This window comes from Nonomuraea sp. NPDC001831 (genome assembly GCF_042892035.1).
Classification (GTDB): Bacteria; Actinomycetota; Actinomycetes; order Streptosporangiales; family Streptosporangiaceae; genus Nonomuraea.
Map to the genome: position 1 here is coordinate 1 of NZ_JBIATU010000028.1, position 54,924 is coordinate 54,924.

General features: G+C 70.8%; 60 protein-coding genes and 1 pseudogene (1 of these 61 only partly in view). 30 read left to right on the plus strand and 31 right to left on the minus strand.

Translation table 11 applies throughout. The annotated features are described in order from the left end of the window. Positions 1–817: NAD(P)H-binding protein (locus ACFYYW_RS46850; RefSeq protein WP_387660484.1), on the plus strand; the 817-nt coding region annotated here is incomplete at its 5' end. Positions 818–890: 73 nt separating this feature from the next. Here the strand turns inward: ACFYYW_RS46850 and ACFYYW_RS46855 are convergent. The 4 genes from ACFYYW_RS46855 to ACFYYW_RS46870 all read right to left on the minus strand — a co-directional run bounded on the left by ACFYYW_RS46855 (position 891) and on the right by ACFYYW_RS46870 (position 4,258). Further along, entirely contained in the window at positions 891–1,793 is a 903-nt protein-coding gene (locus ACFYYW_RS46855) for an aminoglycoside phosphotransferase family protein (RefSeq protein ID WP_387660487.1), read from the minus strand. Positions 1,794–1,904: 111 nt separating this feature from the next. Further along, on the minus strand, positions 1,905–2,351 hold the full coding sequence (locus ACFYYW_RS46860) for a hypothetical protein (protein WP_387660490.1): 447 nt from the start codon (positions 2,349–2,351) through the stop codon (positions 1,905–1,907). Between the two features lie 128 nt (positions 2,352–2,479). Then, a complete protein-coding gene (locus tag ACFYYW_RS46865; RefSeq protein WP_387660659.1) occupies positions 2,480–2,806 on the minus strand; it encodes an NUDIX domain-containing protein in 327 nt (108 codons plus the stop codon). A gap of 48 nt (positions 2,807–2,854) precedes the next feature. Continuing rightward, complete coding sequence (locus ACFYYW_RS46870) at positions 2,855–4,258, minus strand: MFS transporter (RefSeq protein WP_387660492.1); 1,404 nt, start codon at positions 4,256–4,258, stop codon at positions 2,855–2,857. A gap of 90 nt (positions 4,259–4,348) precedes the next feature. Between ACFYYW_RS46870 and ACFYYW_RS46875 the strand changes: the two genes are divergently transcribed. From ACFYYW_RS46875 to ACFYYW_RS46900, 6 genes are all read left to right on the plus strand, one after another. After that, positions 4,349–4,918, plus strand: coding sequence for a TetR/AcrR family transcriptional regulator (locus ACFYYW_RS46875; protein ID WP_387660494.1), 570 nt, complete (start codon positions 4,349–4,351; stop codon positions 4,916–4,918). Positions 4,919–5,122: 204 nt separating this feature from the next. Beyond that, positions 5,123–6,064, plus strand: a complete 942-nt coding sequence (locus ACFYYW_RS46880) for a zinc-binding alcohol dehydrogenase family protein (protein ID WP_387660497.1) — start codon at positions 5,123–5,125, stop codon at positions 6,062–6,064. A 154-nt stretch (positions 6,065–6,218) separates the two neighbouring features. After that, complete coding sequence (locus tag ACFYYW_RS46885) at positions 6,219–6,779, plus strand: hypothetical protein (protein WP_352327579.1); 561 nt, start codon at positions 6,219–6,221, stop codon at positions 6,777–6,779. A 37-nt stretch (positions 6,780–6,816) separates the two neighbouring features. After that, the gene (locus ACFYYW_RS46890; protein WP_387660500.1) at positions 6,817–7,836 is read left to right on the plus strand and encodes a hypothetical protein; all 1,020 of its coding nucleotides are present in this window, start codon (positions 6,817–6,819) and stop codon (positions 7,834–7,836) included. Between the two features lie 10 nt (positions 7,837–7,846). After that, on the plus strand, positions 7,847–9,181 hold the full coding sequence (locus tag ACFYYW_RS46895) for a Dyp-type peroxidase (protein ID WP_387660503.1): 1,335 nt from the start codon (positions 7,847–7,849) through the stop codon (positions 9,179–9,181). A 40-nt stretch (positions 9,182–9,221) separates the two neighbouring features. Then, on the plus strand, positions 9,222–10,091 hold the full coding sequence (locus ACFYYW_RS46900; RefSeq protein ID WP_352327576.1) for a bile acid:sodium symporter: 870 nt from the start codon (positions 9,222–9,224) through the stop codon (positions 10,089–10,091). A 60-nt stretch (positions 10,092–10,151) separates the two neighbouring features. Here the strand turns inward: ACFYYW_RS46900 and ACFYYW_RS46905 are convergent, their stop codons facing one another. From ACFYYW_RS46905 to ACFYYW_RS46915, 3 genes are all read right to left on the minus strand, one after another. Then, positions 10,152–10,736, minus strand: coding sequence for a TetR/AcrR family transcriptional regulator (locus tag ACFYYW_RS46905; RefSeq protein WP_387660506.1), 585 nt, complete (start codon positions 10,734–10,736; stop codon positions 10,152–10,154). 25 nt (positions 10,737–10,761) lie between these two features. After that, complete coding sequence (locus tag ACFYYW_RS46910) at positions 10,762–12,288, minus strand: MFS transporter (protein ID WP_387660509.1); 1,527 nt, start codon at positions 12,286–12,288, stop codon at positions 10,762–10,764. A 103-nt stretch (positions 12,289–12,391) separates the two neighbouring features. Further along, the gene (locus ACFYYW_RS46915) at positions 12,392–13,399 is read right to left on the minus strand and encodes a hypothetical protein (protein ID WP_387660512.1); all 1,008 of its coding nucleotides are present in this window, start codon (positions 13,397–13,399) and stop codon (positions 12,392–12,394) included. 78 nt (positions 13,400–13,477) lie between these two features. Between ACFYYW_RS46915 and ACFYYW_RS46920 the strand changes: the two genes are divergently transcribed. From ACFYYW_RS46920 to ACFYYW_RS46935, 4 genes are all read left to right on the plus strand, one after another. Further along, complete coding sequence (locus ACFYYW_RS46920; protein ID WP_387660515.1) at positions 13,478–14,080, plus strand: TetR/AcrR family transcriptional regulator; 603 nt, start codon at positions 13,478–13,480, stop codon at positions 14,078–14,080. A gap of 77 nt (positions 14,081–14,157) precedes the next feature. Next, complete coding sequence (locus tag ACFYYW_RS46925; protein ID WP_387660518.1) at positions 14,158–15,606, plus strand: alpha/beta hydrolase; 1,449 nt, start codon at positions 14,158–14,160, stop codon at positions 15,604–15,606. A gap of 116 nt (positions 15,607–15,722) precedes the next feature. Beyond that, positions 15,723–16,493 carry an alpha/beta fold hydrolase gene (locus ACFYYW_RS46930; RefSeq protein WP_387660521.1) on the plus strand — a complete coding sequence of 257 codons (771 nt, stop codon included), beginning with the start codon at positions 15,723–15,725 and terminating at the stop codon, positions 16,491–16,493. Positions 16,494–16,666: 173 nt separating this feature from the next. Continuing rightward, positions 16,667–16,918 carry a hypothetical protein gene (locus ACFYYW_RS46935; protein ID WP_387660524.1) on the plus strand — a complete coding sequence of 84 codons (252 nt, stop codon included), beginning with the start codon at positions 16,667–16,669 and terminating at the stop codon, positions 16,916–16,918. Positions 16,919–17,021: 103 nt separating this feature from the next. Here the strand turns inward: ACFYYW_RS46935 and ACFYYW_RS46940 are convergent, their stop codons facing one another. Beyond that, positions 17,022–17,900: a LysR family transcriptional regulator gene (locus tag ACFYYW_RS46940; RefSeq protein ID WP_387660526.1), complete on the minus strand. Its 879-nt coding sequence runs from the start codon at positions 17,898–17,900 to the stop codon at positions 17,022–17,024. Positions 17,901–17,959: 59 nt separating this feature from the next. Here ACFYYW_RS46940 and ACFYYW_RS46945 point away from each other — a divergent pair, with 59 nt between their 5' ends. Then, on the plus strand, positions 17,960–18,778 hold the full coding sequence (locus ACFYYW_RS46945; protein WP_387660529.1) for an alpha/beta fold hydrolase: 819 nt from the start codon (positions 17,960–17,962) through the stop codon (positions 18,776–18,778). 45 nt (positions 18,779–18,823) lie between these two features. Here the strand turns inward: ACFYYW_RS46945 and ACFYYW_RS46950 are convergent, their stop codons facing one another. Continuing rightward, the gene (locus ACFYYW_RS46950) at positions 18,824–19,657 is read right to left on the minus strand and encodes an alpha/beta fold hydrolase (RefSeq protein ID WP_387660532.1); all 834 of its coding nucleotides are present in this window, start codon (positions 19,655–19,657) and stop codon (positions 18,824–18,826) included. 85 nt (positions 19,658–19,742) lie between these two features. On the opposite strand from ACFYYW_RS46950, the gene ACFYYW_RS46955 reads away from it, so the two are divergent. Next, positions 19,743–20,471, plus strand: coding sequence for a TetR/AcrR family transcriptional regulator C-terminal domain-containing protein (locus ACFYYW_RS46955; protein WP_387660535.1), 729 nt, complete (start codon positions 19,743–19,745; stop codon positions 20,469–20,471). A gap of 27 nt (positions 20,472–20,498) precedes the next feature. On the opposite strand, the gene ACFYYW_RS46960 is transcribed toward ACFYYW_RS46955, so the two are convergent. Then, a complete protein-coding gene (locus ACFYYW_RS46960; RefSeq protein ID WP_352325397.1) occupies positions 20,499–20,981 on the minus strand; it encodes a MarR family transcriptional regulator in 483 nt (160 codons plus the stop codon). Between the two features lie 57 nt (positions 20,982–21,038). Here ACFYYW_RS46960 and ACFYYW_RS46965 point away from each other — a divergent pair, with 57 nt between their 5' ends. After that, positions 21,039–21,866 carry an SDR family oxidoreductase gene (locus ACFYYW_RS46965; RefSeq protein WP_387660538.1) on the plus strand — a complete coding sequence of 276 codons (828 nt, stop codon included), beginning with the start codon at positions 21,039–21,041 and terminating at the stop codon, positions 21,864–21,866. A 25-nt stretch (positions 21,867–21,891) separates the two neighbouring features. Here ACFYYW_RS46965 and ACFYYW_RS46970 read toward each other — a convergent pair whose 3' ends face one another. Then, positions 21,892–22,815 carry an NADP-dependent oxidoreductase gene (locus tag ACFYYW_RS46970; RefSeq protein WP_387660541.1) on the minus strand — a complete coding sequence of 308 codons (924 nt, stop codon included), beginning with the start codon at positions 22,813–22,815 and terminating at the stop codon, positions 21,892–21,894. Positions 22,816–22,887: 72 nt separating this feature from the next. Beyond that, positions 22,888–23,625, minus strand: coding sequence for an SDR family oxidoreductase (locus tag ACFYYW_RS46975; RefSeq protein WP_387660544.1), 738 nt, complete (start codon positions 23,623–23,625; stop codon positions 22,888–22,890). 89 nt (positions 23,626–23,714) lie between these two features. Here ACFYYW_RS46975 and ACFYYW_RS46980 point away from each other — a divergent pair, with 89 nt between their 5' ends. Next, positions 23,715–24,554: a LysR family transcriptional regulator gene (locus tag ACFYYW_RS46980; RefSeq protein ID WP_387660547.1), complete on the plus strand. Its 840-nt coding sequence runs from the start codon at positions 23,715–23,717 to the stop codon at positions 24,552–24,554. A gap of 173 nt (positions 24,555–24,727) precedes the next feature. Here ACFYYW_RS46980 and ACFYYW_RS46985 read toward each other — a convergent pair whose 3' ends face one another. Both ACFYYW_RS46985 and ACFYYW_RS46990 read right to left on the minus strand, forming a co-directional pair. Continuing rightward, positions 24,728–25,090 (minus strand): nuclear transport factor 2 family protein, encoded by a 363-nt coding sequence (locus ACFYYW_RS46985; protein WP_387660550.1) that lies wholly within the window; start codon positions 25,088–25,090, stop codon positions 24,728–24,730. A 146-nt stretch (positions 25,091–25,236) separates the two neighbouring features. Then, positions 25,237–26,139, minus strand: coding sequence for a LysR family transcriptional regulator (locus tag ACFYYW_RS46990; protein ID WP_387660553.1), 903 nt, complete (start codon positions 26,137–26,139; stop codon positions 25,237–25,239). 167 nt (positions 26,140–26,306) lie between these two features. Between ACFYYW_RS46990 and ACFYYW_RS46995 the strand changes: the two genes are divergently transcribed. Together ACFYYW_RS46995 and ACFYYW_RS47000 are read left to right on the plus strand one after the other, a co-directional pair. Next, entirely contained in the window at positions 26,307–26,618 is a 312-nt protein-coding gene (locus ACFYYW_RS46995; protein WP_387660556.1) for an EthD family reductase, read from the plus strand. 108 nt (positions 26,619–26,726) lie between these two features. After that, entirely contained in the window at positions 26,727–27,599 is an 873-nt protein-coding gene (locus ACFYYW_RS47000) for a PhzF family phenazine biosynthesis protein (RefSeq protein ID WP_387660559.1), read from the plus strand. A gap of 190 nt (positions 27,600–27,789) precedes the next feature. Here ACFYYW_RS47000 and ACFYYW_RS47005 read toward each other — a convergent pair whose 3' ends face one another. Continuing rightward, complete coding sequence (locus ACFYYW_RS47005; protein ID WP_387660562.1) at positions 27,790–28,353, minus strand: TetR/AcrR family transcriptional regulator; 564 nt, start codon at positions 28,351–28,353, stop codon at positions 27,790–27,792. A gap of 97 nt (positions 28,354–28,450) precedes the next feature. On the opposite strand from ACFYYW_RS47005, the gene ACFYYW_RS47010 reads away from it, so the two are divergent. From ACFYYW_RS47010 to ACFYYW_RS47030, 5 genes are all read left to right on the plus strand, one after another. Beyond that, a complete protein-coding gene (locus ACFYYW_RS47010) occupies positions 28,451–29,335 on the plus strand; it encodes an SDR family oxidoreductase (protein ID WP_387660565.1) in 885 nt (294 codons plus the stop codon). A gap of 119 nt (positions 29,336–29,454) precedes the next feature. Beyond that, on the plus strand, positions 29,455–30,327 hold the full coding sequence (locus ACFYYW_RS47015; RefSeq protein ID WP_387660568.1) for an SDR family NAD(P)-dependent oxidoreductase: 873 nt from the start codon (positions 29,455–29,457) through the stop codon (positions 30,325–30,327). A gap of 19 nt (positions 30,328–30,346) precedes the next feature. Then, entirely contained in the window at positions 30,347–30,820 is a 474-nt protein-coding gene (locus ACFYYW_RS47020) for a MerR family transcriptional regulator (protein ID WP_387660571.1), read from the plus strand. A gap of 26 nt (positions 30,821–30,846) precedes the next feature. Beyond that, complete coding sequence (locus ACFYYW_RS47025; RefSeq protein WP_387660574.1) at positions 30,847–31,083, plus strand: hypothetical protein; 237 nt, start codon at positions 30,847–30,849, stop codon at positions 31,081–31,083. Beyond that, complete coding sequence (locus ACFYYW_RS47030) at positions 31,067–31,642, plus strand: GNAT family N-acetyltransferase (protein ID WP_387660577.1); 576 nt, start codon at positions 31,067–31,069, stop codon at positions 31,640–31,642. The genes ACFYYW_RS47025 and ACFYYW_RS47030 overlap by 17 nt, the downstream gene beginning before the upstream one ends. 90 nt (positions 31,643–31,732) lie before the next feature. Here ACFYYW_RS47030 and ACFYYW_RS47035 read toward each other — a convergent pair whose 3' ends face one another. Beyond that, entirely contained in the window at positions 31,733–34,282 is a 2,550-nt protein-coding gene (locus ACFYYW_RS47035) for a tetratricopeptide repeat protein (protein WP_387660579.1), read from the minus strand. Positions 34,283–34,544: 262 nt separating this feature from the next. Between ACFYYW_RS47035 and ACFYYW_RS47040 the strand changes: the two genes are divergently transcribed. Further along, positions 34,545–35,000, plus strand: coding sequence for a hypothetical protein (locus ACFYYW_RS47040; protein WP_387660582.1), 456 nt, complete (start codon positions 34,545–34,547; stop codon positions 34,998–35,000). 53 nt (positions 35,001–35,053) lie between these two features. Beyond that, positions 35,054–35,947: a hypothetical protein gene (locus ACFYYW_RS47045; RefSeq protein WP_387660585.1), complete on the plus strand. Its 894-nt coding sequence runs from the start codon at positions 35,054–35,056 to the stop codon at positions 35,945–35,947. A gap of 41 nt (positions 35,948–35,988) precedes the next feature. On the opposite strand, the gene ACFYYW_RS47050 is transcribed toward ACFYYW_RS47045, so the two are convergent. Beyond that, positions 35,989–37,125: a hypothetical protein gene (locus ACFYYW_RS47050; RefSeq protein ID WP_387660588.1), complete on the minus strand. Its 1,137-nt coding sequence runs from the start codon at positions 37,123–37,125 to the stop codon at positions 35,989–35,991. Between the two features lie 212 nt (positions 37,126–37,337). Between ACFYYW_RS47050 and ACFYYW_RS47055 the strand changes: the two genes are divergently transcribed. Both ACFYYW_RS47055 and ACFYYW_RS47060 read left to right on the plus strand, forming a co-directional pair. After that, entirely contained in the window at positions 37,338–37,793 is a 456-nt protein-coding gene (locus tag ACFYYW_RS47055) for an RrF2 family transcriptional regulator (RefSeq protein ID WP_387660591.1), read from the plus strand. After that, positions 37,790–39,012, plus strand: a pseudogene (locus ACFYYW_RS47060) (MFS transporter). The gene ACFYYW_RS47055 and the pseudogene ACFYYW_RS47060 overlap by 4 nt, the downstream one beginning before the upstream one ends. 111 nt (positions 39,013–39,123) lie before the next feature. Here the strand turns inward: ACFYYW_RS47060 and ACFYYW_RS47065 are convergent. Further along, entirely contained in the window at positions 39,124–39,345 is a 222-nt protein-coding gene (locus ACFYYW_RS47065; protein WP_387660670.1) for a hypothetical protein, read from the minus strand. Here ACFYYW_RS47065 and ACFYYW_RS47070 point away from each other — a divergent pair. Then, positions 39,236–39,640, plus strand: coding sequence for a hypothetical protein (locus ACFYYW_RS47070; RefSeq protein ID WP_387660662.1), 405 nt, complete (start codon positions 39,236–39,238; stop codon positions 39,638–39,640). The two genes, ACFYYW_RS47065 and ACFYYW_RS47070, sit on opposite strands and share 110 nt — an antisense overlap. Here ACFYYW_RS47070 and ACFYYW_RS47075 read toward each other — a convergent pair. The 5 genes from ACFYYW_RS47075 to ureA all read right to left on the minus strand — a co-directional run bounded on the left by ACFYYW_RS47075 (position 39,616) and on the right by ureA (position 43,715). After that, positions 39,616–40,014: a hypothetical protein gene (locus ACFYYW_RS47075; protein WP_387660594.1), complete on the minus strand. Its 399-nt coding sequence runs from the start codon at positions 40,012–40,014 to the stop codon at positions 39,616–39,618. The two genes, ACFYYW_RS47070 and ACFYYW_RS47075, sit on opposite strands and share 25 nt — an antisense overlap. 300 nt (positions 40,015–40,314) lie before the next feature. Continuing rightward, positions 40,315–40,794 carry a VOC family protein gene (locus ACFYYW_RS47080; protein ID WP_352328404.1) on the minus strand — a complete coding sequence of 160 codons (480 nt, stop codon included), beginning with the start codon at positions 40,792–40,794 and terminating at the stop codon, positions 40,315–40,317. A gap of 68 nt (positions 40,795–40,862) precedes the next feature. After that, positions 40,863–41,747, minus strand: a complete 885-nt coding sequence (locus tag ACFYYW_RS47085) for a LysR family transcriptional regulator (RefSeq protein ID WP_387660597.1) — start codon at positions 41,745–41,747, stop codon at positions 40,863–40,865. A gap of 124 nt (positions 41,748–41,871) precedes the next feature. Next, positions 41,872–42,996 carry an urease subunit alpha gene (locus ACFYYW_RS47090; protein WP_387660600.1) on the minus strand — a complete coding sequence of 375 codons (1,125 nt, stop codon included), beginning with the start codon at positions 42,994–42,996 and terminating at the stop codon, positions 41,872–41,874. Beyond that, a complete protein-coding gene (ureA, locus tag ACFYYW_RS47095) occupies positions 42,993–43,715 on the minus strand; it encodes an urease subunit gamma (RefSeq protein WP_387660603.1) in 723 nt (240 codons plus the stop codon). Before ureA ends, ACFYYW_RS47090 begins: the two co-directional genes overlap by 4 nt. Positions 43,716–43,944: 229 nt before the next feature. Between ureA and ACFYYW_RS47100 the strand changes: the two genes are divergently transcribed. Together ACFYYW_RS47100 and ACFYYW_RS47105 are read left to right on the plus strand one after the other, a co-directional pair. Continuing rightward, positions 43,945–44,157 carry an agmatine deiminase family protein gene (locus ACFYYW_RS47100; protein ID WP_387660606.1) on the plus strand — a complete coding sequence of 71 codons (213 nt, stop codon included), beginning with the start codon at positions 43,945–43,947 and terminating at the stop codon, positions 44,155–44,157. Positions 44,158–44,395: 238 nt separating this feature from the next. After that, positions 44,396–45,376, plus strand: coding sequence for an alpha/beta hydrolase family protein (locus ACFYYW_RS47105; protein ID WP_387660609.1), 981 nt, complete (start codon positions 44,396–44,398; stop codon positions 45,374–45,376). A 48-nt stretch (positions 45,377–45,424) separates the two neighbouring features. On the opposite strand, the gene ACFYYW_RS47110 is transcribed toward ACFYYW_RS47105, so the two are convergent. The 5 genes from ACFYYW_RS47110 to ACFYYW_RS47130 form a co-directional block, all read right to left on the minus strand. Beyond that, the gene (locus ACFYYW_RS47110; RefSeq protein WP_387660612.1) at positions 45,425–46,321 is read right to left on the minus strand and encodes a PaaX family transcriptional regulator C-terminal domain-containing protein; all 897 of its coding nucleotides are present in this window, start codon (positions 46,319–46,321) and stop codon (positions 45,425–45,427) included. 179 nt (positions 46,322–46,500) lie between these two features. Further along, on the minus strand, positions 46,501–47,628 hold the full coding sequence (locus ACFYYW_RS47115; protein ID WP_387660615.1) for a serine hydrolase domain-containing protein: 1,128 nt from the start codon (positions 47,626–47,628) through the stop codon (positions 46,501–46,503). Further along, positions 47,628–48,830 carry a saccharopine dehydrogenase family protein gene (locus ACFYYW_RS47120; protein ID WP_387660618.1) on the minus strand — a complete coding sequence of 401 codons (1,203 nt, stop codon included), beginning with the start codon at positions 48,828–48,830 and terminating at the stop codon, positions 47,628–47,630. Before ACFYYW_RS47120 ends, ACFYYW_RS47115 begins: the two co-directional genes overlap by 1 nt. Next, positions 48,823–50,280, minus strand: a complete 1,458-nt coding sequence (locus ACFYYW_RS47125) for a flavin-containing monooxygenase (RefSeq protein WP_387660621.1) — start codon at positions 50,278–50,280, stop codon at positions 48,823–48,825. Before ACFYYW_RS47125 ends, ACFYYW_RS47120 begins: the two co-directional genes overlap by 8 nt. 155 nt (positions 50,281–50,435) lie before the next feature. Beyond that, positions 50,436–50,867, minus strand: coding sequence for a hypothetical protein (locus ACFYYW_RS47130; RefSeq protein ID WP_387660624.1), 432 nt, complete (start codon positions 50,865–50,867; stop codon positions 50,436–50,438). A gap of 56 nt (positions 50,868–50,923) precedes the next feature. Here ACFYYW_RS47130 and ACFYYW_RS47135 point away from each other — a divergent pair, with 56 nt between their 5' ends. Beyond that, positions 50,924–52,105, plus strand: a complete 1,182-nt coding sequence (locus ACFYYW_RS47135) for a saccharopine dehydrogenase family protein (protein WP_387660626.1) — start codon at positions 50,924–50,926, stop codon at positions 52,103–52,105. A 421-nt stretch (positions 52,106–52,526) separates the two neighbouring features. Here the strand turns inward: ACFYYW_RS47135 and ACFYYW_RS47140 are convergent, their stop codons facing one another. From ACFYYW_RS47140 to ACFYYW_RS47150, 3 genes are all read right to left on the minus strand, one after another. Further along, positions 52,527–53,060: an adenylyl-sulfate kinase gene (locus tag ACFYYW_RS47140; RefSeq protein WP_387660629.1), complete on the minus strand. Its 534-nt coding sequence runs from the start codon at positions 53,058–53,060 to the stop codon at positions 52,527–52,529. 799 nt (positions 53,061–53,859) lie between these two features. Next, entirely contained in the window at positions 53,860–54,654 is a 795-nt protein-coding gene (locus ACFYYW_RS47145; protein ID WP_387660632.1) for a hypothetical protein, read from the minus strand. Between the two features lie 35 nt (positions 54,655–54,689). Beyond that, positions 54,690–54,924, minus strand: the end of a protein-coding gene (locus ACFYYW_RS47150) for a polymorphic toxin-type HINT domain-containing protein (RefSeq protein WP_387660665.1). It continues 1,847 nt past the right edge of the window; the window shows 235 of its 2,082 coding nt (coding positions 1,848–2,082); the start codon falls outside the window, past its right edge; its stop codon occupies positions 54,690–54,692.

Sequence of the window (54,924 nt, forward strand, 5' to 3'; positions counted from 1 at the left end):
GGCCCCCCCCCCCCCGCCCCGCCCCCGCCCCCCGCCCCCCCCCCGCGGCCCCGCCCCCCGCCCCCCCCCCCGCCCGCCCCCCCCGGGGGGGGGGGGGCCCCCCCCGCCCCCCCCCCCCCGGCCGGACACTCTCGACGCCGCCCTCGACGGCGTCCGAAAGGCCTTCGTCCTGCCGCCCGGGTACGGCCCCGACGGCCCCGTCCAGGAGCGCAACCTGGTGGCCGCGGCGGCCCGCGCCGGGGTCTCCCAGCTGGTCAAGCTGTCCACCAGCGGCGTCACCTTCGACGCCACCGACCCCATCAGCACCGGCCATCGGCTCGGCGAACAGGTCGTCATGGACTCCGGCCTGCCGTGGACGATGCTGCGCCCCGGCACCTTCATGGCCTACCTGTACGGCTACGCCCCCGCCATCGCCGCCGAGCACACCATGTACGTCACCGAAGGCGACCCCGTCTCCGCGATGATCCATCCCCGGGACATCGCCGCCGTCGCCGCGCACGTCCTGACCACGTCCGGCCACGACGGCCGGGCCTACACCCTCACCGGCGGCCAGGCCCTCGCACCCCGGGACCAGGCCGACGTCGTCGGCCAGATCCTGGACCGGCCGATCAAGCTCGTCGAACGCAGCGCAGCCGAGACCCGGGCGGAGTTCGACCGCCTCGGCTGGTCGGGGCCGCGTCTGGAGGCGCTGCTGGAGCTCAAGCGTCAATCGGCTGCCTGGGACTGGCAGATCTTCGACACCGTCGAAAGGCTCACCGGCCGGACGCCGCTGACCCTCCACGACTGGGTCCGCGAGAACGTCCACCTCTTCCGGTGACGGAATCACCACGGCGCAGGACGGGCTGCGGCGATCGAACGCCGGGCGGCCCCACGTGTGCGGGAAGTGTGTCTCACACGCCTTTCAGCACCCGATCTAGTGCCGCCCGGCCCGCGGGTCCCCAGTTCGGCTTGCCGCCGGGCAGGCCCCGATCTCCGTTCTGCCCCATGAGCAGCAGGAACAGGCTCTTCATGGCGGCCAGCCCGCGGGCGCGCCGGATCGCCGCCTCGTCCGCACGTCCGTACGCGTCGAAGAAGCGGGCGGCCGTGCCCGCGGGGAGCAGCGTCCAGGCGGCGGCGAGGTCCCACGCCGGATCGCCGGCGAACAGGCAACCGAAGTCGATGATGCCCGAGAGCGTCCCGTCCGAGACGACGACGTTCGCGGGATGGAGGTCGCCGTGCACCCACACCGGCGGGCCCTCCCACTCGGGGGCGGCGACCGCATCGGCCCACACGTCACGGACGGCCTCGACATCGCCGACGGCGTCGGGGTCGACGGCCTGCAGGGACCGCTCGAAGCCGCTCGTGCACCTCCTGGGGTGAGCGCCGAGGTCCGAACCGGCGGGGGCCTCGGCGGGCGCCTCCACATGAAGCGCTCTGAGGAAGCCCGCCAGCGTGTCGGCCGCGTGGGCGCCCCTGCTGATCGAGCCGTGGTCCAGCGGCTCGCCGGGAACCCACGTCATCACGGTCCAGTGCTTGGGGAAGCGCCCTGACGGTTCGCCGAACCGCACAGGAGTCGGCACCGGCAGCGGCAGGCGCGGGGCCAGCACGGGTAGCCACCGCCGTTCCTTGAGCTGGAGCTCCGGGGTGGGGTCCATCCGCTGCATGCGCACGGCCAACTCGTCCCCGAGACGCCACATCTGGTTGCCCCAGCCACCCGCCACCTCCCGGATGGCCAGCCCGGCGAGGTCTGGATGTTGCTCCTGCAGCAAGTCACGGACCAGGTCGGCGGTGACGTCGATCTCGGTGTCGGTCATGGGACGTCACAGTAATCAAGCGGCCGGGCGCGCCGCGCGGCGAGTGCCTCAAGGCCGCGGCGCACACCTGGCGCGCCCGGGAAGCCGGGGCATCGGCCGGTCAGCACCCGCTCAGTCGATGCGCTGGCAGATCGTCACCGGCAGACGCGGCGACCAGGTGCGGGTGGCCTCGTCATAAGCCTGCGCGTAGCCGTTCTTGCCGCCGTAGCAGGGGGCGGCGATGGTCGTCTCCACGTAGATGGCGCCGCCGGGGGTGACGGGGTGGGTGCGCGCGACCACCCACCTGGAGAACTTGCTGACGCCGTTGTTGAACTTGACGGTCAGGAAGACGCGGTGGTCGACGGTGAAGTTGCCGCCGGCGACCTTGAGGTGGTTGTTGAAGGTGTAGGTGAACAGGAAGGAGCGCGCCTGCGCGAGCTCCTGGACGTGGCTGGTGTTGTCGAGGTCGGAAGGCGAGGCCGTCGACGCGTTCGCGGCGCCGCTCATGGCCGGGACGGTCAGGGCGATGGTCGCGGCGGTGGCGGTCAGGCCGAACAGGGTGCGCAAGCTGCGGTTCATCGGAACCTCCTGCTGTATGGGGGCTTGACCACTATTGAGCGGTAGACCGCCTGCAACGCGCTTTCAACCCTCCAGACGCGGCCCACAACACCGCCTGCCCGGCCTTGCCGCCGGGGGGCGGCTGTTCGTCATGCAGCAGAGTGGCCGAGATATCGGCGCAGGGCATGTCGTCCAGCTGGGACGAAGGGCCCTCGGTCGACCAGCTTCCACAGTTCCGGCTCCGTGAGCCAGGCGTGCCAACCGATCTCGGACGGGTCGGGGGCCAACGGCTCGGCGATCAAAGCCTCGTGCACCCCGAACCAGACAGGGCTGACCCCTGCCTGGCACAGGAACGTGAACAAGAACCGGACCGGGACGCCGACACCCAGTTCCTCGACCAGTTCGCGAACCGCCGCGTCCTCATACGATTTCGTCCACCCGCTCGACCAGCTCGCCCATGCGGCACACGGTCGCAGACGCCACTGACAATCCGCTCAAGGACGTGAGCCGGCCGGGCCGAGCCGTCAGCGGACGCTCGCCGACCGCTCGGCCTCCCGACTGTCCGTCCGGACGTCGCTCGGCGTCCGGGCCGCGGTCAGCCACAAGCCGGTGAAGACGGCGCAGACCAGCGTCACGGCACCCGCCACGAGGAAGGCGCTGTTGAGGCCGGACTCGAACGAGGCACCGCCGGACTCCCGCAGGTGCACGATCGCACCGAGCACCGCCACGCCGAGCACCGCGCCGATCTGCCTGGTGGTGCTGCTGACGCCCGAGGCCAGGCCGCCCTCCTGCGGGCTGACCGCCTGGATCGCGGCCCCGGTCAGCGGCGACATGGTGAGCGCGAACCCGATGCCGGCGACCGCCAGCCGCCACCACACGTTCCCGTAACCGGTGTCGGCGTGGACGAAGCCCAGCGCCAGCAGCCCCACCCCGGCCAGCGCCAGGCCGACGCCGGCGACGACGCGGAAGCCGTACCTGGCCGCGAGCCGGCCCGCGTACGGGCTGACGACCACCATGGTCAGCGAGACCGGCAGGGTCTGCAGCCCGGCGACGAGGATCGAAGTGCCCTGGACGTAGACGAAGAACTGGGAGAAGAAGAACGACGACCCCATCAGCGCGAACCCGACCGCGACCATCGCCGTGTTGGACACCGTGAACAGCCGCTGACGGAACAGCCGCAGCGGCAGCATCGGCGTCGGCACCCGGCCCTCGACCACGATGAACGCGGCCAGGAGCGCCAGTCCGGCGGCGAAGCTGCCGAGGATCACCGGCGAGGTCCAGCCTCGGGAACCGCCCTCGATCAGGCCGTAGGTCACAGCGCCCACGCCCGCGGCGGACAGGACCGTGCCGGGGACGTCGATCGGCGGCGCGCCCGGGTTGCGGGACTCCCCCAGCACGCGCAGCCCGGCCAGCAGCAGGACCGCCCCGATGGGCACGTTGACCAGGAAGATGGCGGGCCAGCCGAAGGACTCGACCAGGATCCCGCCCGCCAGCGGTCCGGCGGCCAGGCCGATGCCGCTGAACCCGGCCCACAACCCGATCGCCCTGACGCGCTCCTTCGGGCCGGGATACGCGGCGGCGAGCAGCGCCAGTGAGGCTGGGCTCAGCGCCGCGGCGCCGACGCCCTGCAGCACCCGTCCGGCGATCAGCCAGCCGAGCGAGGGCGCCAGCGCACACACCACCGAGGCCGCCGTGAACACCACCACCCCGGCCAGGAACACCCGCTTGCGGCCGAACCGGTCGGCGAAGACGCCGCCCGCCAGCAGCAGCATGGCCACCAGCAGCACGTAGGCGTCGACGATCCACTGCAGGCCGGTCAGCCCGGTGTGAAGCCGCTGCTGCATGTCGGGCAGGGCGGCGCCGACGATCGTGTTGTCGAGCAGCACCATGAACTGACCTGCGCAGGTCAGGGTAAGCAACGCTCTCACGTACATCTCTCCTAAAAGCAGTTGGTGACTGCGTTAACGTAGACCCACTTGAGCTCTAACGCAAGTCCCAACTGCGTTAAGGTGGGACGCATGGATGAGCAGGGGCGGGCCAAGCGGCCCGGCGGGCGCAGCGCCCGGGTCCGCGCGGCGGTGCATCAAGCCGTCACCGAGCTGGTCAGGGAGCGCGGCTACGGACATTTCACGATCGGCGACATCGCGGCCCGTGCGGGCGTGGCCGACACCAGCCTCTACCGCCGGTGGGGCAACCTCCAGGCCCTGCTCAGCGATGTGTTGCTGACCCGGCTCAACGCGCAGTCGCCGATGCCTGACACCGGCAGCCTGGCCGGCGACCTGCGCACTCACGCCGCCAACGTGGCCCGCGAGGTCACCGGCCCCGACGGCCTGGCGCTGGTGCGGCTGACGCTCGCGCTGTCCGGCGAGGGTCAGCAGGGCCTTCAGGCGCGCGACGAGCTTCTGGCCGACCGCACCAGCCAGCTGCAGGCGGTGCTCGACCGCGCCCGCGACCGCGGCGAGGACCCGCCTGACGTGCTGGAGGTGCTGGACCACCTCCTGGCGCCGATCTACATGCGCGTCCTGTTCGGCGCGGGGCCGCTCACCCCCGACTACCTCGACGGGCTGGTGGACCGGCTGCTCGCCTGACCCGGTCCGCGGAACCGGCGGCCCAAAGAGCAGTGCGTGAACCCCGGACATCCCCGAGTGCCGGCCCGCAGGCCCCCGCCCGAGTGACGCGCCGCCTCATCGTCAGCCGCCGCAAGAAATGCATGAAGACTCTTCATGGATTCCGTCTCATCCACAAATCGTGCCCGCTGCCTGCGCGACCGTGCGGCTCCTAGCGTCTACGGCATGAGAGCGATGGTTGCGGAACGCCTTGGCGAACCCGATGTCCTGACCCCCGCCGACCTTCCCGACCCGACGCCGGGCCCCGGCCAGATCCTCCTTGACGTCGAGGCCGCCGGTCTCAACTTCGCCGACGCCGAACGTCTGCGCGGCACCTACCTGCCGCCGCAACTGCCGTTCGTCCCCGGCGGTGAGGTCGTCGGCCGGGCCCCGGACGGTCGCCGCATGCTGGCCTTCGCCGGCGCCGCCTTCGCCACCAAGGCGCTGGTGACGGATCCGGTCGAGATCCCCGAAGACCTTTCCGCGGGCGCCGCGCTCGCCCTGCTGGTCCAGGGCTTGACCGCCTGGCATCTGCTGCGTACCGCCGCGCGGGTCCGCCCCGGCGAGACCGTCGTCGTCAACGCCGCCGCCGGAGGCGTCGGGCACCTGGCGATCCAGCTGGCCAAGGAGTTCGGCGCCGAACGGGTCGTCGGCACCGCCTCCACCCCCGGCAAACGTGCGCTGGTCCGCCGGCTCGGCGCCGACGCCGCCATCCCCGGCGACGCCGACGGCTACGCCGAGCGCGTCCGTGAAGCCAACGACGGCGCCCTCGCCGACGTCATCCTCGACGCCGTCGGCGGCCCCGTCTTCGAGGCAGCCGCCCATGCGCTGGCCCCCTTCGGCCGCCTGATCGCCTACGGCACCTCCGGCGGGATCGACGCCGCCCCCATCGACCCCGGGATCCTGAGCGAGCGCAACATCACCGTCGGCGGCTACTGGCTGGGCGCCCACCTGCGCCTTCCCGGCAGCCGTGCCGCCGAGCCGCTGCACGACCTGCTCGCCCTGGCCGCCTCGGGACGCGTCCACCCCGTGGTGGGCGCCGAATACCCGCTCGACGAGGCCGCCACCGCCCTCACCGCCCTGACCACCCGCCGCACCACCGGCAAGGTCATCCTCCGCATGACGTAGCCGCCATCAGCCATTCGCGCCCGTTCGACGCGGCGGGCGGTGATGCGTTACAGCAAGCCGCGAAAGTGCACGCCCGGGGTACGCGTGGGAGAACGGGACCCGGTGCCCCACTATGGGACACTGGTGTCAGTCAGGTCGCGTCAGCCTTCCTCCCATGAGCACGACGATGGAGAGGACGGCCATGCAGATCAGGCCGCAGGCGATGGTCATCCCGAAGGAGACCGACCACCTGGAACAGGGCAAGTACGGGCCCGTCTTCCCGCGCAGCCCCGCCTGCTACGGATTCACCGTCATCGCCAGGGTCAAGCCCGGCCGCGCCGACGCCATCCGGGGCTACGGCCACACGCTCGCCGAGGCGCTGAAGGACGATCCCGACCTGCTGGCCCCCCTGAAGCTGCACTACCTGCGCTGGGTGCTGTTCGACGACGACACCCGCTTCATGTACCAGGGGATCTTCGACACCGACTTCGACAAGTACACCGAAGACGCCATCGCGCTGTTCACCAGGGCGGGGGTGAACACGGTCTTCGAGAACCTCGAAGGTTTCCCCGAGGACTGGAAGACCAACCCGGAGGCGTTCGTCAGGTTCGTCCGCGAGCACCACTGCCCGAGCTTCATCGAGTACGGCGAGTACCCGTACGTCACCGCCGACGAGATCAAGAAGGCTCTGCGGATCAAGAGCGCTCTGTCGGACATGCTCGACCAGCTGCAGTGACGGCCACGGACGGCGCAGGAGAGGCGCAGGAGATCAGATGAGTGAGCCGAAGACGGCGCGCACCTACAACCAGAACCACGTGCCGCGCCCGTACGCCCCCGGCCGGCGGCGGGTGAGCGTCTACGTCGCATGGAGCTATCCGGCCGAGGCGGGCCGGGACGTCACCGGGCTGGACAACCGGTTCTCCACGATGACCGAGGTGCGCCGCGTGCAGTGGCCCGCCTACGAGGACCCGCAGTGGTCCGACCCGCTGCGTTTCCAGCAGGGCATCGCGGGCGGCCTGGAGCTGTTCTTCTGGGGCTGGCTGCCCTTCCAGCGGTTCGTCCAGGAGGCCACCGGATATCAGGTGCCGGTCTACCAGCGCGTGGATCAGGCCGGGTTCCACACCCCGCTGGACGAGCGGGTGCTGGCCGACACCGACACGCTGTTCGTGTGGGGACTGGACCACATGATCACGGGACAGGAGGCCACGGCCGCCGAGATCGAGGCGGTACGCGACTTCCTCACCCGCGAAGGGACCTGCCTGGCCCTGGGGCCCCATCATGACGTCGGCGCGACGGACGACCTGGCGATGCGCGACGTCGAGTACCACCATCACGGCGACGCGCTCGTGCCCCGCCAGCAGCGCTTCGGCCGGTACACCCGGTCGCTGATGGCGGGGCTGGGGCTGCCGGTGGAGAACCGGTACGGGCTGCGTCCCGCCGTGATGGGGACGGGGCAGAACGCCCCGCTGTCCATCGCCAGGGACCTGGACACCAAGGGGTGGCTGGAAGGGGTGTCCCACTTCAACTTCCACATGCACCTCCCCCACTACGCCGTCACCACCGACGACCCCGACGCCGTCCGGGTGCTGGGCCGGCAGCCGATCGATCTGACCAGGCCGACGCACCCGTTCGTCGAGGCGGGGAACACCGAGTTCAACATGTTCCTGTGGCTGCCTCCGCGCGGCGACCGGGCCGGGGACGTCATCTTCGCCGACTCCACGATCTTCAGCTCGCTGTTCGGCATCGACGACAGCCTGCGCGCCTTCTGGAACAACCTCCTCAGAGCCACGTGAGCGGGATCCGGTGAACGAACACCTTCCGGCCGTGCTCGACCTGGACGACATCCAGCGCGGCGTCCTCAGCCCGCGGCCGACCCCGTACGCGGCGACCTACGTCCTGTTCCGCGTGGACGACCGCGTACCGGGCCGGGAGCTGATGCGGCGGCTGAGCGCGGTGGTGACCTCGGCCGCCGACTCCGTGAGCCCGCTGGGGGACACCTGGGTCAGCGTCGCGCTCACCTACCAGGGTCTCAAGGCCCTCGGGGTGCCCCAGGCGTCGCTGGACACGTTCGCGTGGGAGTTCCGGCAGGGCATGGCGGCGCGTGCCGCCGCGCTGGGCGACACCGGCGACAGCGACCCGGCCCGCTGGGAGCCGCCGCTCGGCACGTCCGACGCGCATGTGCTGCTGGTGGCGCTCGCGCCCGACGACGGGCGGCTGGAGGCCGCCCTCGACAGCGCCCGCCCGGCCTATGAGGCCCTTCCCGGCGTGACGGCGATCTGGCGGCAGAACTGTCACGCCCTGCCCACCGAGACCGAGCCCTTCGGCTACCGCGACGGCATCAGCCATCCCGCCATCGAGGGCAGCGGCGTCGCCGGTTCCAACCCGCTGGAGGTGCCGCTCAAGGCGGGCGAGTTCGTGCTCGGCTACCCCGACGAGCTCGGCGGCACCCAGGCGCCGCGACCCGACGTGCTCGGACGCAACGGCACCTACGTGGCCTTCCGCAAGCTGCACCAGCGGGTCGCGCTGTTCCGGCGCTACCTCAAGGACAACGCCACGAGCCCGCAGGACGAGGAACTGCTGGCCGCGAAGATCATGGGCCGCTGGCGCAGCGGCGCGCCGCTGGCCCTCTGCCCGGACCACGACGACCCGGTCCTCGGCGCCGACGACGCACGCCGCAACGCCTTCCTCTACCAGCGGGACGACCCGGCGGGTTTCGTCACCCCCGGCGGCTGCCACATCCGCCGGGCCAACCCTCGTGACGCGGCGGTGGCCGGCGTCCCGAGGCTGCACCGCATGATCAGACGTGGCACCGTCTACGGGCCGCCGCTGCCCGACGGCGTCCTGGACGACGACGGCGCCGACCGGGGGCTGATGTTCGCCTTCATCGGAGCCCACCTCGGCCGGCAGTTCGAGTTCGTCCAGACCGAATGGATGAACGACGGCGTCTTCTTCGGCGCGGGCCCGGCCAGGGACCCTCTCACCGGTTCCGCCGACGGCTCCGGCGATTTCACCATTCCCCGGCGTCCCGTACGGCGGCGCCTGTGCTCCCTGCCCCGATTCGTCGTCACGCGTGGCGGCGAGTACTGCTTCATGCCGAGCCTGAGCGCGTTGCGCTGGCTCGGCGACCTCACCGGGTGAGGGTGATGGCACCGCTCCGGCCCGATGATCGGAGGTGTTCGTGAACACCCTGCACCTGCTGCTCAACGCCGTCACCGTCATCTTCATCGCGGCCACCATGTTCGCCGCCGGGCTCGGCACGACCTTGCCGGACCTGCGCGCCGTCCTCGTTGACGGCCCGCTGCTCGCCCTGGTGCTCCTGACCAACCTGCTCGTCCTGCCGCTGCTCGGCTGGGGCGTCGCCGCGCTGTTCGGCCTGCCGGTGCCGGCGTTCGTCGCGCTGCTGCTGATCGCCTCCTCACCCGGCGGGCCGTTCGGCGCCAAACTCGGCATGGTGCAGCACGGTGACGTGGCCGCAGGAGCGGCGATGCAGGTCCTGCTGGCCGCCATCGGCAGCATCACCTTCGGCCCGACGGCGAACATCCTCCTCAACGCGGCCGACGTGGGCGGCGGGCTCTCCCTGGACGTCGCGACCCTGATGCTGACCGTGGCGGTCCTGCAGCTCGTCCCGTTCGCCGTCGGCCTGATCATGCGCCATCACGCGCCATCCGCAGCACGAGCATGGCATCCTGCGGCCGCGACCGTCTCCAACGTGACGTTCCTGGCCGTGCTGGCGGGCATGCTCGTCGGGAACTGGCGCGACGTCGTCGCGCTGATCACCTCACGCAGCCTGCTGGCGGGTTTCCTCCTGGCCGCCGCCGCCTTCGTGCTCGGTACGGTCCTGGCCACCGGAACATGGCCACGCCGCACCACCATGGGCGGCGTCGCGGCCGTACGCAACGCCGGGCCGGCGCTCGCCGCCGTCGGCATCGCCTTCGGCGACGAGCCGGCCGTTCTGGGCGCGCTCGCGGCCGTCCTGCTCAGCGGCCTGGCCGCGGCCCTGCCGATCGCCGCGGTGCTGAGCCGCCGCCGGGACGACTCCACGACATGAACTCCTTCCCCGGCACCAGCCCAGGGCAGTTGCTGTGCGGGTGAAAACGTAGGCGAACGCTCAGCCGCGGACGGCCAGTCGCAGGACGGCCTGGATGTGATCAGGGTCGGCGGGCACGTTGTCGAGGAGGATCGCGGTGCACAGCCCGTCGGAGGCCGCGACGAGGGCGGCGACGGCGGCGGGGTCGTCGGTCAGCGTGGTGGCGAGTTCGGCGATGTTCTGCCGCCAGCGTCGTGCCACGGGACGCAGTGCGGGACGGCGGGCGGCCAGGGTCGCCAGCTCGCGTTCGGCCAGGGCGCGTTCGCGTCCGGAGCCGGCGGACTCGGCGATGAGGTGGGCCAGGCCGCTGAGCTTGTCGCCGGGGGCGTCGATGATGTCGCGGATGCGGGCGGTGTAGGCGTCGGCGACCGTCGTGAGGGCGGCCACCAGCAGGTCGTCGAGGGTGGCGAAGTAGTAGGTGCTCAGGGACGTCGTGATGCCGGCCTGCTTGGCGACCGTGCGATGGGTGACGCCGGCCGCGCCGTCGCGGGTGACCACGGCGAGGGTGGCCTCGATGATCTCCGCGCGTCGTCTCTCGCCACGCGCGCGGCGTCCGTCGACGTGCTCGCTGTCGTCGGTGGCGTCGTCCTTGCTGCTCCTCGGCACGGGCCCAGGATAGTCGGACCATCGTTCAAACGCCGGGGTCGCGGTTCTGCGCCGCCCTGAGCGCGGGGACGTGACGCAGCAGCGCGAGGCACAGGGCCGTGGCGGCGGCGATGGCGACCCCCGCGACCAGGGAGGCGACGTTGAGCCCGGTGGTGAAGGCGTGCCGGGCCGCCTCGACGGTCCCGGGCGGCAGGCTGTCGGCGATCGCCACGGTCGCGTTCAGGCTGTCGGTGAGGAGGCCGGAGCTCTCCGGCGTCAGACCTTCGGGCACCGTCACCTGAGCACGGTAGACGGCGGTGGTGAGGCTGCCGAGCAGGGCGACGCCTATGGCGATGCCGAGTTCCTGGACCGTCTCGGAGATCGACGCCGCCGACCCCGACCGCGCGGCCGGCACCGCGCCCACCACCATGTCGGTGCCCAGCGCGGCGAGGGCGCCCAGCCCGAGATAGACGAACGTGAAGCCGGCCGCCACCGGCACCTCGTCGTCGAGCCCCGCGGTGGCGAGCAGCGCGTAACCGGCGAGGGACGCCCCGAGGGCGGCGCCCATGACCGAGCCGGGACGGAAGCGCCGGGCGACCAGCGGAGCGCCGATGGCGGCGGCGAACATCGCCAGCGCCGGCGGTCCCATCCAGAGCCCCGCGTCGAAGGGGGTGAGCCCTTCGACGAGCTGGAGGTACTGCGTGACCAGGTACATCGAACCCCCGGCCCCGGCCAGGCCGATGAGCAGCACGCCCGAGGCCACGACGAAGGCCCGGTCGCCGAACAGCGTCACGTCCAGCAGCGGATCGGGCAGGCGGCGTTGGCGGCGGACGAACACGATCGCGGCCGAAACGCCCGCCACGGCACAGCCGAGGGCCGGCCCGCCGGGGCCGTCGGAGGCGAGGTGCTTGACGGCGTAGACGACCGGCAGGATCGCCGCCAGGGACAGGCCCACGCTGATCAGGTCGAGCCGGCCGCCGGACGGGGCCGCGTACTCGGGAAGCAGGGCGCGCGCCCCGGCCAGGACGACGACGGCGACGGGCACCGCCGCCAGGAACGGCGCTCCCCACCAGAAGGAGTTCACCAGGGTTCCGCCCACGATCGGCCCGGCGGCCATGCCGAGCGCGAACATCGTGGCCCACACCCCGATCGCGACCGCGCGCTGCCGCGCGTCGGGGAACATGTTCGAGATCAGCGACAGCGTGGACGGCATCAGCGTCGCCCCGGCCACCCCCAGCAGGGCTCGCGCGAGGATCAGCAGCTCGGCCGTGGGGGCGAACGCGGCGAGCACCGAGAGCGCCGCGAAGGCGGCCATCCCGGCCTGCAGCAACCGGCGCCGTCCGATCCGGTCGCCCAGGGTGCCCATGGTGATGAGGAACCCGGCGACGAGGAACCCGTAGGCGTCCATGATCCACAGCAGTTGGCCGACTGACGGTGACAGGTCGGCCGCCATGCTCGGCGCCACCAGGTACAGGACGGTCACGTCCAGGCCCAGCAGCACCGTCGGCATGGCCAGCAGGCCCAGGCCCGCCCACTGGCGCGCCCCTGCCCGCGTGAACTGTTGCCGTGTCATCAGGTCCCCCTCGCTCTCATCATGTTGAACGCTAGTACAACTTGTACGTGCGTTCAACATGATGGGCACGGCGGGCCGGTCGGAAGGTCTGGCGGAACCGGAGTCAGCGATCGCCGTGCGCGCCGGTGAGGGTGGCGCCGATCTCCGCCATCCGCTCGGCCGCGTACCCGGGGTCGATCAACGCCTCGGGGGTGTGCAGGCCGGGCGGCACGGGACCGCCGCGCAGGCCGAGCAGTCGTTCGACGCCGAGGGCGACGCCGAGCGCCGTCAGGGGGCGCTGCCCCTCCGGGTGGAAGAGGTAACGGCTCGTCCTGAGCGGCGCGCCCGCGCGGTCCACGCCTTCGAGGTCGATCCTGACCTCCGCGGAGGGGGGCCCGCCGCGCCGCCTGCCCGCCGACTCACCGACCGCGAACGCGAAACGCACGTCGGACGCGCCCGTCGCGAGGGCCAGGCTCGGCACGTCGAGGATGGGGACGACCTGGCCGGGCAGCACGGCGCCGTCGATGCCGGTGACCGCCACCTCCGCGTCGGGGCCGGCGATCCACCGGAACACGCCGTCGCGGCGAACGTGCCCCGCCGAGACGGCGGCCATCAGGCGTTCCATGTCCGCCACGGCCGCGGGACCGCCGCTGTCCTGTTCGTCCAGCACGCCGCCGACGTCGATGGTGTCGAGCCGGCCGAACTCCCCGGCGAGGCCGAGCACCGCAAGGACGACGAGCCCCGCGTACCAGTGGCCGGCCAGCAGGACCGGCGCCGCGCCGGCCCGCAGGCCGGCGGCGACGACCTCGGGGCCGATGTCGACCAGGCCGCTGGAGATGCTGAGGTACGGCAGGCCGCGGTCCTGCGCGTAACGCAGTCCGTTCAGGTGGCTGTCCCACACCGTCGCCACGACCGCCGAGTAGCCGCCGGCCCCCTGGAGGCCCAGGTCGCCTCGCCGCAGATCGATGGTCGCGGCCGTCGCGCCGCCGAGCTCGCCCGCGACCCGCCGGGCGCGGCCGAGATCGCGGCCCGCGATCGTCAGCGGCAGCTCCGGGTGCCACCGGCGCAGCAGAGCCGCGGCGCCCGCGCCCGCCTGGCCGGATCCACCCATGATCAGTACGGAGTGCTCCACGGTGACATCCTCCCGCTAACCTACATTCTGTAAGTTACATTTTGTAGCTTAAGCTGTGAGGCGACGCAAGGGAGGACGATGACCACGGGATCGACCCGCCTGTCCAAGCCGGCCAGGCGGGAGCAGCTGCTCGACACCGCCATGACGATCGTGCGCGCCCACGGCACCGACGGCCTCACGCTGCTCAGCCTGGCCGAGGCCGCCGGGGTGAGCAGGCCGGTCGTCTACGACCATTTCGGCACCCGTCCCGGGCTGCTGATCGCGCTCTACCGGCGGCTCGACGAACGGCACCGGGCCGCCTCGGAGCAGGCTCTGCGTGACGCCCCGGCCGTCCCCCGCGAGATCGCGCGCGTCCTGAGCGCCGCCTACTTCGCCTGCGCCGCCGACATGCCGGAGTGGACCGCCGTCTCGGCCGCGCTCAAGGGCAGCCAGGAGATGGAGGCGATCGAGCGCGAGCTGCTCGACGCCTACACGGACCTGATGGTCACCGCCCTGCGGCCGCACTCCGGGCTCCCGCGGGAAGACCTCCGGCTTCGCTGCGTCGGCGTGCTGGGCGCGGCCGAGGCGATCGCCGCGGAGCTGAACCGGGGGCGCGCCACCGTCGCCACGGCCGTCGCGGCGCTGACGGACCTGATCGTCGGCAGCATCGACGCCGCAGCTCCCCAGAGCCGTACGAGATGAACTGTCGGCCGTTCGGCCGATGCGGCAGGTCCGAAAGGCCGATGGCGGAGGCCGGCGAGTCGGAGACGATCTAGATCATGAACTGGACCCCTCTCGTCACGGGCTTGGCGCTGATCGCGGTGGCGATCCCGGCGGCCCCCGCTTCCGCGACCGGCGAAGCGACCCCAGCAGCAGGCATGACCAGCACGGACGCGATCGACTGGCGAGCCTGCGGGAAGGAGCCGGGAGCCGAGTGCGGCGCCCTCGCCGTGCCGGTGGACTGGGCGAAGCCGGACGGGCCGCAGGTCTCGCTGAACATGACGCGACGCAAGGCCACCGGACAACGGATCGGGGCGCTGTTCTACAACCCCGGCGGACCCGGGACGGGTGCGGCCGACCTGGTGCGGGATTGGGCGCCGTACTACTTCTCCGAGGAGCTGCGCGAGCGGTTCGACATCGTCGGGATCGATCCGCGCGGGGTCGGCGGCAGCGAGCAGATCCGATGCGGGAAGGCGGTGCACGATCCGGCCGTCACGCAGTTCCCCGAGACGCGGCAGGAGTACGACCGGCTCGTCGCGCACAACCGGGCCGTGGGCGAGAGCTGCGGGCCGTTGATCCGGCACATGGACACCGGGAGCGTGGCACGGGACTTCGACGCCGTGCGGGCCGCGCTGGGCGAGGAGCAGATCAGCTACCTGGGACGGTCCTACGGAAGCATGCTCGGCACCGAGTACGCGCGACGGTTCCCCGGCCGGGTGCGGGCGATGGCCCTGGACGGGATCGTCGATCACGGGATGAGCTCGCGCCAGATGGTGCGCGATGCCGCGGCGGCGGTGGAGGACGGGTTCGGCAGGTTCGCCGGTTGGTGCGAGCGGACGCAGGAATGTGAGCTGCACGGCCGGTCGGTACCGCAGGTGTGGGATGCGCTGGTGCGCAAGGCGGAGGAGAGGCCGATCCCGGTCACCGGCGGACGTCCGCTGACGGCGGACGAACTGCGCTACGTCGCGTACGCGATGCTCACGATGGCCCCCGACTTCAACGGCGGTCTGGCCCGGGGCATCGTCCAGGCGGAGCAGGGCGATGCGGTGCTCTTCGGGCAGATGCGGGCCGAGGCACTGGACCACCCCGCGACGACCTCGGCCTACCGGGCGGTCCTCTGCCAGGACATCTCCCCTGAGATCAACGGATTCCCGCAGCTCAGGGCGCGGGCGCGGGACGTCGTTCGGAGGGCCCCGCACATGCGCGGGACGTCGGAGTTCTGGGACATGACGACCGGGTGCGTGGGGTGGCCCGTGCCGCCGTCCAATCCGCAGCGGCCGGTGCACATCACCCAGGCGCCGCCCGTTCTGCTGGTCGGCAACACGCATGATCCCGCGACGCCGCTCGCCTGGGCCAAGAGCCTGGCCAGGGGCATCAAGGGGGCACAGGTGCTGACCTATGACGGCGACGGGCACACCTCGTACCTGCGTAACGCCTGCGCGACCGGGAGCGTCGACCGCTACCTGATCTCCGGGACGCTTCCCGTGCCCGGCACGGTCTGCCGCTGAACCCCGCGGGCTCCCGGCTCGCTCGGGCGCCCTGGCGGTGACGTGCGATGAGTTTCCGGCCGCCGTGTCGTACCAGTCTCGTAGACCCGTACGCGACGAAGGGAACGAGCGGCACGATGGCCGACCACATCGAAGTGAACGGCGTGCGCACCTGGTACGACGAGCGCGGCGCCGGAGACCCGCTGGTGCTCCTGCACGGGGGCCTGACCGACAGCCGGGACTTCACCGGCAACCTGGACGCGCTGGCCGAACGGTTCCGGCTCCTGCTTCCCGAGCGCCGGGGCCACGGCCACACGCCCGACGTGCCGGGGCCGTTCTCGATGGAGGCGTTCGCGGACGACACCGCGGCGTTCATCGGCGAGACGGTCGGCGGTCCCGTGCGGCTGGCCGGATACAGCGCCGGGGCGATGGTGGCGCTGTGGACCGCCGTGCGCCATCCGCACCTCGTCGAACGGCTCGTCCTGATCAGCGGCGGTTTCCACCCGGACGGGATGATCCTGCGGCCGAGCACCGACGCGCCGCCTCCGCCGCCGCTGCTGTCCGCCTACGCCGAGGTGTCGCCGGACGGGGCCGGCCACTTCCCCGTCGTGATCGCCAAGGCGGCCCGGTCGGTCACCGCGGACCGGCCGCTGACCCCCGACGACCTGGCCGCCGTCACCTGCCCCACGTTGGTCATGTCCGCCGACGACGACATCATCACCCTGGAGCACACCCTGGAGCTGTACCGGACGCTGCCCGCGGCGCAGCTGGCCGTCGTGCCGCAGACCTCGCACCTGCTGCTGCGCGAGAGGCCCGAGTTGTGCGTCCGGCTGGTCGGCGACTTCCTGACCAGCGCCCCGGCTCCCACCTGGATGCCGATCCGGCGCGCCGCCGGCCAGCCGTACTGACCAAAGAGATCGGCGCTCACACCCCACCGAAACGCGCCACTGGCCCCGTCACCACCGCCCGCCACGCCGCGCCGGCCCGGCCGCGGTCGTGCGGCCGTCGGGCGGTGGCACAGGACGCCTCCATCACCCTCAACTCCGTCACCGCATAAGGCAGCCCCACCAGAACCGCCGTCATGAACGTCACCTACACCTGCACCGACATCCAGCTGGCCAGAGTCGTCGGCACCCTGTGGTTCAGCTGGGGCTCTCCCAACGGCGGCACCGACGACGTCATCTGCGACGGCCTGCGCCACAACGAGAACCTCACCATCAACGCCACCTTCAACACCTTCCAGCGCGGCGACCAGGTGGACGCCAGCGCCACCTTCGCCGGCATCATGCCGCCCTTCAATGACGAGGACAGCCGCAGCATCACCATCCGCTGAAGGCCCCCCGGCCACCGCCCGGCCCCTCCAGCACAGGTATCGGGAGCCCGGGCCCCGCCGATCACCACCGCCTGGCCGGTGAGACGATGCCCCGCCCGTCGGCCTACCCGCCGAAGGCCTGTCCGTACGGGACGTCGGCCAGGTCGAGGAAGGCGCGCACGGCGGGCCCGCAGTCGCTCGGCGACAGGACGGCCAGGGCGAGCGTCCGGGTGAGGCGCGGTTCGAGCGGCCTGGTCGTGACCGGTCCGAGCTGGGCCGGCAGCCCGAGCGTGGGCACGATGCTGACCCCCAGGCCGGCGGCCACCATTTCGAGGATGGCCGACTGGCCGCCCGCCTCGCAGGCGACGTCGAGCTCGGCGCCGGCCTGGCGTGCCGCCTCGGTGATGAGCGGACGGCAGCCCGCCGTGGTGAGGATGAACGGCTGCCCGGTCAGGTCGGTGATGTGGACGGTCTCCTGCCCGGCCAGGCGATGGCCGGCCGGCACCACGGCGACCATCTCGTGCGTGCTGATCGGGATCGTGTGCAGGCCGGGAGCCGGGAGCGTGACCACGCCGACCTCGGCCGCGCCCCTGCGCAGCCAGCCGCGGACGTCGTCGTCGGCCCCCTCGAACAGGCGTACCTGGACCTGGGGGTGGCGATCGGTGAAGGTCCGCAACCGGGGGGCGATTAGGGTGCCGGTGGCACTGGGCAGGCTGGCCAGCCGGAGCGGCCCGGTGACCTGACCGGCGGCGGCTGCCACCTCCGCGCGGATCAGGTCGAAGTGGCGCAGGGCCTCGCGGGCGCGAAGGTGGGCGCGCCGCCCGGCCTCGGTGAGGGCGATGCCGTCGCTGTGACGGACGAACAGGGGGGCGCCGAGCTCGCGTTCGAGACTGGCGACGGCGCGGCTGACAGCCGGCTGGGACATGCCGAGCAGGTCCGCCGCCGCGGTGAACCCGCCTTGCTCGGCCACCGCGATCAGCGCTCGGAGCTGCGTCAACGTCATGGGGCCATACCCTAAGTGGTATTTGACCGGCATTGCCGCATTCCCCGATGGTTATGGCCATGTCCACACGCATGACGATCGACGTCGACGGCCGTACGGCCAGCTATCTGACGGCGGGCGAGCACGGCCCGCAGGTCCTGTTGCTCCACGGCACGTATTGGAGCCGCGTCTGGCTGCCGGTGCTCGACGACCTGGCCGCGGCCGGGTTGCGGCCGGTGGCAGTCGACCTGCCCGGCCTGGGCCGCTCGGAAGGGGAGCTGACGCTGGAGACGGCCACCGTGCCCGCGCTGGCCGCCTGGGTGGCGCGCTTCGCGGCGGCGCTCGGCATGGACGCGCCCGCGGGCGTGGCCGGGCACGACATCGGCGGCGCGGTCGCCCAGCACCTGCTGGTCGGCGGCGAGCTGACGGTTCCCCGGCTGGCGCTGGTCAACTCGGTGAGCTACGACTCCTGGCCGGTGCCCGGCGTGGCGCGCTACCGCGACCCCGCCGTGGTCGCCGCCACCACCGTGGAGGACCTGCTCGCCGCCCGGCGCGTGGCCGTCACCACCGCCCTGGCCCGGCCCGTCGCCGAAGGCGAGGTGGACGACTATCTCGACCCGTGGCGCGAAGCACGCGTGGGGCGGTCCTGGATGGCGCTGGCCGGCGCCGCCGACAGCCGCTACACCCTCGACCTCATGCCCGCCCTGCTCGCCTGTGACGCGCCGAAGCTGCTGGTGTGGGGTGAGGACGACACCTTCCAGCAGGTCGGCTACGCCCAGCGGTTCGCCGACGAGGTGCCGAACACGACGCTGGTGCGGGTCGCCGAGGCCGGTCACATCCCCATGGAGAACGACCCCGCGCTGGTCGCCCGCACGCTGGCCAGGTTCTTCCTGGCTTGACGGGCCTCGCCCCTCCGGCGCGGTCATGACGCGTCCGAGGGGCGGTCAGGCGTCCGACCAGAGGGCGCTGAGCAGCGCGTTCAGCCGCTCCGGCGCCTCGACGTGCGGGTAGTGGGCGCTGCCCGGCACCTGCTCGTGCCGGGCGCCGATCCGCTCGGCCGTGACCCGTGCGCACGCCATGAGAGGGACGCCCCCGCGCTCCCGGTACGGCCCGGGCGCGCCCTCCCAGGTGCCCGAGACGACCAGTTTGGGGAAGGACGCCGCCCGCAGCGCCGGCAGCGGGAGGCCCGCCTCCCAGCAGACGCGTTCGCGCAGCGCCGTGGCGGCCGCGCGCAACCGCCGATCCCCCGTGCCGGGCTCGGGCATGCCGGTCGAGCCGGCGGCGGCGCGCAGCCACTCTTCGGGCGTCAGGTCGGGAAGGTCGGCGTAGGCGGCGCGGTTGGCGCGCAGCGCCTCGGCCACGGCGGGGTGGTCGGCGGCCGCCTGGTAGCCGCCCGGCTCGATCAAGGTGAGCGAGCGCACCGCCTCGGGCCGGCGCGCCGCCGCGATCATGGCTCCGACGGCTCCGTAGGAGTGGCCGACCAGGTGCGCGCCCGCGCCGAGGAGTTCGGCGACGTCGTCGGCGTCGGCCAGGTAGTCGCCGGGGAACCTGTCCCCGGCGTCCGGGCTGCCGCCGTAGCCCCGGCGGTCCATCAGCAGCAGCCGGAACCGGCCGGCCAGCGGGCGTTGCGCCGCGAACCCGTACACCGGGTCGTCGCCCCAGCTCGTGGAGCCGTGCACGAAGACCGCCGGCGGCCCGGACTCGGGGCCGAGCGCGGTCACGTGCACGTCGCCCGGCAGCGGGCCGTTCGCGCGGAACATCAGTGCGGGGGCGGACATCCGACTCCTCCTTGAACAGCGTTCAATGTTCTTGAACGTTGTATAAGGGAATGGATGGCGACGTCAAGGCGGGTAGGGTGATCGCGTGCCGTCGTCAGAGTTCTCCGGCGGGTCCGTGTGGCTGCGTCCCGAGCGGCCGCCGCGCGACCGCCAGCTCACCCGTGAGCGGATCGTCGAGGTGGCGGTCGCCGTCCTCGACGCCGAGGGTCACCGCGGGCTGTCGATGCGCCGCGTCGCCACCGAGCTGGGGGTGACCGCCGGGTCGCTGTACTGGTACGTCGCCACCAAGGACGACCTGCTGGAGCTGGCCCTCGACCGCGTGCTGGGCGAGGTGCGCGCCGGCCCCGGCACGCCCGGCTGGCGGGACGGCCTGGCGGCGCTGGCCCGCAGCAACCGCGCCATGCTGCTGCGTCACCGGTGGGCCCTGTCCGAGCTGACCGTCAGGCCCAACCTCGGCCCGAACGCGCTCGCCCTGGCCGAGACCGGGCTGCGGCTGCTGGACCGCGCCGGGTTCGCAGGCCCCGACCTCGACGCCGCCATGGCCGCCGTCAACGACCATGTGGTCGGCGCGGTCATCGCGGAGGTCGCCTGGCGCGACACGCTGGCCCGCATGAGCGGGACCGGATCCGGCTGGGACGAGCAGGCGGCCGACTACCTCCGCCAGGTCGCCGAACGCCACCCGACGTTGGCGAGCCGGATGGCCGCCACGGGCGAGATCGACGTCGAACGCGAGAGCGAGCGGCGCTTCACGTTCGGCCTCGACTGCCTCCTGGACGGCCTGGCCGCTCGCTGCGCGTCCCCGTCCCGGTCATAGGGGCACGGTTCCGTCGCGGACCTCGCCTCACCAGGTGCGCACCTCGTGCGCCCACGCGATCAGCCCCGCCACGAACCCCTGACGGTCCGACGGCGAAAGGTTGTCCAGCACGCGCAGCAGCGGCGCGGCACGCAGGGCGACGAACCCCTCGACCATGGCCCGATGGTCAGGGGCCAGCGACACCAGGGTGCGGCGGCGGTCGGCCGGATCCTCCCGGCGTTCGACCAGGCCGGCCCTGCTGAGGTCGCCCACCAGCTCGCTCGCGGTCGGCAGCGACATGCCCATCCTGTCGGCCAGCTCGCTCACGCTGAGCGAGGACTCGACGGTCAGCTGCGGGATGACCGCGCCGTGCCTCCCGGTGAGCCCGTGGCTGCGGAAGATCTCCCGCAGCCGGTCCGGCATCTCGGCCTGGGCTCGCCGGAAATACGCCTCCACCAGGGGTACGAAGCCGAGGGCTTCCCTGACCTCCTCGGGGCGTGGCAGTCGCGGGGGCGAAACGGGGTCCGTCACGGTCACAGGTTACAGTGCCCATATCCAAACAGTTCGGATATCCGAAGTGAGGTAGACGTGATTCTGGTGACAGGCGCCACGGGTAACGTCGGGCGTCATCTGGTGGACCTGCTGCTCGGGGCGGGCGAGCAGGTCCGGGCGATCAGCCGCAACCCCGAGCGGGCCGGCCTGCCCGACGGCGTGGAGGTGGTCAGAGCCGACCTGTCGCAGCCTGAGGACCTGCGGGCCGCGTTGCGGGGAGCCGACCGCGCGTTCCTGCTCCCGGCCGCCGGCCAGGTGGACGGCTTCGTGCGCGAGGCCGCGAGGGCCGGCCTCGGGCACGTGGTGCTGCTGTCCGCGCTGGCGGTGACCATGAAGCAGGCCGGCGTGCTGGGCAGCGCCCACGCCGAGTACGAGCGGGCCGTGGCCGGGTCGGGGCTGCCGTGGACGTTCCTGCGTCCCGGCGCGTTCATGGCCAACGACCTGCGGTGGGCGCCCGGCGTCAAGAACGGCGGCGTGGTGCGCGCCCCGTTCGCCGAGGCCGCCACCGCGCCGATCGACGAACGCGACATCGCCGCGGTGGCCGCGCGGACGCTGCTCGACGACGGGCACGCGGGCAAGGCGTACGAGCTGAGCGGGCCCGCCTCGCTGACGACGGCCGAGCGGGTACGGATCCTCGGCGAGGTCCTGGGCCGCGACCTGCGTCTGGAGGAACTGTCTCCGGAGCAGGCGCGCGAGCAGCTGATCCCGCAGGTCCCCGCGCCGGTCGTGGACTCGATGCTCACGCTGTTCGCCTCGTTCGTCGGCAGGGCCGCGGACGTGTCCCCGGTCGTGCGCGAACTGACCGGCGGCGCACCGCACACCTACGCCGACTGGGCGGCCCGCAACGCCGCGGCGTTCAGCTGACCCCGCCGGATCGACACGGTGCCGGTCAGGGGATGAGCACGATCTTGCCGTGGGTGTGTCGGCGTTCGAGCTCGGCGTAGGCCCGGCGGACCTGCGTCAGCGGGTAGACGCCGGCGATCGGGACTTCGAGGTGTCCGTCGGCGATCAGGGCGGCCAGGTCGGCGAGTACCTCAGCGCCCGGCCTGGCGTCGGGGCCGGGTTCGGTCCTGACTCCGTACCGCGCGGCTGCCGCGAAATCGGCGATGGTGTCGATCCGCTCGGCTGCGACGCCTAGGGCGAGAGCCATCTCGACGTACCCGCCGCCGTAGGCGTCGATGAAGGCGTCGACGCCGCCCGGTGCGGCGGCCTTGATCCGATCGATGACGCCGTCGCCGTATACGACCGGGATCACGCCGTGCGTTCGCAGCCACTCATGGTTGTGCTCGCCGGCCAGGCCGATGACCCTGGCTCCGGCGCGGCGCGCGAGCTGAACGGCGAGCGAGCCGACTCCTCCGGCTGCTGCGGAGATGACGACGGTCTCCCCGATGTCGAGCTGCAGGGAATGCACTGCCCGCCACGCCGTCACTCCGGCGACGTACAGGCCGCCCGCCGCCTCCCATGAGACGCCGTCCGGCTTGGGGATGAGGTTGCCGACGTCGACCAGGACCAGCTCGGCCTGCGCGGCCCGCCGCTCGGAGAACCCGATCACCTCGTCGCCGACCACGAACCGGCCGGCTCCGGCGCCGACCCCGGCGACGATCCCGGCGAGGTCGCCGCCCTGCCCGGACGGGAAGGTCGAGGGAAAGAGGTCGGCCATGGCGCCGGTGCGGATGGCCGCCTCACCGGGGTTGATGCCTGCGGCCTTGACCCGTACGAGCACCTGCCCGCTCTCCGGCACCGGCCGGTCCACCTCGTCGACCCGCAACACCTCGATTCCACCGAACTCGTCGTATCTGACTGCCTTTGTCATTGGCTTGCTCTCCTGTGGCGGGCGCTGCGCGGCTGACGTCGAGAAGGGGAACGGTTCATGCCGGTGTGGCGGTTACCAGGGCAGCGTTCCGGCGTCGTCGAAGAATCCGCCGGTCGGTCCGTCGTCGGGCAGGGTGGCGAGGTGAATCGCGATGGCCGCGCCCTGTTGCGGTGTGCGGACGCCCTGGAAGCCGTTGAGGTCGGTGGCGGTGTAGCCGGGGCAGCCGCAGTTGATCAGGATGTTGGTGTCGCCCAGTTCCTTGACGTACTGGACGGTGAGGGCGTTGAGGAAGGTCTTCGAGGCCAAGTAGGCGGCGGGAACCGCGCCCATGTCGATGCCGGGGGTGGTCTGCAGGGTGAGGGACCCGACGCTGCTCGACATGTTGACGATCCGCGGCGACGCTGAGGTGCGCAGCATGGGCAGCATCGCGTTGGTGACCCGGATGACGCCGATCACGTTGGTTTCCACGACCGCTCGCACGGTCGCGGGTTCCAGCGTGGTGGCCGTCTGTGGCATGTCGCCGGTGATCGCGGCATTGTTGACCAGGACGTCGAGCCCTCCGGCATGACCGGCGATCAGCTCGGCCGCGGCGGCGACACTCTCGTCGTCGGTGACGTCGAGCGGCACGCCGAACGCATCGGTCCCGGCCGCGCGCAGCTTCTCGACCGCGGTGTCGCGGCGGTGTGCATCCCGCGCGCCCACCCCGATCCGCCAGCCGAGCGCGCCGAGCCCTGCGGCGATCTCGTATCCGATTCCCTTGTTCGCGCCGGTCACCAGCGCGATCTTCCGTTCGCTCATGCCGTCGATCATGTTGCGGACCCAGGCGGGGCGTCCAAGACCGGTCAGGTGGACGCCGATACCGCACAGGTATCGGCCGTGGTCAACGCTACGATGAGCTCGTGGAGACGCGGGAGTTGCGATACTTCGTCGCCGTGGCCGAGGAGTTGCACTTCGGGCGGGCGGCACAACGGCTCTCGATGGCTCAACCACCCCTGTCGCGGGCGATCCAGCAACTGGAACGGCGGCTCGGAGTCGTTCTGCTGCACCGCGGCGCTCGCGGTGTCGCCTTGACCGAGGCCGGGTCGGTGCTGCTGCGGGAGGCCCGGCTCGCGCTCGACGCGGTCGAAGCCGCCGAGCGCCGCACCCGCCGCGCCGCTGCCGACCAGCCCGGCGTGGTCCTGGCCACCAAGGCCGGAGCGTCCAGGGAACTGTTGTCGAAGCTCCTGCACGCCTACGCCGCCGAACCGGGCTCAGTGCCCGTCGAGGTGATGCTGTGCGGGCCGGGCGAGCCGGAAAGTCTGCTGCGCACCGGGCGTGCCGACGTCGCTCTGCTGCACCGGCCCTATGACACGACAGCCGGATTCGACACCGAGGATCTGCACACCGAACAGCAGGTCGTGGTCCTGCCCAAGGGGCATCCCCTCGCCGACCGGGCGTATCTGTCGTCAGCCGAGGTCAAGGCCCAGACCGACCTGCCCCTGCCGCGCTGGCCCGGGCGGGACGGCGGCCATCCGGACGGCCCCGGCCCGCAGGTGCGTGACCATACCCAACTGTTCCAACTGATCGCGCTCGGACTGGCCTGCGCCGTCGTGCCCGAGTCCCTCCGAGACCAGCTGCGCGACGACTACGCCATCGTGCCGGTGCCGGACGCACCGGCCGTCACGACGGTCATCGCCTGGCCGCCACACAGCAGATCCAAGGCCGTCGCAGACCTCGTCCGAACCGCGACACGCCTTTAGCGGGGCCGCACGACTGTGCCGAGCGTGTGCCGGAAGACCATCTTCGTCTCCGGGTCATACAGCGGAGATTCAGGAAGGCCCAACGCGGTGGCATCCTTGCCTCTTTCCCCTCTGGCTTGATCCTTTCCGACGACCATCCGGCCGGCTGGTCGTCGGACAACTTGCTGGCTAGGTCAGTCGGTCGTGCTGGCGTGCGCGGCGATGATTCGCCAGCCGTGCGTCTCGTCGTATATCCAGGTACGGGTGTAGCGCATCCTGGCCGCGAACGGCGTACCGGAGACGGTCCCTTCGACGGTGCCGAGAAACCACGTCACTCCGGTGCGCCCATCGGCGAGCACGGTCAGATCCTCCTCGGTCACCTTCGTCATCACCTGTGTCCGAGTGCGGTGCAGCTCCAGGTCGTCCGCCTTGGTCGCAGTGTTCGCGCCGAAGGTGAAGATCAGCCGATCATCCAGCAGCCGATCCAGCGCCTCGACATCTCCAGCGAGCTGCGCGGCCTGGAGCCGGCGCTCGGCGTCCCGCAAGTCCTCCATCATGAGGTCCACCCTCCCAGCCGGCGCCGCATCCGCGCCAGGACGTTCACGCTCGGCTGATCTTCGCAGTCCAGAAGGCTTCCCGACAGGCCGTTGCCGTGATGCGGTGAACGGCTCGGATCGACTGGCCATCGTTGGTCTCTTACGCGTCAGCCCGGCAGCCAGTGCAGCTCGTGCGCCAGGGCTCTGGCGACGGCACGGACGCGGCGGTGCAGGGGCGACGGGTCGCGTGGGAGGACCAGGTGGATCGTCAGGCTGGGGGCGCCCCGCAGCGGTCGCCAGGTGATGTCGGCCGGTGATGCCGCGACCGCGGCTTCTCCGGCCGGGGCGAGGGTGAGCCCGTCGCGCAGGTCGCGCTGAGACATGTCGAAAGAGACTGCGGGCGTGTGGAACCGGGGGTGGGGTCGGGTGTCTCGGAACAGTGCGGACAGCTGATCGTGGATCACGGGGTTGGCCGCACGGTCCGGGAGTCGCAGCGGATACGCGGCCGCGTCGGCGATCTCGATCTCCGGGTGTACGGCCAGCGGATGGTGCTGCGCCAGCTGGACCCCGATGCGCTGACGCCGCAGCGGGAACCGGCGCACACCACGGCCCGGCTGTTCACCGCGGGTGATCCCGGCATCGATGCGGCCGTCGGCGACCGCCGGGGAGATCTCCGGTGTCGCCATCGGGACCGCGCTGACCTCAAGTCCGCTGTTGTCGCGAATCAGCCTGTCCACCAGGGCCGGTGCCGTCTCGGCCCCGGTGCTGAGGCTGTATCCGATGCGCAGCGTGCCCAGTTCACCGGCCGCCGCGCTCCGGGCGGCGTCCCATGCCCGGTCCAGCGCCGCCAGCGCGGGCGGCGCGGACTCCGCCAAAGCCGCACCGGCCGTGGTCAGTACGACGCTACGCGTGTTGCGGACCAGCAGGGCCGTACCGAGTTCGGCCTCCAGTCGGCGCATCCGGGCGCTGAGCGCGGGCTGTGCGATGCCGATCCGTGCGGCCGCGCGGGTGAAGTTCAACTCCTGCGCCAGCACCAGGAAGTACCGCAGGCTCACCGTATCCGGCGCCATTTGGCCTCCCTGCCGATTGATAACGATCCGTTCTGAGTCTATCCCGTACTGATCTTTCCCTCGGCCGCACATCAAGCCCTAACCTGCGCATATGACGATAGAAATGACCGCAATACGGGACGTCGCCGACTTCGAGTTCGCCCTCACGGCTCTGGACGGAGGTCGTCATGCATAAGTTGCTGGTCCTGTATCCCGAGCCCGCCGACCCTGACCACTTCCGCGACTACTACGTGACCAAGCACCTTCCACTGGTCAGGGAATGGCCCGGTCTGCTTGCGTGGCGCTACAGCTTCGACGTGGCGGCGACCAGGGGAGAGAATCCGTATTTCGCGGTCTTCGAGGCCGAATTCGCGGACGCCGCCGCCATGGCCGCGGCGCAGTCGTCACCGCAGGCCCAGCGCCTGACCGCCGATCTCGCCAACTACGCCACCGGCGGTGCGATCGTCATCCACTATCCGGTGCAGGACGGCACCGGCTGAGGCAGGCGGTACGCTCCGGGACACGTTCGGTCGGCCGCCGCGGCCAAGCCCGGCTGTCGGCGGCCGCCGTTCGCGGGTACCTGTTCGTCGAGCGTCAAGGGAGGGCCGATGGCCTGGCCGGATGTCACGGTGGTTGACGCGTGCGTGCGGCGCGACGGCCGGGGCGGCAGCCCCACCGCCGTCACCGACGACGACCCGGCCGCGACGGACGCGGACCGGCGTGCGGTCGCTGCCGCGGCCGGCGCCTCGCACGCGGCGTTCCTCGGCCCGGGGCGGACGCCGGACGGTGGCCGGCCGGTCCGGTTCTTCACCGCCACCGCCGAACTGTCCGGCTGCGGCCACGGCACCGTTGCCGCGCAGGCCGTCCGGTTGGCCCGCACCACGCTGGGCGAGCTGAACGACCGCCAGCACACCGGCGGGCGCACGTTCGACACCGTCGCGATCCGCCGCCCCGCCGGCATCGAGGTGTGGTTCGACCAGGGCATCGTCGAGCTGCGTCACCCGGCGCCGGACGAACGCGCCGCGATCGTCACCGCGCTCGGGCTCACCGCGGACGACCCGCATCCGACCGACGCGCCACGGATCGCCGCGCCCGGCGCACCGCGCATGCTGGTACCGGTCCGCGACCGGTCGGCGCTGCTGCGAATCCACCCGCACCTCGGCAGGCTGACGGCGGCGTGCCGGCGGTTCGGGCTCCTCGGCTGTTTCGTGTACGTACCGCCGGTGGGCGACCGCCCGGGGGCGGCGCGGATGTTCGCGCCGGCGATCGGTGTCGACGAGGACGTCGCCAACGCCAACAGCACCGGCTGCCTGGCCGCCCACCTGCTCGACACGACAGGGGCACAGACGGTCGCGATCGAGGTGGAGCAGGGCGACGCCCTGGGGCGACCGGCCAGCGTGCTCGCTTCGGCCCGACGCGGACCGGCGGGCATCACGACCCGGGTCGGCGGGTTGGCGGTGGTCCGCGGCGGCGACAACTAGACCCTCCACTTCTGCGGTCCCGTCCAGGACGAGGTTCTGCCGGGCGGTGGACTGCTGGTCGGTCGGGACCCGCCTGCAGACCAGGTTCGCCACCGAGGGGAGTCAACCTCGTGGTCATCAGTTCCGCTGGGCGACAGTGAGCACGTGTCGCCAGCGGTATTTCTGGCGTCCGCTGATGCCCCACGTCCGCTCAGCGGGGCGCGAACCCGTCGATCGTGAAGCGTACGAGACGGTCGGCTTCCTCGCGCGACAGGCGTTCGCGGACCCAGGTGGCCGCGTTGATCAGGGCGAACATGTCGACCCCTGTCACCTCAGAGCGGACGACACCCCGCTCGCGGGCGCCGGCGAGCAGCCGCTCGCTGAGGTCGGTCATCCGCAGGCATGACGCGTGCAGCTCGGAAGCCTCGTCGTCCAGGCCGTTCATCAGCATGTCCGCTAGCCCGCTGTAGGTGGCGGCATGCTCGATCACCGCGTTCACCCAACTGGAGAGCGTTTCGGGGCCCTCCAGCAGGGCGACCAACCGGTCCCCGTACGCGAACAGGGCCTCGTTGCGCTCCCGGAGCAGCGCGCCGACCAGCGCGCGACGGCTGGAGAAGTGGCCGTAGAGCGTGCCGATCGCGACGCCGGCCTGGCGGGCGATGCTCTCCAGCGACGCGTCGACGCCGTGCTCGCGGAAGGCGGAGTCAGCCTCTGCGAGGAGGCGTTCGTAGTTGCGCCGCGCGTCGGCGCGGGGGCGTCGGCCCGTGGTGCTCATCTTGGCTCCCCTGTTTATTCGAGGCTGCCTCAGTATATTGTTCTCGAGGCCGCCTCAGCTTACCGGGCGGCGATCCCCGCGCCCGGAAGGAACAATAATGATCTTGGTAACCGGAGCCACCGGGTCCATCGGCACGCACCTGGTGCGGCGCCTCCAACGCGATGTTGTGCCTTTCAGGGCGCTGGTCCGTGACGAGGCCAAGGGCAACGCGCTGGGGTGTGACTTCGTCGTCGGCGACTTCGACGACGAAGCCTCCATCGCCTCCGCGATGGAGGGCGTCGACCGGCTGTTCCTCAACGCCGGCGGCGCACTGCCGGCGCCCGGCGAGCAACCGATGGTCCGGCAGCAGAAGACCGCCATCGACGCGGCGCGGTCCGCCGGAGTGTCCAGGATCGTCAAGATCTCCGTCTGGCACGCCCATGAAGGCGGCAGGCTGGCAGAGGGCGCGCACTGGGAGATCGAACGCCATCTGAGGGAGTCGGGGCTCGCCTGGTCGGTGCTGCAACCCAGCGGGTTCATGCAGAACTTCGTCACAGGGGCAGGCTCCTTCACCGCCGACGGCCGGCTACTGGGCGCCTATGGCGACGGCGCCGTGTCCTACGTCGACTGCCAGGACATCGCCGACTGCGCCGCCGTGCTCCTGACCGGGCCGTACGGTCGAGGCGAGACCTTCGTCGTGGCCGGTCCCCAAGCGCTCACTCAGGCCCAGGTGGCCGAACAGATCTCGGACGTACTGGAAAGGCCCGTGGAGTACGTCGACCTGTCGCCCGCCGAACTCTCCGCGGCTCTGCGGGCGCAGGGACTCCCGGCCGGGTTCGCCGACGATGTGAGCGCGCTCTCCCTGGAGGTGGCATCCGGTTCCCTCACGGCTACCACGACGACGGTGCAGGACCTCACCGGCCGTCCGCCCCGCACGTTCAAGGAGTTCCTGACCGCAAACCTGGACGCTCTGCGTGCCGCCCTGCCGTCATCAAGCGGGTGACGACCCTCGTCTTGGCCTGCCGGCCCGTTACGACGTCAGGTTCGGGAGCCTTGTGGCCAGTTGCATCACCGGAAGGCCTGCTTGCCTTCGAGCGCGCTCGAATGTCTATCTTCGCCGTCATGACTACGACAAACGGGACCAAGACCTGGATCATCACCGGTGCGAGCTCCGGGCTCGGCCTGGCGTTGGCCGAGGCGGCGCTGGCCGCGGGCGAGCAGGTGGTCGGCACGGCGCGGCGTGCCGACCGGTTCGACGCGCTCCGGGCTCGGTACGGTGACCGGCTGCTGCCGGTCGAGCACGACGTGCGCGACACGGACGCGGCCGCAGCGGTCGTACGGCGCACGCTCGACGCATTCGGGCACGTCGACGTCCTTGTCAACAATGCCGGAGCCGGCCAGGTGGGCGCCGCGGAGGAGGTCACGGACGCGCAGTTGCGCGACATGCTGGAGCAGCACCTCTTCGGCCCGGCCGCCTACGTGCGCGCGGTGCTGCCGCACATGCGTGCGCGTCGTTCCGGTGCGATCGTGCAGATGAGCAGTCAGGGCGGGCGGATGTCCTTCCCCGCCGTCGGCAGCTACTCGGCCGGCAAGTTCGCGCTCGAAGGCTGGTCGGAGGCGCTGGCGGGCGAGGTCGCGCCGTTCGGCGTGCGCGTCCTCATCGCCGAGCCGAGCCGCTTCCGCACCGCCTTCAATTCCGCCGACGTGCTCAGGACCGTGGACCAGCACCCGGTCTACGACGACGTGCTCGGCGCCGTCCGCGCGAACATGGCCGAGGCCGACGGCGTCCAGGAGGGCGACCCGGCACGCGCCGCCTCGGCCATCCGCGACATGCTGGACACGCCCGACGCGCCGCTCAGGCTTCCGCTCGGCGCCGAGGCCGTGCGCAATCTCACCCGCGCCTACCGGAACGCGCTCAGCGACGTCGAGAAGTGGGCGTATGTCAGCCAAACGGCCGACTTTCCCGGCATGCCGCCGGCGCTACGCGCGTTCTGAGCTCCGTACCCTGTCGAACATGGCCACCGAAGACCTGATCGAGCGCATCCTCGCCGCCGACGACGAACCGTCCGCATCGGTCATCGACGCGCTGCACGACCTCCTCGACGACACCACGATCGAGGCCTCGGCGACGCCCAGGAGCGTCGCCGAGGCCGCCCGCCTGGTCGGCCTGTCCCCCCACACCCTCCGCTACTACGAGCAGGAGGGGCTGCTGCGGCCGGCACGCAACGCCTCCGGTTACCGCGAATACTCGGCGTTCGACCTGCGCCGCCTCATCTTCCTCACCCGGATGCGGGTGTCGGGAATGACCATGCAGGATCTCAAGCGCTACATCGCCCTCGTCGAGCAGGGCCCGAGCACCGTCCCGGAACGCCGGCGCATCATGCTCGACCAGCGCGACCGCATCGTGCGGCAGATCCGCGAACTCACTCTCGCCCTGGAGACGACCGAATACAAGATCCGCGTCTACGACGGGCACCCGGAAGGCTGACCGGCGGCCGGGGTGACCGCGTGGCCGTGATCCACGGACGATGGTACGGCGTCGCCGTCCTCACGCTGCTGGTGGCCGCGCTCTCAGCACGATTGTCGGTCGCGGTCGGCATCGTGGAGAGCGAGGCCGGACGGCACCCGCTGGACGGCCAGACCGCGATCAACGTGGGCTTCCGGCTCCAGGAAGCAGTCGTCCGCAGGAAATCCGTTTGTGTGTCACCACAGCCCGCTGTCACCATGAGGGCCCATGAGTCACCCTCTTGACACGCTGGACTGGCCGATTTCCACCGAGCGGCTGCTGTTGCGCCGCGCTGCCCCCGACGACCTTGACGCGACCTGGGTCTTCCGGCAACTGCCGGAGACGCACGAATGGATCGCGGCCGCCACAGAGACCTACGACGACTACCGTGAGCGTTTCCTCAGCGAGGAGCGGCTCGCAGACCTGCTCCTCATCGAACTGGACGGCCGCGTGATCGGCGACCTGACACTGAGGGTCCAGGACGGTTGGGCCCAGGAAGAGGTCGCTGACCAGGCGAGAAGCGTCCAAGGAGAGCTCGGGTGGACGCTCGATCCCGCCTACGGCGGCAAGGGCTACGCCACCGAAGCGGTACGCGCCCTCATCGACATCTCCTTCAGGAGGCTTGGCCTGCGCCGCCTGCACGCGGACTGCTTCTACGACAACGAATCCTCGTGGCGGCTGATGGAGCGGGTCGGGATGCGCCGCGAACAGCACACGGTGAGAGACTCGCTCCACCGCACCAAGGGATGGATCGACGGTCTCTCGTACGCGCTCCTGGCCGAGGAATGGCCCGCCCACGACTGATTACGGCGGAGACGCCTGGGATCCCTCAGCCACCTGAGTGGCAGCGGGTGCCGTTCGTCCCGGATTCGGGCGGTTCGAAGCGGCCATCGTCTACCGGGCTTGCAGGGACGCCCATCTGTGTCGTTCCTCTACGCGTTTCGTCTGCGGGTGGTCGGGCCCGCAGGTGCCCCGGTACAGCTCGATCACCGCGCGGTATTCGCGGCACGCCTGCTCCTGAAGGTTGCGCTCCTCCAGGACGCGGGCGATCTCGTAACGGGTCGCGATCGTTTGGAGGTGTGCCGGGCCCAGCACGCGGACCTGGCGTCGCAGGACGTCGCGCAGCTCGCGCTCGGCTCGATCGTGGGCGCCGGCGACCCGCCACGTCCGCGCGAGTTCGTAACGTATGTCCAAGGTGTAGATGTGGTCATCGCCCCACACCCGCCGGGCCGATGCCACGAGCGTGCCCAGTTCGTGTTCGGCCTCGGCATGCCGGCCGAGGTCACGAAGCATCCAGCCCCTGTTCGACCTGGTGAGCAGGATATCGGGATGCCCTGGGCCGAGGACCCGGCTCTGGTGCGCCGCCAGGTCGGCCATGCCCGTCGCCGCCTCGGCCGTATGCCCCTGAAGGGCTACGTTCATCAGCATGTTGAACCGCGTACGCAGGGTGAGATGGTGATCGGGGCCGATCACGCGGGCACGGGCGGCGGCGAGGTCGGCGTAGCCCTTTTCCGCCGTCGCGTAGTCGCCGAGATCGCCGATGGCGCGCACGTGGTAGAAGCGACTGGCCAGCGTGTCGGGATGCTCGGGGCCGAGGACCTGGGCGCGCGCCTCCACCACGCTCCGGCACACCGCCTCCGCCTCGTCGAGGAGGCCGCGGATGGACAGGACACGGCCGATCTCGTGCCAGGTGGCGAGGGTGTCCGGATGGTCGGCGCCCAGGACCCGCGCCCTGACGGACAGCGTCTGCTCGTAACAACGATGAGCCTCGACGTAGCGGCCCTGCTCGAACAGGGCGAAACCGAACTCGTGCCGGCTCGCCAGTGTGTCGGGATGCTCCTCGCCCAGGACGGCGGACCGGGCCCGCAGGACGTCGGCCAGCTCCGCCTCCGCCTCGACGGCGTGCACCATGGACGCCCACGCGCCACCGCGCTGATGGCGCAGGGCCAGAACCCGCGGGTGATCCGCCCCCAGGACGTCGGCCTGGCGTAGCGAGAGCGTCGCAAGTTCCGCGGCGGCGGCGTAGTAGCCGCTTGCCCGCAGCGCGCCGCACCCTCGGCTCACCACCCCGGCCAGCTCCCCCAGGGCGCGCTCTTCCAGGACGGCGGGGGCCAGGGACAGCAGGGCACGCAGGTGAGGCATCAGCTGCTGCCAGACGGGCCAGTCGGACGGCGTGTCATGCCGTCTGCCGTCCACCACGCCACGCATGAGGGCGATCGCGACGGTGGTGATCACCGGTGTGACGTGCGTCCGGCTCGCCTCGGCGACCAGGGGATGAACGACCAGCGCCGAACGCGCCGTACGGGTGGGTCCGCGGACCTCGATCAGGCCCATGGAGCTCAGCGCTTCCAGCCCCGGGCGCACTTGGTGCTCCCCGCCGCAGATCTCGCCCAGCATGGCGTCGTCCAGCAGCGCGGCGTCGACCTCCACGGCGGGTGCGAGGCAGGCGAGCACCCGCAACAGCGGCCGGGCCTGCCCGCACCCGCGCTCAGCGAGGGCGTCGAGGGAGATCTCCCAGGTGGTGGCGATCGATGGTGCCGCGCCGCTGCTGCCGAGGAGCCTGGGGAAGCGGTCATCCAGGGCAAGCAGATAGTCGGGGAAGGTCTGCTCGGTGCTGAAGGGAGAAGCGATGTGGTTGCCTGCGTGGGACAGCGCGAGCGGCAGCCCACCCAGCCGTCTGGACACCGCGCGGGCCTGCTCCGGACTGCCGGCGTGCCCGGCGAGGTCCAGCAGTGCGCGTGCCCCGTCGTCCTCGGACAGGCACGACAGGTGGTGGACCCGGCCGTACCGGCCCCAGACGCGTTGCTCGACGGTGCGGCTGGTCACGACGAGGAGCCCGGACGTGGTGGGCCGCAGCCAGCCGGTAGCGTCGCGCACCGGCGCCTCCGCCACTTCCAGCGTGGCCGGGTCGTCGGCGTTGTCCAGGACGAGGAGCCAGCCGGTCCGCTCCTCCAGCCGCCTCCAGAGGACGTCGGCGGCATTGCGCCGTCCGGTTCGCGCCTCCTCGACCTCGGTCGCCGACGCGCCGAGCTCGGCGGCCAGCGCCAGCAGGCAGGACGTCACGGCCTGCACGTCCGTGGCGGCGATCCACCAGACGGGCCGCCCCGCCTTCTGAGCCCGCTCGGCCAGCGCCAGCGCGACCGTGGTCTTGCCGACTCCCCCGAGACCGCCCAGCACATGGAAGTCTCCGTCCGGCTCGGTCAGGCGCTGCTCCAGGTCCAGCAGCAGGCCCTGCCTGCCGTGCACCTGAGGAAGCCGCCCCACCGGTGCACGGAGGACCGGGACGACGAGCGCTCCCGGCTGTCCCTCGACCGCGGGCACGACGAGCGACGGCGGGACGACGGGCACCGCGTTCCTCCGGCGGGGAGTCCGGTGCAACTGCAGGGCTGCGATGACGGCCGCGGCCACTCCCGTCAACACCCCCACAACGCTCAGGGGATCCATACCCGTACTCTAAGTAATCGCCCAGCCCGCACGGGCGGCTTCGGTGAGCTCCGGTGGAACCGCCCACTGCACGGCCGGCAGGGCCGTTGTCACCGAACGGGCTGGGAGGGGGCCCGGCAAGTGGGCGGCCCGGAGGTGGTGCGAGGCTCACTTCGTCGACGGGTGAGCTCATGGTGCGCCGTGACATGGCTGCGTGTATCGATCCGATCACCGCTTGTTCGTTGTGGCGCCCACGTCAGGTCGCTGCTCCTAACCTGCCCGCGTGGACGTGGACCCCCTTCTCATCTCGACCATCGTCGGCGCCGTGCTCAGCGGGCTGGGATCAGGCGCCTTGGAAAAGGTGCAGAGCAGACTCAGACGGCCCGGCAGCGCGGAGGAGTCACCAGCACCGAGCGCTCCCGGCATCGAGGAGCGGGCCGACGAGTTGGCTGATCTCCTCAAGCGCTCGACGGCGTTGCTCGCCGAACTCTCGGCGGAGATGGAGGCACGCACCGCGACAGTCCGTGAGCTGCAAGCCGAGGCCCGGCACGCCGAGAGCATCGCCTCGATGCACAAGGACGCTCAGGCCGCGGTCGAGAAGATGCTCGATGCGCGGCTGGCGGCACGACTGGAGGAGAGCGGCAGGAAATCGTTCAAGCAAGGCATGTGGCTGAACATCGTCAGCGGCGCGTTCTTCTTCATCGCCGGCGTCGTCGTGACCCTGCTCCTGGGCGGGTAGACGACGTCAGCGGGCCGACGGTCCGGAGCCGGTCAGCCCCCGGTCAGCCCCCGGTGAGCGACGGGACCACGCGGCTCGACGTGCTCGCCCCCGGCGAGGCCGCCGGCCTGCTGACGCGCGTCCTCAGGGCGGCCGCCGCCCACACGCCGCCCGAGGTCCTCGCCGAGCTCGCCCGGCTCTGCGCGAACCTGCCGCTCGCGCTGCGGATCGCGACGGCCAACATCCGGCCGGGCGGCTACGGCACGGCGGCCGCGTACGTGACGGCCCTCCGCGGCGGCGACCGCCTGGCGGAGCTGGCGATCGACGGCACGGGCGGCACCGGCGGCACGGCGGTCGAGGCGGCGTTCGAGCTCTCCTACTCGGCGCCGGCCTCTTCGGCGGCCCCGGTGTTCCGGCTGCTCAGCCTGGTGCCGGGGATGGATTTCACGCTCGACGCGGTCGCCGCGCTCACCGGTTCGGGCGCCGACGTCGCCAGGAGGCAGCTGTCCGCGCTGACCGACGCCTACCTGGTCGATCAGCACGTGCCCGGCCGCTACCGCTTCCACGACCTGCTGCGGCTGTACTTCTCGGAACGGGCCGCGGCGGAGGAGAGCTCCGGTGACCTCGCCGAGGCCAGGCAGCGGCTGCACACCTGGTACCTGCTCAACACGCGCGCCGCCGTCGGCCGCTGCCACCCCTACTACGCCAGGCTGCCGCTCGGCCCGGCGCCCGCGGGCGTGGCCGTCCGCTCCTTCGACGACCCGGCCTCCTCCGCCGCCGCCTGGCTGACGGCGAGCACGACGTCGCGCAGTCCCTGGCCGAACGGGCCCTGGCGGTCAGCCGCGACGTGGGCGACCGCCGGTCGGAGGGGCTCGCGTACACGGTGCTCGCTCGCCCTGGCCGTGCACCGTGAGACCGGCCACCGTCCGGGAGAGGCCCGCGTGCTCCGGGCGCTCGCGGGGCCGTGACCGCCGGCGCCCCGAGAGCTCGCCGCCGGGTGCGCGGGACGTCAGCCGCGCAGCCGTTCCACGTCGAGCACCCGCGCGGCCTCCGCCCTCGTGGCCGCGCGGACCTCGACGAAGTCGTTCTCCACGCGCAGGACGGTGACGATCCCGGTGAACAGGGTGTTCTGCCGGATCCGGTCACGGGCCACGGTCTCCCGGTCGACCGACAGCACGTCGGCGTAGGCGTCCTCGCCGGATCCCCACACCCAGGCCCGCCCGCTGAAACCCGGCTCGACGCCGAAGAACGGCGTCCGCACGCTGGACGCCGGCAGGACGAGCATGGGCGCGCCGTCGGGGTTCAGTTCGCGGCCGATGCGCCGGTCCACGCGCAACCGTCTCGCGTAGTCGTCCAGCATGGGCCGCGACCAGGACCACAGGTTCTGCGGCAGGTTGCCGAGGACGTCGTACATCAGGTCGCCCAGCGTCTCGTGCACCAGTTCAGGGCCGGTGGCGTCGGCGTGCCCTTCTCCGGCCTTCGGCTCGTTCCTCTCGGCCGGCGGAACCGACGCGTCGTAACGCATGACAGCCGTGGCGGTGTCGGGGCGCGGATGCGGACGCAGCGCCGGCCACTCCGCCGCCCGCGGCGCCGCCGACCCGGGGGCGAGCGCCAGGATCTCGCGCATCCTGGCCCTGCATCCGTCGTCGTCCTCCCCCCGAAGGGCGGGCCCCGCGGCGTCCGCGGCCGGCCAGAACCGCAGCAGCCAGCTCTCCTCTACGGCCTCGACCTCGTCAGGATCCCAAGGGGTCGGCTCGCTCCGCACTGGGCCGGTGTAGGCGCTCAGCCAGTAGGCGAAACACGGCGGCCCCAGGAGCAGTTTCTGCCCGGTGGGGCTGTAGCCCGTGCCGCTGACCGCCACGATGCCGCCGGGGCTCCACAACAGCACCCGCCCCGCCGGCGCCCACGACTCGCCGGGTGCTTCCGCGGGCTCGGCGTCCCACGCCTCCAGCCGTACGCCGGCCAGCCGCGCCCGGACCCGGCTCACCAGCTCGACGGCCCCGAGCGCGATGCCGTCGGGCTCGGCCACCACCGCGCCGTGCTCGCTCTCCTGCTCGATCTCGCCGTCTCGGCACGCGTCGTACAGGACGAACCGCCCGTACGAGGTCGGCGCCTCGTCGCGGACGCTGCGGATCAGCCGGGCCACAATGATCTCCTCCGTGGATGTTGTGCCGGTTTCTCCCTCTCCGGCCGGTGGACCACATGATGGCGTGAAACCACCTCGGCAGGAGAACCGTCAGCCGCCCGTCACGCGGAGTGCGACGTCGAGCGTTCGCGGGAAGTCTGCCGGTCTCGAACCTCTACTTAATAGCTGCATCGTGGATAAACAATATCGACAATAGGTCTAGAGTGGATCACATGAAGCTCTCCCAAGGCGTTGAGTGGGGTCTGCACTGCGTGGTGCTGCTGGCCCGCCTGCCCGCCGAAACCGTCGTACGCCGTGCCGACCTCGCCGGCTACCACGGTCTGGCCGAGCCCAATCTGGCCAAGCACCTGCACGCCTTGACCCGGGCCGGAGTACTGCACGCCGCGCCAGGGCCCAAGGGCGGCTACCGCCTCGGCCGGCCGGCGGCCGACATCACCGTGCTCGACGTCGTCGAGGCGATCGACGGCACCTCGCAGCTGTTCGTGTGCACGGAGATCCGCCGGCGGGGCAGCGGCGCCCTCTCACCCGAACAGTGCGTCCGCCCCTGCCTCATCAACGCCGCGATGGGCGAGGCCGAACGCGCCTGGCGGGACTCGCTGCGCACGGTCACCGTCGCCGGCCTCGCCGCCCGGATCCCCACACCTGTCACCCCTACGGCATCAGCATGAAACTCCACTCCGTACTGCCGACAGGGCGAGCCCGCAAGCCGGTCCTGCTGCTGTCGCTGGGCACTTTCGCGCTGGGCACCGACGCCTTCGTCATCAGCGGCGTGCTGCCCGTGATTGGGCAGAGTCTCGGCGTCGGCGTCGGCGCGGCCGGCCAACTGATCACGATCTTCTCCGCGGTCTACGCGCCGGTCGCTCCCGTACTCGCGGTGCTGACAGGCAACTGGAACCGGCGTACCGCGCTGTTCGTGGCCATGGCGGTCTTCGTCGCGGCCAACCTCCTCGCCGCCGTCGCCCCCAACTATCCGGTCATGGTGGTCAGCCGGGTCTCGCCGCACTGTCGGCGGCGTTGTTCACCCCCGCCGCCTCGGCGGCCGCCGCGACACTCTCCTCCCCCGCCGAACGCGGACGCGCGCTGGCGACCGTGCTGGGCGGCCTGACGGTCGCCAACGCTCTCGGGGTGCCGTTGGGAACCCTGATCGGCCAGACGACGGGGTGGCGGGGCACGTTCGTGTTCGTCGCGGTCCTGGGCCTGATCGCGTTGGCCGGCCTCAGCTTCACCCTCGGCTCGATGCCCTCGCCCGGTGTCGCCTCGTTCGCGCAGCGCCTGGCGGTGGCCCGGATTCCCGGCGTGCTGCCCACTCTTGTCGCCACTGCCCTGGCGATGGCCGGCGTGTTCGTCCTCTACTCCTACCTGGCCTGGTTCGCGGGCGGCACAGCGGGTGTATCCGGCAGCGAGCTGACCGTGCTGTACCTGGTCGCCGGCATCACCGCGGTGCTGTCGAACCTGGCCGCGGGATGGCTGATCGACCATATGCCGCCCACCAGGGTCGCGACGGCCGGCATGGCCGGTCTGCTGGTCTTCACGCTGGTGCTCGCCGCGCTCGGGTTCACCGGTACCCACGTGGTGGTGTTGTGCGTGGCGCTCGGGCTCTGGTCGCTGATCGGCTGGCTGTTCAACCCCGCCCAGCAACAGCGGCTGCTCGGTGCGACCGGCCCCACCGGTCCCATCGCGCTGTCGCTGAACTCTTCGGCGATCTACGCGGGTCAGGCGGTGGCCGGGGGCGTCGGCGCCTTCGCCGTAGCGGGTGGCCCGGGCGTGCTCGCCGTGGCGGCGGCCGTGGCGGTCGCTCTCGCTCTCCTGGCTCTGTACGTCTCGGCCCGCCGGTTCACGTCCACCCCCGTACCGGTGGAAACTCCGGCCCGGACGGCGAGCCGATGAGCGTGACGACCCTGCTGCGTCTCGGCACTCCTCCCATACCGGCAGGGGGCTGACGTGCGCGTCTTCCCCGCCGGAGCGACCGGCGTCATCGGCCGCGCGCTCGTCCCGCTCCTACTGGAGACGGGCCACCAGGTCGCTCGGCGGCGGCAGCCTGGCCGACAACGCCCGGATCCGCCGCGAGGGCACCCGCAACCTGGTCGACGCCGCCCACAAGGCCGGTGTCATCCGGATCGTCGCCCAGTCGATCGCCTGGGCGTATGAGCCCGGCGACCTGCCCGCCGGCGAGTCCACACCGCTCGACCTGAACACGTCCCCGCCGCGCGCCGCCACCATCGGTGGCATCCACGCGCTGGAGTCCACGACCGCCGAGATCGAGGACCACGCCGTGCTGCGCTACGGCACCCTGTACGGCCCCGGCACCTGGTACGCCCCCCATGGCCGCATCGCCGCCCGGCTACGGGCAGGCGAACTGCGCGCGGATGACGCCGTGACCTCCTTCGTCCACGTCCACGACGCGGCCCGCGCCGCGCTGCTCGCCCTGAGCCGGCCCAGCGGTGCGGAAGTGTGCGGCCCCGCCGGGAGGCTGGGGCAGTACTGCATTCGTCAGACGCGGGTCGAGGGGCTGTAGCCGTGGTAGCGGACGGTGTTGTTGAGGAACGCCCACACATGGGACCTGACCAGCGTGCCCACGGGGATGCTCGCGTAGCAGGTCGTCGAGTAGGTGTCCTTGGCCGTGCATGCGACGACCTGGACCCACTCGCCGCGGTAGTACTTCTCGATGCTGCCTCTGATGCGCCAGTTGCCGAGATCGGTGAAGTCCTGGACCTTCAGGTACGTCTGCCCGCCGCTCGGGCCCAGGTGGGCCTCGCCGTACACGCTTCCGCCGCCCACGGTGGTGGCGACCACGTAACCCATCGCGGCTGACGCCTGCGCCGGGACGCTGGTCAGAGACAGGACAAGGACGGACGCCGCGAGGGCGGGAAGCAATTTCTTGATCTTCATGAGGGGAATCATCCAGGGATAACCGCCCATATGTCCACAGGTGGGCGGTTGCTCCCCGGCGAGGCCCATCCCGGGGTGCCGTAAACCGATGCCCTTGGAGCCGCTACGCCACCGATGGCCACTCAAAGTGACCAGAATCTTGACTGCTGGCGTGAAGCCATGCGCCCGAGCTGGCCCTGATTCATACGTCCAGGGGCACCGTCATTCCTACGCTCTCCGCTCCTGCGCGCGCACCATGTGCAGGCCGGCGTCGCCGCAGATGTCGAGGATGGCGGACGCCGCGACGGGGGCTCGGCCGGCTCAGAGGTTCACCGCCGAGGCGGTCTCCTTCAGCTCCGCCTCGTCCATGTGGGCCACCCGGCTGGTGAAGAACCAGGAGTGCCCGAAGGGGTCCTCCAATTCGACCTGCAGATCGCCGTGGAACTGCATCTCCACCGGCCGGATGACGTGCGCTCCGGCCGCGATGGCGCGCGTCGCGAACGTCTCGACATCCGGGACGAAGACCATCAGGTTGACCGGAGTGCCGCCGATCGTCTTCGGGCTGCGGAACCGGTACTCGGGGTACTCGTCGCGCAGCATGAAGACGGCGTCGCCGATCCGGAACTCGGCGTGCGCGATCTTGTCGCCCTGGCGGGGGATCTCGATGCGCACGTCCGCGCCGAAAGCCTCCCGGTAGAAGGCGATCGCCGCCTTGGCGTCGTGCACGTTGAGGTAGGGAACGCCGCCCTTGTACTCCTCGGGGATGGGGTTCGTCATGGTGTGCTCCTTCGTCGTTGTCATGCCTCCATCCTGGGCGCCGCGCCGACCTGCACCAACGACGAGATCCGAAACGATCCTTAACCCCTGCGTTAGCGATCGAGCTCGGCCCGCAGGAGCTTGAGGAAGGAGCGCACCCTGCTGGTCTGCCCGCCGACCGGCCAGACCGGGCCGTACTCGATCGGCGGCAGGTCGGCGATGGGCACGTAGGCGAGGTCCGGCCGGGAGTGGTACCGCGTGGCCTGTCCGCCCACGACGGCCATGCCCGCGCCGCCGCTGACCAGGGTGAGCAGTTCCTGCCGCGAGGTCAGCACCTGCTCCCGCCGGATGGGGCGGCCGCTGGGGGTCTGCGCCGGGATGAGGGCGTCGAGCAGGTAGGCGGGCGCGTCGGCGGGGACGAGCACCGTGTCCCTGGCCAGGTCCTCCACCGTGACGTCGGTACGGCGGGCGAAGGGGTGCCGCGCGGAGACGGCCAGCAGGCGGGGGTCGCGTAGCAGGGCGGGCCCGCTCGACAGGTCGTTCTCCCGGACGGGCAGCTCGGTGATCTGCAGGTCGAGTTCGTCGCCGCGCAGCGCGCGGAAGGCGTCCGACAGGTGCACCTCGCGGATGCGCACCTCGCAGTCCGGATGGAGGGCGCGGAACGCCTGCGCGGCGGCCATGATGGCCTCGCCCACCAGGGGGCTGGAAAAGCCCACCCGAAGGGTCCCGGCGAACCCCCGGCCGGCGGCGACGGCCTTGGCGATGCCTTCCTGGATGCGCTGGTAGCCCGCCTGCACGTCGTCGCGGAGCTGGCTGCCCACCGGGGTGAGTGTCACGTGACGGCTGGTCCGCTGGAACAACGCGACACCGAACCGGCGCTCCAGTTGCTTGATCGTCTGGCTCACCCGGGCGCCGCTGACGCCCAGGCGCTCTGCCGTACGACCGAAATGCAGCTCCTCGGCCAGGGTCAGGAAGATCTCGATGTCACGCCGTTCCATAACCCGTACGTTAGCGATCGTTGCGAAAACGGGCGTTGCCGCAGGTGGAGGCAGTGGTGAGGCTGGACACCATGACGAACACCGTACCCGTGGACATCACCCTCGACATCAGCTGCATCTGGTCCTACCTGGCCTTCACCCGATACCGGCGAGCCGCCGCACGCTTCCGAGCCGAGGGCGGGCACGTCGAGCTGACGATCCGGTCCTGGCAGGTGGAGCCCGGCGCGGTGGGCGGCGAGTCGAAGCTCGCGCAGAGCCTGGCCCGGTTCGGCGAGAGCGGGGTGGCGCGGGTCAACGCCCTGGCGGCGGCCGAGAGCATTCCGCTGGACTGGGCCCGAGTACTACAGATCCGCATCCGTGAATTGGTGGAGGATCCGATGACGTTGGGCAGCCCGGCCAGGGCGAGCACGTCGGGGACGTGGCCGCCACCGCACCCCTCGATGTGGAAGGCATGGATCGTCCGGCCGTCCAGGACGGCCAGGGTGTCGCGCACCGACAGGCATTCGTTGAGCCCGTCGGAGTGCAGGGCCACCTGGACGTCGTAGTCCTCGGCGACCCGCAACGCAGTGTCCAGGGCGCGAGTGTGCGCGCCCATGTCCTCGTGCACCTTGAACCCGGAAGCGCCGCCCTCGTCCAGCGCCTCGATCAGCGGCGCGGGGTCGGAGGAGGAGCCGCGGGCCAGTAAGCCGATGTTGACCGGCCAGGCGTCGAACGCGTTGAAGGCATGCCGCAACGCCCACGGGGAGTTGACGCCGACGCCCCAGAGGGGGCCGAACTCCTGGCCGATGATCGTCGTCACGCCGGACTCCAGCGACGCCTGCATGATCCGCGGCGAGAGCAGGTGGACGTGGGTGTCGACGGCGCCGGCCGTGGCGATCATCCCTTCCCCCGGAACGATGGTGGTGCCGGTACCGACGACGACGTCGACCCCGTCCAGCGTGTCGGGGTTGCCCGCGCGGCCGACGGCGCAGATCCGTCCGGCCCGGATACCGATGGAGGTCTTGCGGATCCCGAGCAGCGCGTCGATCACCAGCACGTTGCTGATGACCAGGTCGCAGGTCCCGCCTACCGAGGCGGCCTTGAGATGCATGCCGTCCCTGGCCGTCTTGCCGAAGCCGGCGAGGAACTCTTCGCCGCGCCGCTGCGCGTCATGTTCGACGCGTACAACCAGGCCGGAGTCCCCCAGCCGGACCAGGTCGCCGGTGGTCGGCCCGTGGACGGCGGCGTACTGGAAGGCGTTCGTCGTCATGATGCGTCCTCTCCGTCGAGGTATTCGCACGCGCGGGCCCGCCGCAATGCCTCCCCACGGGCTCCGGGGGCGTCGAGCGGACCGTCGACGAGCCCGGCGAACCCGACCGCCACCCGCGCGCCGCCGATCGGCGTCAACGGGACGGCGATGGTGTCACCCGGCGCGAAGCGCAACGTGGCGCCGGCCGGGATGGCCGCCCTCCTCCCGTAGGCGGCCGGGATGGCCGCCCTCCTCCCGTAGGCGGCCGGGCGGTCGAACCGCAACCTCGGGTTGACCTCAAAGAAGTGGAAATGGGAGGTGACGCCGATGGGCACGTCGGCGGTGTTGGTGACCTCGACGGTCACGACCGGCTCGGGCACGGCCGGCGGCGCGTCGGCCGGGATGATCGCTCCGGGGGCAAGCGGGCCGAGCGAGCCCGCGCCGACCGGGTCGACGATCACCGCCAGCCTGGTCCCGTCCTCGAAGACGGCCTCTACCTGGACCTCGGTGACGATGTCGGCGACGCCGGGCAGGACGTCGTCGGCGCCGATGACGGCGCGTCCGGCGGCGATCGCCTCGGCCAGCCTGGCGCCGTCCCGGACGGCCTCGCACACGGTGTCGGCGATCAGCGCGGTCGCCTCGGGGACGTTGAGCCGCAGTCCCCGGGCGCGCCTCGCCCTGGCGAGTTCCGCGGCGGTGAACAGGAGCAGCCGGTCCTGTTCCGTGGGGGTCAGACGCATCAGTTCTTCCTGTGGTCGGAGGGCGAGGAGTCGGGGTGCGAAGGAGAGGGCGCCGTGGTCGAGGCGAGGGCGCGGCGGCCGGCAGCGACGCGGCCGGGATCAAGGACGGAATCTCACACAACGAGGGTGAATTCACCACCGACGACGACATGGTGGCCGGGCTGTCGGTACTCACCGGCGTCCTACAACGCCTCTGCGCAGCATGACCACACGGATCAGAGGAGGAGCCTTGGACGAGCTGCGCATGCCGGCCGAGTGGGAGGCGCACGAGGGGTGCCTGATGGCCTGGCCGACCCGCGAGGAGTTGTGGGATGGGATGCTGGCCGAGGCCAGGGCCGAGTACGCCGCGGTGGCGCGGGCGATCGCAGCGTTCGAGTCGGTCACGATCGTGGCCCGGCCGGACCAGGTCGAGGACGCCCGGGCGGGCTGCGGCGCGGCGTAGACGCGATGCAGATCCAGCAGGCCGCGGGCCCAACCTTGGCTACGACATCCCCCACGCGCGCGAGGGCTTGCGTCGACACGCCCGACGTGCGCGTCATACGCCTGAAGGTGCGCGGCCACATCTGCCCGTCAGTGGCGACGTGCAGCGCTTCGTTAATTTTAAACACTATCGTAGCTGTTACGATAGTTCCATGAAAATAAGAGGTTGGGTCAAGCGACTCTGGATCTCCCTCGCCTGCGTGTTCGCCCTGGTGGCCGGGCTAGGTGTGTGGGTCGTCGTGCAGAACGACTTCGCCGTGCGCGAGGTGCAGGTCACCATTCCCGGACCGAAGCAGCCGCTGAAGGCGGTGCTTGCACTGCCGGCGGAGGGGGAAGGGCGGCGAGGACTGGTCATCTTCGCTCACGGAGACGGTGAGGCGGATGCTTCCAGAGACGGGTTCTACCGGCCCATCTGGGAGGCCTTCGCACGTGCCGGCTACGCCTCGCTGTCCTGGAACAAGCCCGGCATCGGCGGCGCGCCAGGAAACTGGCTCCACCAGAGCATGAGCGATCGCAGCGCCGAGGTGGAAGCCGCGCTGGACTGGGCCAAGAAGCGACCGGAGATCGACCCGAACCGGCTGGGACTTTGGGGGATCAGCCAGGGCGGCTGGGTGCTGCCCAAGGTGGCGGGAGAGCGTACCGATGTGCGCTTCATGATCCTGGTCGGGGCGGCGGTGAACTGGTTGCGGCAGGGCGAGTACAACCTGCGGACAGAACTTCGTGAGCAGGGCGCGCCGGAAGCCAAGCTCGACAGCGAACTCCGTCGGCGTGCTGCTCAGATCCGCCTTCTGGAGAAGGGTGTCGGATATGACCAGTACGTCGCCTCCGGTCTGGACAACCCGCCTATGAGCAAGGACCGTTGGGGGTTCGTGCTCAAGAACTTCCGCGCGGATGTGACCGGCCAGCTTCCGAAGGTGCGTACGCCGACGCTTCTCGTACTCGGGGAGCTCGACCGCAACGTCGACGTCAAGGAGACCGAGGCCGCCTATCGAGCGGGCGTCCCCCGGGACCTGCTCACGGTCGCGAACCTCCCGAACGGCTCCCACAACGCAGTAAAGAACGAACTGGACAACCCCGACAGCCTCTGGGCCGTGATCACAGCCGTCGCCGCGCCCCGCTCGCTCTATGTGCCCGGCTACCTCGACATGCTCACCGAGTACGCGAAGAAGCACGGGCGCTGACCATGAAGGAGCACGCCCAGGGTGCTTGCGCCGGTAGGCGGCCGCCGCCTACCGGCGGCCCCTTGCCGTGCGGGCCATGTCGTCGTAGAGGCGGAACACGCGGGTGCTCTCGCTGCTGTCCGGAGCGGCGGCCTCGGCCAGGAGCGCCCAGCACTGGGCCAGGAGCGCCCGGGCCTGACTGCCCGGCCAGGGCTGTGGGAGCAACTGGGGAGGCAGGAGGGGGTCGGGCTCCATGGCGCGAGTGAACTCGGCGGCCAGTTCCACCGCGATGGTCAGCCGTTCTGCCTCGGACAGACCGGCGTGGTCGCGGAGGCGGTCGAGGCGCGGCTCGGCGACGGCGGTGAGCCGGTGGTAGCGCTCGGCGATCTCGGCCAGGGGCCACAGGGCGCGAGCCAGTGCGGCAGGGTCGTCCTCCTCGCCCTGGCGCAGGTCCCGGGTGGTCGCGACGGTGAGATGGCCGAGAACGCCGAGGTGGCGGGCGTGGCCCTCGACGTAGGGCTCCCACGGGTTGGCACTGACATATAGGCCGCCTTGGATGGGGGCTCCGCCCAGGCGGGTCAGCGCGGCGCGCAGGGCGTCGCGGGCGGCGCGCGCGGTCTCGGGAACGGCGAAGGCGACCAGGTGCCACGTCCCGTCCCAGGGCGCGAGCCCGGCGTCCTGACGGAAGGCGTGGGTGACGAATTCGACGTCGAGGCCCAGCATCCGTTCCGTGGCGCCGGTGGCGCGCAGGGTCGCCTTGCGTCCTCGGCCCTCGTGGGTGAAGCGCCCTTCGGCGACCAGCCGCTTGATGCACAGGCGCACCTGCTGGTCGGTCATGCCCAGCAGGTTGGCGGTGGCGTAGAGCTCGCCGGTGTCGACAGTGAGGTCGGTACGGACGAGCGCTTCGACGAGCATCCGGGTGGGGACCTGGACGTCGTCTCCCGGGATCTGGGGTTCGGCGGTCATGCTGCGGGCCTTCCAAGTACGGCCGGGCGGCACGCTGGGATGGCGACGCCGCCCTCTGTCGGGTACGTGCGGACAGCGAGGCGCCGCGGTCCCCCACGGGACGCTCCTCGTCTATCCGTCATTCAACTATCGAACATGCACGATAGTTGGTGCGCCTTCCCCGCGTGATGCGACGGCCGTCATGGTCCGATGACCTTCGTCACCGCGTCCAGCAGGGTGCGGTGGCGGGCGTCGTTCAGGGCGTCGGCGGGCATGGCGAGCGGGAGAAAGGCGAGGGCGAGGTCCCGGCGAGGGTCGGCCAGGCCCAGCGCGCCGCCGATCCCCGGATGGCCGAAGGCGGAAGCGGATCCCAGCCGCCAGGCACGGCTCGGCAGCGCGAACCCGCACCCGAAGGCCGAAGGAACGCCGAGAACCCGGTCCCGCCCGGCGACCCGAGGACGGATCACGGCACGCAGAGTGCGCTCGCTGACCAGCGGAGTCTCGGCTCCCGGCAACAGCATGGCGTAGAGCCGGGCCAGCGCGGGGGCGGTGGCGACGGCGTTGGCCGCGGGAAGGTGGGCGTCGAGGGTTTCCGGGCGGCGCACCCACAGGTCGGGAGGTTCGTCGATGGCGCCCTGCACGGTCATCGCCTGCCACAGCGGCGTTCCCCGGCGGGCGAAGATCGCGGTGACCAGGCGTACTGTGACGGGGATCCGGGCGGCGGCGTGCACCGGCAGGGGCGCGGAGCCAGCGGGGACACCGATGCCGATCGCCAGGCCGTGGGGACGGCAGACCAGGTCGGCGAGCACCTCGCCGAGCCGTCCGCCGGTGATGCGGCGCACCAGCTCATCGGCGAGAGTTCCCCAGGTGACCGCGTGATAGGCGGGCGTGCCGAGAGGCCAGCGGGGTCGCTCGGCCGCCAGGGCGGCGGCGAGCGGGCGTCCCTCGAGCACCTCAGCCAGCGTGACGGGACGGAAGGGAGCGATCAGTCCGGCCTGGTGGCTCAACAACTGCGCGACGGTGATCGCCGATTTGCCGTGGCGGCCGAACTCCGGCCAGTACCTGGTCACGGCGGCGTCGAGGTCGAGGTCGCCACGGTCGGCCAGCACCGCCAGGCACGCCGCAGCGACGCCTTTGGAGGCAGAGAAGATCACCTGGGTGGTGTCCGGGCCATGGGCGCCGTCGTAGAGGTCGACAACGGTGACGCCGTGGTGGATGACGTGCAGCCCGGCGCCGCGCTGCGCCGGACCGTCCACGATCGCGGCGAAGGCGTCGCGGACGGGTTCCCAGCCGGAGGCGACATCGCCGTGGAGCGTCGGGGCGGTCATCAGGCGCGATCCACCGCGACCACGTCGTCTCGGCCGCCTTGCGGCGGATCGCAATGGGCGGCCAGCTCGTCGAAGTACCGGTCAGGGTCGAGCACCGCGTCGGGCGGGTGGACGCCGCGGTCACAGACCTTGCCGTCGAGGATCTGCCCCGCCGTGAGCGCCAGGGGTATTCCGGTCGCCCTGGCCATTCCCCGCGGAGAGGCGATGAGCCGCGCGCCGACAGTGCACGGCCGGCCATACCGGCTGCCCGTGGCCAGCGCGAAGAAGGCGGGCAGGGCGCCGGGCCCGCGCAGGGAGAACCGGCGAAGGGCGGAGCGGACTAGGGAGCCCGCGGCCGGATGCTCGATGGCGGCGGCGGCCTGCTCCAGCGTCAGCATTCCGCGATCGATATCGTCGCGCAGCGCCATGAGGTATGCGGCGGTCGCCGACTGGACCACCATGACGCAGGCCGAGTCACCGGCGACCGGGAGGGTGGCCGGCAGCGTGACCGGCTCGGGATGGCCGACGGTGTACGCGGTGCCCTTGCCCAGCCCTGGATAGTCCAGGGTGACCGCTTCAAGAGGCGGTCGTACGGCAGGCGTGCCGGCGCTCCAGATCCGGATCGTTCCTGAAAGCTGCTGCATCCAGTGGACGGTGGCGGCGGAAACGTCGGCGGTGGCGTCCTCGGCCGGGTCGTCGCCGACGAAGGGCACGTCCACGGGCCAGGCGGTGAACAGATCGTCCACGCTCTCCAGCTCGCGTACGGCGAGCGCGGCCAGCATGTTGCTGGTGCCTGGGCTGGCCCCCGCGCCGATCACGGCGGTCACTCCCGCGCCGCGCGCCTCGGCGTCGAGCGCGAGCATGTCCAGCGTCGGTTCCCAGTCGTCGCAGATGTCGGCGTAGTGCGTACGCGTGTCGATCGCGGCCCGCAGTACGGGCACTCCCAGCCGGAAGAAGGGGCCTGTGGTGTTGACGACGAGGTCGGCGTCACGGAAGAGGTCGCGCAGCCCCACCGGGTCGGCCGCGTCGACGGCGACCGGGACGACAGAGGCGGTGCCCGTTCCCGCCACCAGCGCGGCGAGCCGTTCGGCGGCGGCGAGGTCACGGTCGGCGATCACCAGTTCCGCGAGGTCCCGCCGGGTGGCCAGCACCTCGACTGCGGGGCGGCCCATCGCCCCAGCGCCGCCGAGGGCGACCACCCGGCGGCCGGTCGAATCAGTCATCGAACACCATTCCCTTGCGGAGGTCGAGGAAGGGGAACCTGGCCCGGTCGAGCAGGTAGTTCTGGCCGACCGTCCAGGGGGCATGCTCGCCCTGCTGCGGGAACAGGTGCGCGGCGCGCGCGATGTAGGTGGAGGTCAGGCCGAGCAGCGGCCGCCTGATCTCGTCCGGGGGCATGGCGGGCATCGCGACGGTGTGGCGGCGCCGTCTCATGTGGTCTAGCAGGCGGACGACGTAGCGGGAGGACAGGTCGGCACGGAGCGTCCAGGAGGCGTTGGTGTAGCCGACGCAGAAGGCGAGGTTGGGGACGCCGCTGAGCATCAGCCCACGGTAGGCGGTGGTCTTGGGCAGGTCGACGGTGCGCCCGTCCACCGAGAGGCTGATCCCGCCCAGGGGGATCAGCGACAGGCCGGTCGCGCAGATGACCACGCTGGCCTCAAGTGTGTCCCCCGACTCCAGCACGATCCCGTGCTCCGTGAACCGCGCGATCTTGTCGGTGACCACGGCCGCTCGGCCGGCGGTCACCTCACGGAAGAAGTCGCCGTCGGGTACGACGCACAGCCTTTGGTCCCACGGCTGGTAGCGGGGGGTGAAATGCCGGTCCAGATAGCCGGAATCCGGAAGATATCGGAGGATGGCCGTGCGCAGGTGCCGCTTGGTCTGTTCCGGGAATCGCCGGCTCAGCCAGTAGGTCAGCTGGCTGTTCAGCACGTTCTTGCCGCGGATCACCGCGTGCGCGAGCCGGGCGGGCAGGCATCGGCGCAGCGCGTCGGCCACGCGGTCGACCTCGGGCAAGGAGGCCAGGTAGGTGGGCGACCGCTGCAACATCGTGACCCTTTTCGCGGTCCTGGCCATCGCGGGAATGAGCGTGACGGCGGTGGCGCCGCTGCCGATCACGACCACTCGTTCACCGGTCACGTCGAGGTCGTCGGGCCAGAACTGCGGGTGCACGAACCGGCCGGTGAAGGCGTCGAGGCCCGGGAAGTCCGGCTGGTAGCCGTGCTCGTAGTCGTAATAGCCGGCGCAGACGTAGAGGAACGCGCACGTCCATACCCGGGCCTGCCCGTCCTCCTCGGTCTCCACCACCCACAGGGACTGCTTGGAGGACCATGCGGCGGCCACCGCCTTGACGCCGCAGTGGATGTGCCGGTCGATCCCGTGCTCGCGAGCCGTCTCCTCGATGTAGCGGCGGATGCTGTCGCCGTCCGCCAGCGACTTGCTCTCCCGCCACGGCTGGAAGGGGTAGCTCAGGGTGAACATGTCTGAATCCGAGCGGACGCCCGGGTAGCGGAACAGGTCCCACGTGCCACCGAGGCGGGCTCTGGCCTCCAGCACCGCGTAGGTACGGCCGGTTTTGCGCAACCGCCAGGCGGCGCCGACACCTGCGAGGCCCGCTCCGATGACCAGCACGTCCACATGCCGCATCTCTTTCGAGATTTGAACGTTCGTCATAAAAACGATAGTAACAGAATGCACGCTTTGGGATGCGTGGCGGTTTCGGATGGACGAGAGTTCTCGCGCTGCCCTGTTCCAGACACTCCTGCGGCGGACGCACAACAGTCGGCGGCGGTCCGCCAGCGTTGTGAACGGCCGAGAGGGCAGGCGAATCAGGCCCTGGAAGCGTTGAACATGATCGCGATCCGGATCAGCGAGACCGCGCCGCCGACCACTGTGGCCAGCGTCAGCCCGAACCAGAACGCCGTCCAGGTGGGCGGCAGGGCCAGGAGGATCGCCAGGACGGGCGGGTAGCACAGCACGAGAAGCCGCAGCCGCCGGTCGTCTCGCACCTGATGGCAGGTCGTCGGCGACGGACGCAGCCCGCCGACCATCACCAGGCGCCAGGTGCACAGCGCGGTGCCGTACAGCACGACGAGCATCGCCAGCCCGAGAAGCTGAACCCAGTCGGGCACGATGTCGCGGTCCGGCGTCGAGAAGGGCAGGGTCAGCGCGCCGATCGGCAGGGCGCTCAGCGCCTCGACGGCGAGAATCCGGCTCATCGGCCGCTCGCGGATCAGTATCGCGAATGATACTTTCGTCACATTCCCGATCGTAACTCCAACGATCGTTTTAGTCATCGTTCTTCAGGGAGTGGCTGATGAAAATCCTCGCCCTCGGCGGACCCGGTGCGATGGGCCGGGTCGCGGTGCGTGTGGCCATCGGGCTGCCCGGCGTCCAAGAGATCGTCGTCGCCGACCGCGACGCGCACGCAGCGGCGCGACTCGCCCAGGAACTGGGCGGTTCGGGGGTACGGATGAGCGCGCGTGAGGTAGACGTCACCGACGAGGCCGAGCTTGACGCGGTGCTGAAGGAGGCCGACATCGTTCTCAACACCGTCGGCCCGTACTACCGGTTCGGCCTGGGGGTGTTGCGGGCGGCGATCCGTACCCGTACGCACTACCTCGACATCTGCGACGACTGGGAACCCACGCTGGAGATGCTCGCTCTCGACGCCGACGCCCGTGCCGCAGGGGTGTGCGCCGTCATCGGGATGGGCGCGAGCCCTGGCATCAGCAACCTGCTCGCGGCCAGGGCGGTCGCCCGGCTCGACACCGTGACGGACCTCTACACGGCCTGGCCCGTCGACGTGCCTGGAGCCGGCGGCGACGATACCGATTTACGCGGTCCGGACGGGCGTCCGATCGCGGCCGCCGTGCACTGGATGCAGCAGATCAGGGGAACGGTTGCCGTGGTGAGCAACGGCGAGCTCGTGCAGCAGCAGCCGCTGCGGCCGGTCGCGCTCACCTTGCCGGGTGGCCGCAAGGGCACCGCGTACACCGTCGGTCACCCCGAACCGGTGACCCTGCAACGCAGCTATCGGCCCACCGGAGACGCGGCCAACCTCATGGTCATCACGCCTGGCACCGTAGCCTATCTGGACGTCCTCCGCAGCGACCTGGACAGCGGCCGGCTCACCAACGAGACGGCCGCCGTGGACCTGGCGAAACCCACGATGCGCCGCGCTCTGCGGGCCGCCGCGCGCGCCGTCAGGTTCAGCACGCCCGGCTCTCTGCCGCCGTTCTTCGCCGCCGCCACAGGAACCCGGGACGGTCACCCGCTCACCGTCCTGGCCCATCTGGTCAATACGGGCGGGCTGATGAAGAACATGTCCGAAGCCACCGGAATCCCGGCAGCCGCAGGGCTCGCCCAGCTGCTCGACGGCACCGTCGTCCGGCCAGGAGTCCACCCCCCGGAAGTGATCATCGATCCCGAGCGCTTCTTCGCCGACCTGGCCGAGCTGGCCAAGCCTGTCGGGGTCATGATCGAAGAAGCGTCGTGACCGGCGTCTCCCTGAACCTCCGGCGAACCGATTCTCGATCAACTTCCAGGCCAGGTCGCTTCACGGCGTGCCACGTGGACGCCCGCCAACCGGTGGACGGCGGGCGTCGCAGATGATCAGTTCTGGACGGCGTAAGCCCAGGTGATGGTGTGCTTGAGCCCCTCCCCACAGGCCGGTGGCCGTGGCATGCAGGGTGATGTGTCCGGGCCCGGCCGGTTGGTCACCGAGGTGGTCCAGCCGCCGCCTCCCGCGAGATGGCTGCCTGAAGCGTTTGGCCGCGTCGAAGGGGATCGCGCCAGTGCGGTGATCGACTAGGTCGCACCGGCTCGGTGCCGCGCCTCCCGCCGCCAGCACCTGGTACGCACGAACGCCAGACCCGCCGGGCGGGCGGGCAGCACGTACATGCCCTTCTCAGGGACAATCAGCTCCAGCCGACGGCCTTCAGCACAGCCTCGGCCACCTCGGACACAGAACCCTCGCCGGCTTCGACGACAGCGTCTTCGACCTGAGCCTCTTCCAGAATCCGGTCAAGCTCGCCCGACCTGTCGAGATGCCACCGCAGAGCCTCCCCCTCATCTTGGTGGCGCCGAGCCAGGCGCTGCCGGACGACAGGGAGCTCCACCCGGAGCCGGCAAACGGCCAACTCGATCCCCACCGCCTCCGCATACCGCCGGCGCTCCTCGCGGGTCTCTGCGACACCTGCCATGACGAGTCGGACGGCCCCAGCCTCCAGATAGTTTCCAGCGACGCAGCGCAGGTTCCGCACGGCCACCTCGAAGTTGAAACGATCACCGGGCGCAGGGGGCCAGGATCGTCGAAGGGCATCCAGGTCGATGACAGCATGGGCCACCCCAGCATCGGCGAGCAGGTCGCCCACCATGTCCGCGACCGAGGTCTTACCCGCTCCCACCGTGCCGATGATCAAAAGGGCGCGTGACGGTTCACCAAGAGACATACAGATCATCCTGGCAAGAGGTTCGCCGGGCCCTCCGCCCGGGGTCCGCGCCAAGCACACCCGATCGAGGACGGCCTCAGTCGGCAGTGCGGTGCGCCGGGGCCGCGGTGAGGATCGAAGCAAGCAGCCCGGGGAAGCAGCGCTCCAGATCGTCCCTAAGGGAGTTCGGCCAGAACGGGCCGATCAACGTGCCGGAGTTCGGCAGCGTCATCACCGCGGATGGCCTGCGCGGTCTGCTGATCGCCGAAGCCTGCCTGCGGGCTGAGGACAGCCATCGTTATCTTGGGTTGTTGGCCTGTTCTCGCAGGTCGGAGCTTGATGATCTTGTCAGGCACGTAAGGCAAGTAGGCCCAACCTCCACGGCAAGTTGTGCCGAAGGCGTGCCCAGGTGCTCTGGTGGTGGAGATGCCTCTGCGCCGTCTACTTGCTCACGTGCTTGGCGAGTTGGCTGGCGGGCGTCGAATCGTGATGTTCTGTCTGTCAAGTCGCTGTGCGTGAGGTCGTGGCCGCATTGCCGTCGCATCACACGGGCGTGAAAGGCGAGCGAGGGTGGGGCGACGACGCAGATCGTGGCGGTGCACGGGGTGGGAAGCAGCTGTTGGGGAGCAGTCACTGCTGAAGGAGTGGCGGCCTGCGCTGCAGCCAGGGTGACCGACGACCTGCTCGCCGTCGCCAGGGCTCGGCGCGGGTGACGGTAAGACCCCTTCGGGCGACGAAGGCTGCCCATCCTCCTCGGCGGGATCACGCTTCGGCTCGAGCTATTGGCCTACAATCACGCCCGCACTCATCCCACATTCATTCATCCCAAGGAGCTCATTTGTTGCCACACGCTTGCTACACGGTTCTGGAATTCGCGCTCCGACATATCCCCCACATCGCGGAGAGTCGGATCAAGGACGAAATCGTCAATTGCGTAAAAGACGGAGTTCATGAGCTCGTTGAATCTACCGTGAAGTCGTTCCCCTCTACATAGGATCTGTCTGCGGGCAGCGAGCCATTCGCTGATGAACTCTGACACTTCGATTTGGCCCTCGCCTAGCAACTTCATCAAATGTAGCTGTCGTGCGGTATACGAAGCAGCTTGTACCTCATCCGGAGAACCCCAGGACCGCCAGCGTGGACGGTATTCGTTTGCGACGCTCATAAGATCAGGGTGCGCCTTGGCGAGCTGTCGAGCGGATCGAGAGAACTGCGCCCGTGCTTCATCGACTCCGACATCGAGGCAGGCTCGAACAAATTCGTAACGGCCGCCCAATAGCGAGTACTCCGGATCTGCTACAAGCAGCGCGCCGGAAAGATCCGTCAGCGCAAGCAGGTATGTGGGTGCATTCCATCCGGAAAGCACTGCCATAAGACCTGCAGCCGACATGTCAATCTGGGTGATGTGACCGACAATCCGCCCCTGCCGCACTTCTGCGATCATTCCATGCGACACACCAACCTCACTAGCGGCGGCAGATAGCCGTGTTGTCAATGTTCTTCTAAGGAAGGACGCGTTGAGGACCGGAACAACAGTCTTGTCCCCAAGATCCAACCACTCAGTGTTAAATCGTCGCCCTTCATCTTGCAGAAGGGATGTGAGACGGTCGATCATCCGAAGATCTTCATCTCCCTACACCTCAAAAGGCGTCACCACAGGTGACCGTTATCTATGATGTCCTTGAATTGTGCGTTGTTAAGTTTATATGCTGTCCAGAATCGCCCATAGGTGTTCAACATCACCATCTTTCTGGACTTGGGATCGATAAATCCCACCGCTTGGCCCTGGCTTCTGTAATTAAACCTGTAAATCTTGGTTCCAGGTGCCATAATGTGTTCGCGCATCTTAGCTTCAAACGCCGCCAGAGTTCCCTTGTTTCTGGTT

Bases quoted from the DNA above. Each gene is read 5' to 3' on its own strand.
- ACFYYW_RS46855 (WP_387660487.1), bottom strand. From the start codon at position 1,793: ATGACCGACACCGAGATCGACGTCACCGCCGACCTGGTCCGTGACTTG.
- ACFYYW_RS46860 (WP_387660490.1), bottom strand. From the start codon at position 2,351: ATGAACCGCAGCTTGCGCACCCTGTTCGGCCTGACCGCCACCGCCGCG.
- ACFYYW_RS46875 (WP_387660494.1), top strand. From the start codon at position 4,349: ATGGATGAGCAGGGGCGGGCCAAGCGGCCCGGCGGGCGCAGCGCCCGG.
- ACFYYW_RS46880 (WP_387660497.1), top strand. From the start codon at position 5,123: ATGAGAGCGATGGTTGCGGAACGCCTTGGCGAACCCGATGTCCTGACC.
- ACFYYW_RS46885 (WP_352327579.1), top strand. From the start codon at position 6,219: ATGAGCACGACGATGGAGAGGACGGCCATGCAGATCAGGCCGCAGGCG.
- ACFYYW_RS46890 (WP_387660500.1), top strand. From the start codon at position 6,817: ATGAGTGAGCCGAAGACGGCGCGCACCTACAACCAGAACCACGTGCCG.
- ACFYYW_RS46910 (WP_387660509.1), bottom strand. From the start codon at position 12,288: ATGACACGGCAACAGTTCACGCGGGCAGGGGCGCGCCAGTGGGCGGGC.
- ACFYYW_RS46920 (WP_387660515.1), top strand. From the start codon at position 13,478: ATGACCACGGGATCGACCCGCCTGTCCAAGCCGGCCAGGCGGGAGCAG.
- ACFYYW_RS46925 (WP_387660518.1), top strand. From the start codon at position 14,158: ATGAACTGGACCCCTCTCGTCACGGGCTTGGCGCTGATCGCGGTGGCG.
- ACFYYW_RS46930 (WP_387660521.1), top strand. From the start codon at position 15,723: ATGGCCGACCACATCGAAGTGAACGGCGTGCGCACCTGGTACGACGAG.
- ACFYYW_RS46935 (WP_387660524.1), top strand. From the start codon at position 16,667: ATGAACGTCACCTACACCTGCACCGACATCCAGCTGGCCAGAGTCGTC.
- ACFYYW_RS46940 (WP_387660526.1), bottom strand. From the start codon at position 17,900: ATGACGTTGACGCAGCTCCGAGCGCTGATCGCGGTGGCCGAGCAAGGC.
- ACFYYW_RS46945 (WP_387660529.1), top strand. From the start codon at position 17,960: ATGTCCACACGCATGACGATCGACGTCGACGGCCGTACGGCCAGCTAT.
- ACFYYW_RS46950 (WP_387660532.1), bottom strand. From the start codon at position 19,657: ATGTCCGCCCCCGCACTGATGTTCCGCGCGAACGGCCCGCTGCCGGGC.
- ACFYYW_RS46970 (WP_387660541.1), bottom strand. From the start codon at position 22,815: ATGACAAAGGCAGTCAGATACGACGAGTTCGGTGGAATCGAGGTGTTG.
- ACFYYW_RS46975 (WP_387660544.1), bottom strand. From the start codon at position 23,625: ATGATCGACGGCATGAGCGAACGGAAGATCGCGCTGGTGACCGGCGCG.
- ACFYYW_RS46985 (WP_387660550.1), bottom strand. From the start codon at position 25,090: ATGATGGAGGACTTGCGGGACGCCGAGCGCCGGCTCCAGGCCGCGCAG.
- ACFYYW_RS46990 (WP_387660553.1), bottom strand. From the start codon at position 26,139: ATGGCGCCGGATACGGTGAGCCTGCGGTACTTCCTGGTGCTGGCGCAG.
- ACFYYW_RS46995 (WP_387660556.1), top strand. From the start codon at position 26,307: ATGCATAAGTTGCTGGTCCTGTATCCCGAGCCCGCCGACCCTGACCAC.
- ACFYYW_RS47000 (WP_387660559.1), top strand. From the start codon at position 26,727: ATGGCCTGGCCGGATGTCACGGTGGTTGACGCGTGCGTGCGGCGCGAC.
- ACFYYW_RS47005 (WP_387660562.1), bottom strand. From the start codon at position 28,353: ATGAGCACCACGGGCCGACGCCCCCGCGCCGACGCGCGGCGCAACTAC.
- ACFYYW_RS47010 (WP_387660565.1), top strand. From the start codon at position 28,451: ATGATCTTGGTAACCGGAGCCACCGGGTCCATCGGCACGCACCTGGTG.
- ACFYYW_RS47015 (WP_387660568.1), top strand. From the start codon at position 29,455: ATGACTACGACAAACGGGACCAAGACCTGGATCATCACCGGTGCGAGC.
- ACFYYW_RS47020 (WP_387660571.1), top strand. From the start codon at position 30,347: ATGGCCACCGAAGACCTGATCGAGCGCATCCTCGCCGCCGACGACGAA.
- ACFYYW_RS47030 (WP_387660577.1), top strand. From the start codon at position 31,067: ATGAGTCACCCTCTTGACACGCTGGACTGGCCGATTTCCACCGAGCGG.
- ACFYYW_RS47035 (WP_387660579.1), bottom strand. From the start codon at position 34,282: ATGGATCCCCTGAGCGTTGTGGGGGTGTTGACGGGAGTGGCCGCGGCC.
- ACFYYW_RS47055 (WP_387660591.1), top strand. From the start codon at position 37,338: ATGAAGCTCTCCCAAGGCGTTGAGTGGGGTCTGCACTGCGTGGTGCTG.
- ACFYYW_RS47065 (WP_387660670.1), bottom strand. From the start codon at position 39,345: ATGGTGGCGGCGCGCGGCGGGGACGTGTTCAGGTCGAGCGGTGTGGAC.
- ACFYYW_RS47075 (WP_387660594.1), bottom strand. From the start codon at position 40,014: ATGAAGATCAAGAAATTGCTTCCCGCCCTCGCGGCGTCCGTCCTTGTC.
- ACFYYW_RS47080 (WP_352328404.1), bottom strand. From the start codon at position 40,794: ATGACAACGACGAAGGAGCACACCATGACGAACCCCATCCCCGAGGAG.
- ACFYYW_RS47085 (WP_387660597.1), bottom strand. From the start codon at position 41,747: ATGGAACGGCGTGACATCGAGATCTTCCTGACCCTGGCCGAGGAGCTG.
- ACFYYW_RS47090 (WP_387660600.1), bottom strand. From the start codon at position 42,996: ATGACGACGAACGCCTTCCAGTACGCCGCCGTCCACGGGCCGACCACC.
- ureA (WP_387660603.1), bottom strand. From the start codon at position 43,715: ATGCGTCTGACCCCCACGGAACAGGACCGGCTGCTCCTGTTCACCGCC.
- ACFYYW_RS47110 (WP_387660612.1), bottom strand. From the start codon at position 46,321: ATGACCGCCGAACCCCAGATCCCGGGAGACGACGTCCAGGTCCCCACC.
- ACFYYW_RS47115 (WP_387660615.1), bottom strand. From the start codon at position 47,628: ATGACCGCCCCGACGCTCCACGGCGATGTCGCCTCCGGCTGGGAACCC.
- ACFYYW_RS47120 (WP_387660618.1), bottom strand. From the start codon at position 48,830: ATGACTGATTCGACCGGCCGCCGGGTGGTCGCCCTCGGCGGCGCTGGG.
- ACFYYW_RS47125 (WP_387660621.1), bottom strand. From the start codon at position 50,280: ATGACGAACGTTCAAATCTCGAAAGAGATGCGGCATGTGGACGTGCTG.
- ACFYYW_RS47135 (WP_387660626.1), top strand. From the start codon at position 50,924: ATGAAAATCCTCGCCCTCGGCGGACCCGGTGCGATGGGCCGGGTCGCG.
- ACFYYW_RS47140 (WP_387660629.1), bottom strand. From the start codon at position 53,060: ATGTCTCTTGGTGAACCGTCACGCGCCCTTTTGATCATCGGCACGGTG.
- ACFYYW_RS47145 (WP_387660632.1), bottom strand. From the start codon at position 54,654: ATGATCGACCGTCTCACATCCCTTCTGCAAGATGAAGGGCGACGATTT.